Source organism: Bacillus sp. JK62, from assembly GCF_053663455.1.
In genome coordinates this window covers 224,194-281,864 of sequence record NZ_JBSJQA010000006.1, presented here as the reverse complement: position 1 = coordinate 281,864, position 57,671 = coordinate 224,194, and the positions used below count along the sequence as shown (strand labels likewise).

Genomic DNA, 57,671 nt, shown 5'->3' with positions numbered 1-57,671 from the left:
ATGATTATCCGTTACTTTGAGATCCGTTCCAGGTTGAAGATTGCTGCTGCTGCTCGTGATCCATCTGGATACTTGCGAAGCGGACCCATTCTGCAACACGAAGTTTTGGTTGACCCCTGTGTTATTTTTATTAATGGCAACAATCACGACTTTATTGTCTCCTTTATAGGCTGACACGTAAACATTCGGTTCAGGATTTTTCGTTGCATCAATCCTTACATAGCCAGGGCGCACAAATTTTGAGAAATGAGCCATATTGTATCCGCGTTTGCTGATCATCCCATCTTCTTTCATCGGGCCGTATGATCTGCGGATATACCACCACACATAAGCTTGAAAATCTCCCTCTACCATTGAATGATGAATATGCTCTGAAACACCTAAAGCCTCAGGCCAGCGATCCGCCGAGTTGTTGTCACTATTCGGATAGTATACCTCCGTCATCCAAAGGTCCTTCCCCGCTCCTTTTTGTTTGAAAAGAGGATAAGGAAACTGACTGACCTGAGTGCCGTACAGGTGGGTTCCGAGGATATCCATATTCCTAAGCGCCTGCGGATCGTTCAAAATGGGGTCCGATATATTTTTCAGGTATTGAAATGATTCCGGCGCAATCACACGGGCATTAATGGAACCGGCATTCTCTCTCATGAAACGCAGGATTTCTTGGGGCGTCCACCATGTCCATTCGTGAGCGTAATCAGGCTCGTTCTGCATAGAAATCGCATACAGATTCACACCATTACTCTTCATGAAATTAACGAAATCGTTAAGATGCTGCGCGTATGCGGCGTACTTATCGTATCTCAGCCGCTTAGCTGATGTGTCACCATTATGATTGAAAGTCTCAACCATATCGTTTGGCGGATTCCAAGGGGAAGCAAAAACGATTGCTCCATGTTTGATCGCACTCTTTGCAGTCTCCACTTCTTTGTACCAATTATTTCTATTTTCATCTACATGAATTCTTAAGACCGAAAAACCTAACTGATTCTGCCCATTGCCAAAAGCGGTCTCCCGTTGAGCCGCAGTCAAGTCTCCAATCCAAGCCGGGTGGTTCATTCCTCCAAAACCGCGAATCACTTGTCTTTCTGCAGATATATTAACTGTTGCATCACTTGCTGCTGAAACTTCAGTAACTCCCGGTCCTAAGAGCATGACGGACAGCATTGTGAAGCATACCAATAATACACAAATTGTTTTTTTTACGCTCGACATCATTTTTTCCTCTCCTTCATTTGTCTTTTATAGACTTAGAAAACGTACCTTTGCTTATCTTTGTGTAAACTGCCAGTAATCAACATTAAACAAGTTTCCTGTACCAGTTCCGGTAAATACAAAGAATACGTTGTGAACACCGGATGCGCCGCTTACCGCAGTTTCTATTTCTCTCCAGGATTGCGTTCCGCCTGTGGAAGGGACATTCAAGGTTCCGACAAGCTTACCGTTTGCACTGTCTAGTCGCACTTCTATTTTTCCGCCAAGAGCGGACGCTACATTTGCTTTAAACGTCCTGGCACCGCCTGACCCGAAGTCTGCATTTCCAACAGCAATCCAGTCTCCGTTATGAATGTTTGTGACATGTTGATTATTGACCGGCCCGCCGGGTGCAGAGGAATTCTCGGTCAAAATCCGTCCGTTCCAGGCAAACGTTTCCGCTTCTACCCGGTGATATGGATTCAAGTTGGACAGCTGTTTGACACCTGCAAAATTTGCCGCTACCTCTTGCAGGGAGCCATCAGGATTATGCACAAGCTTATTTATATGGGGAGAACGGTATCCTTTGCCGGCCCCGTAAAGAGCGGAGCTGACAGTTTGAGTATGATACACCACATACCACTCGTTTTTAAAATTGAAAACAGCATGGTGATTGTTTCCGCCGCCTCCGAAAAATGCTCCCGGATTTTTCAGAAAGTGCCCTCTATACGAAAAAGAATTCATAGGACTTGAGCTGGTCATATAGCCGATCTCACCTGGAGGTTTATCGGCCGGGTGCGCGCCCCCGAAATTGATACAATAGGAATAGTAATATTTTCCGTTATACTTATGCATTCCCGAATCTTCAAACATAAAAGGCGCATCAATCGTAGATGCACTTCCGGCAACACTGGTCATATCAGGCCCCAATTTCATGACTCTTGCTGTTTTAGGATCGGCCCATTGCCCCTGTGTGGGATTTGAACCGCCCGGAACGCCTCCGCCGGCATATAGGTAACCGGTACCGTCATCATCTACGAATACTGCAGGATCAAAAAGCCATACAACACCGGACATTCCTGGTGTACTTGGCGTCACCAGCGGTTTTCCGATCGGATCTGTCCATGGGCCGGTCGGGCTGTCTGCGGTGAGAACCCCGATACCTCCGCCGCCGTTTGCGAAATAAAGGAAAAATTTATCCTTACCGTTGATCTTTTTCACCACGGCTGACGGGGCCCATGATGCTCCTGCCCATTTGGCAATCCCCCGGCCGCCATTCACCCCATTGGCACCCGCTGCGGGAATCGCTCCGTGATCTGTCCAGTTCACCATATCCGCTGAAGATATGACGGATATTTTATTCAAATTGGCAAATGAATTATCCTTAATCGTGCCGTCGCTATTATATTCATAGTCATCGCTTGACATATAGATGTAGACTCTTCCGTTATAGGTCAGCGCAAACGGATCTGCGCCCAGATGGTGGTCGATAAGCGGATTTGAATTCCCAACATGTTTTGCAATTGGAGTGCTTACCGCATTCGCATATTCCCCAGGTAAACAGCTCAATAATAAAGCAAGAATCAATAAACATACACTGCACTTTTTCATCAGCTTAACATCCTCCTGTTTCCGCATATTAGGTTTTTAAAAAATATGATAACAACAGGTCATGAAGAATGCGTAAAATGAATGATTTTCAGAGTGAAAACGTTGCAAATATCTGACCCTCTTTTATGAAAAATGCCGCCGATTGCAGTCAGCGGCATTTTGCCCTGAATCACTTACATTTTGTCAAACTTCGTGTCGCCAGCAAACGATCCTATTGACAGTTGTTCTTCAAGAACAAGTCCGTGATGATGCCGTTCTTCAATCCTTTTGATAAGAGATCGAATTGTATCCGTATTTTCTTCGATATTGTGAGGGTCAAAGATCGTCACATGGTCTCCTTTTAATTTGTACTCAAGGTAATGCTGTGCGGTTGATTGCTTCCATCCTCTATCGGTCAACTCGCCGCATAGAAAATGATGAATGTTGGCGTTCACCGCGCCGGAATTGATCAGTTTATTGTGATATGTGAGATAGCTTCTGATTTTATCCTTAATGGAAGGAATGGTTAATAATTCTCTATAATAATCCGGAATGATATCCAGATTCCGATGAATGATCTCTTCGGTTTCCTCTTCCGAAAAATAATTCACCGAAACGGCTCTTTTAGAATCAAGCATCATAATGTCCGATACGATGCGTCCGCGCTTCTCCAAGGCTTTGGCAACCTCAAAAGCCAAATTCGATCCCGAGGAGTAACCGAGTAAAACAAAAGGCCCTTGTTCCTGAATGCCTATCATGCTTTCTGCATACCGGTCGACTATCTCTTGCTCGTAAGACGGCTCTTCTAAGAAATCAGCGGCATAGACGGTGCAGCGGCCGTCTAGTCTTTTCGCCATTTCATTATAGACCAGCCCGTACCCGATTAAAGGCGGGAAACAGAACAAAGGGATTGAACCGTTCTGATTCATCTTGACGAATACGTTATCCGTCTTGGACTCGAAAACTGCCGCTTGAATGGCGCGTGCCATTGTTTCGATGGTAGGAAAATCGTATACGGCTTGATAATGCATTTTGATTCCCATACGGTCGTTGATTTGATGAATAACTTGCAATACTTTGAGCGAATGGCCGCCAACGTCAAAGAAGTTATCTTTAATTCCCGGGTCACTGAGAGCTAAAATGTTCTTCCATATCTCGGCCAGCTGCTTTTCAATTAACGTTCCGGGCGCTTCGTATTCGGTTCCGGTGAGCCTATTTCCCTCAGGAGCCGGCAAAGCTTTTCGATCGATTTTCCCATTTGCGGTTATCGGCATCTTCTCCATTTGAACAAAGTAAGCCGGTATCATATAAGCGGGCAGTTTGTTCAGTAAATGACGCTTCAGCTGCGCCGTATTTAATGAATCGTCTCCTGACAAGTAGGCGCACAGCTGCTTTGAGCCCTCTTCTTCAATCGCGATGACGACCGCTTCTTTGACAGATTCCGATTGCAATAAAGCCGCTTCGACCTCGCCAATTTCAATCCGGTAGCCCCGGATTTTCACCTGATGATCAATTCTTCCTAAATACTCGATATTGCCGTCAGGCAGCCACCGGGCGACATCTCCCGTTTTGTACATTTTTTCGCCTGCAGCAAACGGGTGTTCAACAAATTTCTCAGCCGTTAATTCCGGGCGGTTCAAATATCCTCTGGCCAGTCCCTCTCCTGCCACATAGAGCTCGCCCGGTATGCCCATGACCTGAATGCGTTGATATTCGTCCAAAATATACGCTTGCAGAGTAGGAATAGGTTGTCCGATGTTGCTTCTGCCCTCGTTGATTTCCCGTTCCGTGATTTCTTTATATGTGACATGAACGGTGGTTTCGGTGATGCCGTACATATTGATTAATTGTGTTAAAGGATATTTAAGCTTCCAGTCTTTCAAGAAGGATGGATTTAACGCCTCTCCGCCAAATATGATTTTTCGGATGTTTAAATTGGATTCGGGATCTGCTCTCTCCTCCTGCATCAGTTGATAAAAATAACTTGGCGTTTGATTTAAAATGGTCACAGCTTCCGATTTTAACAATTGCAAATACCTTTCCGGGTTTTTTGCTATTTGTTTCGGAACAATCACTAATTTGCCCCCATACAGCAGCGCTCCGTACATTTCCCATACTGAAAAATCAAAGCAGAAGGAATGAAACAAAGTCCAAGTGTCCGATGCGTTAAAATCAAAAACATTTTTGTTGTTAAATAACAGACGAACCACGTTTTTATGTTCAATGAGCGTGCCTTTCGGATTCCCCGTAGTTCCTGATGTATAAATCACGTAGGCTAATTGATTTGGCATCACGCTCAGATTGAGATTAGATGGTTCGGCGTCGTATGATGACGGATCGTCAAGGAAGACAGTATGACTTTGATAATCGGTACCTTCCAGAAGATGATGTTGCAATAATAAGATAGAGACGTTAGAATCCTCAAGCATATAATGGATGCGTTCTTTCGGATAATCCGGATCGATCGGTACGTAAACGCCCCCGGCTTTCAAAATAGCAAGGATGCCTATCACCATCTCCGGTGAACGTTCCGCCATAATGCCGACAAGCTCCTCGGCCTGAAGTCCTTTGGCAACCAAGGTTCGGGCCAGCTGATTGGCGCGTTCATTTACTACCCGATATGTCAGCTTCTTATCTTCAAAAACAATCGCTGCTTGCTCCGGCGTTCGCTTCGCTTGTTCTTCAAACAATTGATGAATCGTCTTTTCCTTTGGATACTCAGCCGCCGTATCGTTGAACTTATCTATCAGAAGCGATCGCTCATCCGCTGTTACGATATCAAGGTCTTGTACGCGAACTTTCTGATCGTCCGCCATTTGCTTCATGATTTGCATGAAATGCGTCTGCATCCGTTCGACACTTGCTTGATCATAAACATCGCGGTTGTATACAAAACGAATGTCAATTTCTCCATCCGGCATCACGATAAAAGTAAAGTCGTAATGTGTATGTTCTTCCATATGAAAATCGAGAATGTCTAATGCGTTGTCATCCTGCTTCATATGTTCTATTTGTTTCTCAACCGGGTAATTCTCAAATACCATAATATGATTGATCAACTGCTGCTTTTGCTCAGTTTGAGCCTGAATGTCATACAACGGAAATGTATCATATTTTTGAGAAGCCAGTGCCTGCTCCTGGTTCACTTTCAATACTTGTGCAGCTGTCACTTCAGGCTGCGTATGAATACGTACGGGAATGGTATTGATAAATAAACCGACCATGGTTTCAATTCCCGGAATTTCTGCCGGCCTGCCGGATACGACCGTGCCGAAGACGACATCCTGACTTCCGTTATATCTTTGCAGCAGTAAGCCCCATGCTGTTTGTATCCATGTATTGACGGTGACTTGCTGGCGGCTTGCGGCCCGTTTGATTTCGTCTGAGAGCTGCTTTCCTAAATGAAACGTATGCTCTCCTTTTTCGTATCCTTTCGTCTGGCCGGAAGATTGTTCTTGTAACAAAACAGTTTGCCCTTCATAACCTTCCAAGTAATTGCGCCAATAGGCTGACGCCTGCTTGTGATCTTGTTGATCGAGCCATTCGATATATCGGCTGTATGGAGTGACGGCTCCCCGCTTCGGCTGCGGCTGCCTTTGTTCGAGTATCGCATAATAGGTTTCAAACACTTCTTTCGTAACAAGAGGCAAACACCAGCCATCCATTAAAATATGATGAAAGCTCCATATCAATCGCGCTTGGTCTTCCTCTGTCCGCAGGATCGATACGCGCATTAAAGCATCCTGGGTGAGATTGAATCCCCGCGCCTTATCTCTTCTGGCAAAATCGGCAATAAACTCGCTGCGCTGATGACTGTTCATGCTGCGAATATCTTCAACGGCCGTTTCAATCGGTTTTTGCCGGAATACAATCTGCAAAGGCTGATCTTTCCATTCTGTATAAAAAAGAGTCCGAAGAATGTCATATTTTTCGGCCAGATGCGCTAAACTCATCCTGAATGCATCGATATCCAAGAAACCTTTCAGATCAAAAGCGGCTTGTTCAAAGTAAGCTTCGGAATCCGAATCAATCAAGCTGTGGAACAACATTCCTTTCTGCATCGGGGTTAATGGGTATATATTTTCAATGTCACCGAGATGACTCGTTTGCTGCACAAATTGATCCAGTTCACCGATCGTTATACCTTTTAACGAAATGTCGCTTGGCGTCAGGTGAATTTGATCTTGAGCATCACAATGTGCGATGACTTGCTGCAGGCTGCTTTTTAAGAGATCGGCACAGGCTTCCATTGTTTCTCTTTGATATTGTTTACCGCTATAGCTGATGGCCAGCGACAATCGGCCTTCTGAAATCATGCCGTTGATATCAAGTGTATAGGTCAAGGGACGATTGTCACTGGCTGTTTTCCCGCTTGAGTAAGGGGATACCTCCATCCTGCCGTTCCGGACATCTTGATCAAATTGACCCAAATAATTGAAACGTATTTCCGGATGTCCGGTCCATTCATGTGCCTTCGGGTGATCGGACAAATATTTGATCAGGCCGTAACCTATTCCTTTTTGGGGGATCTGACGCAAATTTTCTTTCACTGTTTTAATCCGCTCCGGGATATCCTGATCAGCTTTGATTTGAAGCGAAACCGGATATAGGCTTGTGAACCATCCCACGGTACGCGAAATATCGAGATCCGGAATGATAGACTCTCTGCCGTGTCCTTCAAGATGAATGAGAATGTCTTCATATCCGGTCCAACGATGAACAGCAGTTCCCAGACCGGTCAGTAATAAATCGTTCATATCGGTCGAATAAGCCCTGTGAGCGTTTTTTAATAAACGTTCGGTTTCCTCGACGGTCCATTGAACAATGACCGTTTCCTTGTCTTTGGCCAGACCGGTCTCCTGTCCATTGTCCTTTGGCAATGTATGTTGCGGATTATGTTTCTGTCTGAACCAGTATTGATTTTCCGCTTCGAATTCCTGACTTTCTGCATAACGATTCAACTGTTCAGCCCATAACAGATAAGAGTCCGTTTTCTTCGGAAGCCAGATCGCTTCGCCGTTTTGAAGCTGCTCATAAGCTGCCGCTATATCCTCAAGTAAAATCCTCCACGATACGCCGTCGATGACCAGATGATGAACCGCAATCAGCAAATGATCTCCCTCTTGACACCGGAACAATCCCAGTTTCATGAGCGGTCCTTCGGCTAAATGAATGGATTGCTGAATCTCATTGGAAATGGTTTCTATCGTCTGGGACACATTTTTTTCTTCGCGTAATGAGATCACTTCAAGGCTGAACAGATCACCTTCATCGATCCCTCGATTTCGGGCTTCATATCCATCTTCTGTCGGAACATAGACCATGCGCAAAGCATCGTGATGCTCTGTGATCTTCTTCATGACTTCCCGAAGCTTGGATTCATCCAGTCCCTCTTTCCAATAAAGCATAATCGCTTGATTGTAATGGTGTAATTCCGGGTATTTCTGGTCGAAAAACCAATGCTGAATCGGTGTCAGCAGCGCACGGCCTTTGATTTCTCCTTGTTCTGCGATTCGGGTTGCCGGCTCTACGTATGGAACAAGCTCGGAGATGGTTGGGTATTTAAACAAGTGTTTGATTTCAAACTTATACCCGGCTTGGTATAATCTTGAGGACACTTGAATCGACTTAATGGAATCGCCCCCCAATTCGAAGAAATGATCTGAGATTCCGACCCGTTCTAAGCCTAAGACCGACTCCCACACCGCGGCCAGTATTTTTTCCAGTTCTGTTCGAGGAGCTTCATAGTTCATGCCTGTAAGATTCTCTCTTGGAGAAGGAAGGGATTTACGGTCTATTTTCCCGTTGAAAGTAAGCGGCATCTCTTCCAGCTGAACGAAATAAGCAGGTATCATATAGGATGGAAGCTGCCGGGACAGCTCTTCACGGAGCTCGCCTGCAGTTAAAGCATGTTGTGCGGTATAATAGGCGCACAGGGATGTTTCCCCATCGATTTCCCGGGCGATGACGATGGCTTCTTTGATCGCCGGCAGCTGAAAAAAAGCGCCTTCGACTTCGCCGATTTCAATGCGGTAACCGCGGATTTTCACCTGGTGATCAATCCGGCCCAAATACTCGATATTGCCGTCCGGCAGCCATCTTGCCAAGTCTCCCGTCCGGTATATCCGTTCTCCTGATGCAATCGGATGGTTTACAAACTTCTCGGCCGTCAGTTCGGGACGATTCAAGTAGCCCCTTGCAAGCCCATCGCCCGCTATGCACAGTTCTCCCGCCACACTGATCGGCTGCATATGTTCCAAATCAGCATGTAATATATACAATTGAATGTTGGAAATCGGTTTGCCTATCGGAATCGTTGCATATGTTTCTTCCGTCTGGCAATCAAAGTATGATACATCAATTGTTGCCTCAGTCGGTCCGTACAAGTTGATGATTTGAGCCTGGCTCACCGACGTGATGATGCGTTTGAAGCCTGCGACATGTACAGGCTTCAAAGCCTCACCGCTTGCAAACACATGTCTTAATGACGCTAATTTTTGTTTCAACATCCCGCTTGGCTTCTGATCCATGGATTCCAGGAAGGCATGCAGCATCGCCGGTACAAAATGCAGTGTGCTGACGCCTTTTTGTGCAATTGTATCTAAAATCAGCTCGGGATTCTTTTCTCCTCCGCTTGGCAGCAGCACCAGTTTAGAACCTGCCAGCGTCCACCAGAACAGTTCCCACACTGATACATCAAAGGTGATCGCAGTTTTTTGCAGAATCGCATCCCGCTCATCCAGAGGGTATTTTTCCTGCATCCACACCAGCCGATTGATGACCGACCGGTGCTCAACCATAACCCCTTTCGGCTTGCCCGTTGAACCCGATGTATAAATAACATAGGCCAGATGATCCGGACCAGCAGCCGGCTCTACATTCGACCCGTCTTCACAAAAGTTGTGCGGATCTTTCATATCCAGCACTTTTCCCGTAAAAGGTACTCTCTCTTGCGAGTGATTCTGCACGAGTAACAACTTCGTATCCGAATCCTCCAATATGTATCGAACCCGTTCCTCGGGATAGCCCGGGTCAATCGGTACATACGCCCCGCCGGCTTTCAAGATCCCGAAGATCCCTACAATCATATCCAGGGAGCGTTCGGCCATAATCCCGACCGGCTGATCCGGCTGCACGCCTTCAGATTGCAGAGTCCGAGCGAGTTGATTCGCCTTTTCATTCAATTCCCGGTACGTCAGACGGCTATCCTCGTAGACAACAGCCGTTTGATCAGGGGTGCGTTCCGCTTGTTCCTCCAAAAATTGATGAATCGTTTTTTCTCTTGGATACTCTGCAGCCGTTTGATTATAGGCGATGAGTTGATTTGTCTCTGAGTCTGACAGAATATTAAGCTGTCGGATCATAAGGTCGGGTTGGAATAACAAACTTGAAAAGACCCGGTTTACATGTTCGATCACTTGCATCATATACTGGCGATCATAAGCTTGTTCATTATAAGTTAACTTTAAATGAATCGAATCATTTTCGATGGAAAACTGAAATAACGTATCAGCAGCAGCCGTTTCTATAAAACGAATGGGATGAAGCTGATCTAGTGATACGATCGTATGGATCATTGGCAAATGATTTGAATCGTAGTTCAGATTTAATGGACCGGCCATTTTATCGAAAGGAACGTGCTGATTTAAGATGGCTCCGTTCAGCGTATGCTTGAATTCATTAAATATGGATTTAAATGTGCTGTCCGCATTTATGTTTTGTTTGATTAACATGACTTGATCTAAACGAAGGTCTTCATCGGTTTCGTCTTCAAAGGTCGGTACACCTACAATAACGCCCTCTTCCCCCGTATATTTGTACAAAAGACACTCGATTCCGACCAGGAGAACCATATAAACGGCCATTGGCGATTTATTCGTCATTTTCATGATGCGCAGGGATACATCGGAGCTCAATGAACTGTGAATCCGGTTGGGTGCACTCGGCGCATCGTGCTCTATTGTTGAGTCCGACATTTGAAACGAAGGGATTGCACTGGGACGATCTTCCGCATCGAACATGCTGCTCCAGAACAACTCCTGTTGCTTGAATTCTGACATTAATATCCCTCCAGTAAGTTTTAGCCGGCTGACCGCTGTCCCCGTAAAAACATCATGCCGGGGACAGCCGGTACCGGCCGTTTTTAGAAATTCAATTCGATTTCGTTTGCAAAGTGTTCACTTTTATTTACTTTCTCACTTAATTGAATTTCTTTTAAAGGAATCGATGGGTCTTTTATGATCGCCGACAGAATCATGGCGTAATCTTTGCTCAGCGTAGCGATGGTTTTCTGTTTAAACAGCTTCGTGCAGTACTCAAAGCTTCCTTGAATCTCGTGCGGATTCATCACGAAAGTCAGCTGTAAATCAAATTTGGCCGCCGTATTTGTTTGTTCATATGGTCTGACCGCGAGAGAGTCCAATTCGATATCCGTTTGTTCCGTATTTTGCAGAACAAACATCGTATCGAATAACGGATTGCGGCTTAAGTCCCGTTTCACTCCCAGTTTCTCAACTAATTCTTCAAAAGGATATTCTTGATTTTCATAAGCTTTCAGCATCGTTTCTTTTGTTTCCGTTACATAGTCCATAAAGGTCTTTTCTCCAGCCGGGGCCGTACGGATGGCCAGCGTATTCACAAACATCCCGATAATATGCTGTAAATCTTCATGCATTCTTCCCGCAATAGGCGTACCGACGACGATATCTTCCTGACCGCTGTATTTGGCCAGCAGTATGTTATAGGCTGACAGCAAGATCATGTAAGCGGTCGATCCGGTCAATTCTTCCATCTGTTTTATCCCCTGGACCACGGTCTCATCGGGAGCGAAATTGTATCGCTTGCCTTCAAAGCTTCGAATTCGCGGTCTGGCAAAATCTTTCGGCAGCTCAAATGGCGGGAGTTCCTCATGAAATACATTCAGCCAATAGTTCTCCTGCCTTTTGATGCGTTCCCTCTGCTCCGCCTGCTGCTGCCATACAGTGTAATCTTTGTATTGAATCCGGAGCGGGGTTAATTCTTTGCCGTCATACAATTGAATCAGTTCTTCAACGAAAATATTCATAGAAGCGCCGTCTGAAACGATATGATGCATGTCAAACATGAAAACATGTCTGTCCTGTTCTAATTCGATGAGCCCGGCCCGAAGCAATGGAGCCTGACTGAGATCGAAAGGCCGCACGAAATTGCGGAACAGCTCCTCGACCTGCTTATCAGCTGCTTTGTACCTTTCTATAGAGAAATCCGCCTGCGGCTTGATCACCTGCACCAGCTCTCCCCGAACCATTTCAAATCCGGTTCGTAGCGATTCATGGCGCTGGATCAGACTTTGGAACGCAGATTGTAAACGATTCATATCCATCCTGCCTTCCAATGTCAAAATCCCCGGCATGTTGTAACTTAGTTCTCCGCCTTCAATTTGTGTAGACAGGTAAACCATCTTTTGTACGGAAGATACAGGATAAACATCTTTGGCTTCTGCAACAGGGATTTCATCCGGTCCGCTGGTTTCCGCGCCCGCAATGACCCTCGCCATTTCTTCAACCGTCGGGTATTGAAACACTTCTCTCAATGAAATGCTTTTGCCGAATTGCTTATGGATCTTGGTAACGAGCGTCATCCCCCGTAACGAATGCCCGCCGAGATCGAAAAAGTTATCTTTGACGCCGACTTGTTCTAACTTCAATACTTCTTTCCAGATGTGAACCAGCTGCTCTTCCGGCTTTGTCCTTGGAGCAACATAGTCAATCCCGGTCTGCAAGCCTGCTTCAGGCAGCGGTAACGCGCTGCGATTCACTTTTCCATTGGAGGTTAACGGCATTTGTTCCAGTTGCATCAGGTATGAAGGAACCATGTAGCCTGGTATTTGATCGGAGAGTTTTTCTTTAAGCTGATTGATCGGCAGTGACTTCTCCCCTGTAAAATAGGCATACAAATCGCTTTGTCCCTCTGCATTTTCTCTGGCCAGGATCACCGCTTCTTGTACATGCTCGATGTTGAGAAGAGCGGCTTCCACCTCGCCAAGTTCGATCCGGTAACCGCGAATTTTGACCTGATGATCCTTTCTTCCGGCATATTCAATGTTCCCATCTTGCAGGTAACGGGCAAGATCGCCTGTTTTATACATCCGCTCTCCGATTACAAACGGATCGGCCACAAACTTTTCACCCGTTAATTCAGGCAAGTTCAGATACCCTCGTCCTACTCCGTCTCCGGCGATGCACAGCTCGCCCTTTACACCTATAGGCAGCATCCGGTCATGGGAATCAACAATATACACACGGTTGTTGCCCAGCGGCTTGCCGATCGGCACGTAACCGCCGTCGTCAGCGGATGCCAATGTCTCCGGTACGATATGGAAGACCGATGCATCCACGCAGGTTTCCGTCGGACCGTATACATTGGTTATGAGCGGCATTGATGACCCGTTCGAAGCGAACAATTCAAGCAATTGCGCCACCGTCGCCTGCGGGAGCGCCTCTCCTCCAATAAGCATGTGCCGGATCGTTACCCCATGAAGGCTGTCTGCAGCGATAAGCAATTGCAAATGTGACGGTGTTCCGTCTGTTACGTCAATGCGGTGGGTGCGATAATAGTTTGACAAGGCATAACCGTCTGATACTGATGCTTTAGGGACGATATACAGTGCATGTCCCCCTAACAGTGCCGCGAAAATTTGCTTGACCGATGCGTCGAAATAGTACGGTGCCAACAGAGACACACGCAATCCCGAATCATAAGCACCGTACACTTGTCCGCGGAGCCCCTCCATCAAATGAAGTACCTGGCGATGCTCAATCAGCGTGCCTTTTGGCTTGCCGGTTGTGCCTGATGTGTAAATCACATACGCCAAGTGATCCGGTCCGGCTGCCGTCACCAGATTCGAGCCATCCCCGCTGTTCATTCGTTCGTCATTCAGCAGTAAAATTTCTCCGGCAAAGGATACACGATCTTGTAAATGGGGCTGTGCCAGCAGAACCTTTGCTCCTGAATCCTCCAGAATATAGCGGATGCGTTCCTGCGGGCTGTCCGGATCCATCGGCACATACGCGCCCCCGGCTTTCAGGATCGCCATAATCCCCACGATCATTTCCAGAGAACGTTCTGCCAGAATACCCACAGGCTGGTCAGGCTGCACGTCTTCGCTTCTTAAAATCCGCGCCAGGCGGTTGGCCCGCTCATTCAGCTCACGGTATGTGAATCGGCTTTTCTCGTAAACTGCGGCCGTAAGTTCCGGCGTACGCTCCGCCTGCTCCTCGAACAATTGGTGAATTGTTTTGTCCCTTGGGCAGTCTATTGCCGGTTGGCCCCATCTCTCCACAATCTGCTCTTTCTCCTTCGCGGTGATCATCTCCAGCGATGAAAGCGGCGCCTGCGGATCATTCGCAATCGCCTCGATCAATTGGATAAAGTGCTTTGCCATGCGTTCCGCAGTTTCCTGCTTGTACAGCGCTGCCGCGTAACTGATCATACCTGTAATTCCGTCTTCATTTTCTGCCGCTTGGAACGTCAGGTCGAACTTCGCCATCGCATGGTTGTCCGGATAAGGGGTAAAACGCACATCATCGAGGCTCAATTCTCCACGTTCTGTGTTTTGCCATATGAACATCGTGTCAAACAGCGGATGGCGGCTGAAATCCCGGGACACATTCAGCTTGTCCACCAGTTCGTCGAATGGATACTCCTGATTTTCGTACGCTTTTAATGTATGCTCTTTGACTTCCTGCACGTACTCCCGGAATGTTTTTTCCCCAATCGGTTTCGTTCGTATCGCCAGCGTGCCCACGAACATGCCGATTAAGCTTTCCAAATCCGAATGGGTTCTTCCGGCAATCGGGCTGCCTACTACGATGTCTTCTTGCCCGCTGTATTTGGCAAGCATGGTCGTATAAGCAGCCAGCAGCACCATGTACAGTGTGCTTTCGCTCTTCACCGCCAAGCCTTTCAGCTGTTCCGTCAGCTCCGGTCCGATAACAAACTCGATTTGTCCTCCTTCAAAGCTCCGCGCAGCCGGTCTTCCGTAGTCGGTTGGCATATCCAGCACCGGAACCTCTCCGCTGAACACATCCAGCCAATACGCTTCCTGTTTCTTCATCCGTTCGCTTTGCATATCCGCCAGCTGCCACGCCGCATAATCTTTATATTGAATCCGCAATGGCGGCAACTCTTTTCCTTCATATAATGAAACGAACTCTTCAATCAAATTCTTGATAGATACGCCGTCTGAAATGATATGATGCATGTCAAACAGCAGCAAATGGCGGTCTTTTGCAAGCTCGATCAGTCCTACCCGCAGCAGCGGTGCTTTCTCCAAGTCAAATGCCCGCACAAACCCATGAACGAGGGCTTCCGCCTGTTCTTCTTTCGCCTGAGTGAATTCCACTGCAAATCGGACGTCGTCATAGATCCGCTGCACCGGTTCTCCATCTATCAGTTCAAAGCCGGTACGCAGCGTTTCATGGCGCTGAATCAGCTTGCAGATCGCCTTCTCGACAAGTTCCCGATCCAGAGCTCCATCGGCCCTCATGACACTCGGCATGTTGTAGCTCAGCTCTCCGCCTTTCAGCTGATTCAAAATGTACAGCCGTTTTTGCGCCGAGGAGACGGCATAGTATTCTTTTGCGTCAACGGCCGGGATAGATGTATATGCTGTGTGTTTCATTCCGGTAATCGTTTCTGCCATTTCTTCAATTGTTGGCGACCGGAACACTTCCCGCAGCGGCAGGCTGACCCCCATCTCTTTGTGCAGCTTCGCCGTCAGAGTCGTTGCCCGCAGCGAGTGACCGCCGATGTCGAAGAAGTTATCTTTCACGCCGATACGCGGAAGTCCAAGCACCTCTTTCCAGATATGCGCCACCTGCGCTTCCGCCGCTGTACGGGGAGCAACGTATTCGCCCCCTGTTTGCACGCCTCCTTCTGGTGCTGGCAATGCTTTGCGGTCGACTTTTCCGTTTGCCGTGAGCGGCAAACGCTCTAGTTGGATAAAGTACGACGGGATCATATACCCCGGCAGTTCCTGCGACAGCGCTATTCGCAGCTCGCTCACCATCAGCTCGGTGTTCGCTGAAAAGTATGCGCATAGCTGCTTTTCTCCGGCTCCGTCTTCAAGAGCGGTGACTACTGCTTCCTGTACATACTCTATCTTTAAGAGCTGAGCTTCCACCTCGCCGAGTTCGATCCTGTATCCTCGAATTTTCACCTGATGATCGATCCGGCCCAAATATTCGATGTTACCGTCCGGCAGCCATCTCGCCAGATCGCCCGTCCGGTACATCCGTTTGCCGGGTTCGAACGGATGATCCACGAACTTCTCCGCAGTCAGCTCCGGACGGTTCAGGTACCCCCTCGCCAGTCCGTCGCCTGCGATGCAAAGCTCTCCCGGTACTCCGACTGGCTGTAGACGCATTGATCCCGGTGCCATCATATACAGCTGTATATTCGAGATCGGCTTGCCGATCGGCACCGATGCATACGCTTGGTTCGCTTCGCAGTTGAAGTACGACACATCGACCGTTGCTTCCGTCGGGCCGTACAGGTTGATCAGTCGGGCGCCGTTCATAGGCGTAATAAGGCTATGGAATCTTGCCGTATGTGCCGGCATTAAAGCCTCGCCGCTTGCAAACACTTGCCGCAACGTACGCAGCTTGCTTGTCTGTACGCTCGCCGTCTGTGCTTCCGCAAACTTCAGGAAGGCGTGCAGCATCGCCGGGACGAAATGCATTGTCGTGATACTTTGCTCTTCTATTGTGTTCCAAATCACTTCGGGGTCTTTCTCTCCGCCGAGCGGAAGCAGGCACACCTTCGCACCGGTCAAAGCCCACCAGAACAGCTCCCATACCGAGACGTCGAAGGTGATCGCTGTCTTTTGTAAAATCGTATCGCCGCTGCCGATCGGATAAGCCTTTTGCATCCACATCAACCGGTTTATAACCGGACGATGTTCAACCATAACCCCCTTGGGCTTGCCGGTCGATCCGGACGTGTAAATTACATATGCCCTATCGTCCGCACGGGACAGCGGCTCCAAGTTAGAAACGTCATCATCGTAAACGGAAGTATCATCGAGATCGATGACCGTTCCTGCAAAAGCAACCCGTTCTTTCACGTGACGCTGTGACAGCAGCAGGGTCGCTCCTGAATCTTCAAGGATGTAGCGGATGCGTTCATCCGGGTAATCCGGGTCGATTGGCACATAAGCGCCGCCCGCTTTCAGGATTGCATAAATCCCGACCATCATTTCTAGAGAACGCTCAGTCATGATCGCAACAAGCTGGTCGGCCTGTAGGCCTTCAGCTCGTAAAGTGCGTGCTAGTTGATTGGCCCGTTCATTTAACTCAAGGTATGTCATACGCTGCTCCTCGAATATAACCGCCTCATGGTCCGGCGTCCGGAGTGTTTGTTCCTCGAACAGCTGATGAATCGTTTGTTCACGTGGGTAATGCATTTCGTTAGACTGAAAACGGCTGTGCAGCTGTTCTTTTTCTTGCTGCGTCAGAAGTTCCATTTCTTCTATTTTGACAGACGGCTGCTGCAAAATTTGGTGAATGAGCTGTTCAAAATGTCCGCGAATCCGCTCTGCCTCTGATTGTCCATATTCATTTTGGTTGAAATCAAAATGAACGGTGAGTTGTTCGCCAGGGATGACAACTACATTAAAATCGTAATGGGTATGTTCTTCTATATGGAAATTCACGATATTTAAATCCGCAGCATCATGGCCCTTTTCGACTTGCTGCTCTATCGGATAATTTTCAAAGATCAGTATATGATCAATTAAGTTTTGCTTTTGTTCCGTTTGGGCCTGAATTTCGTATAAAGGATAGGTATCGTATGATTGGGAAGCCAGAGCGTTTTGTTGAACCATTTGCATCGTATCAGCAAAAGTGCTGTCCTCATCGCAGCGGATGCGAACCGGAATGGTATTGATGAACAGGCCGATCATCTGTTCTACATCAGGAATTTCCGCCGGCCTTCCCGACACGACACTGCCGAAGACAACGTCTGCTGACCCGCTGTATTTCTGTAATAAAACTCCCCATAACGTTTGGATCAACGTGTTTAATGTAACCTGATGCTGATTTGCGATCTGCTGTAATTGTTTTGTCTGTTCGTGATCAAATCGGCAGATCACATTGGCATAGGCGTATTCTTTTTGTTCATGCTGCTCTATTTTATGAAGAAGCGTAGTTTCACCTGTATATCCTTCAAGATACCCGCTCCAGTACCGCTTTGCCGCTCCCTGATCTTGGCGGTCAAGCCACTCGATATAGTCGCTGTAAGGAGCTGCCGATGACGGTTCTGGTTCCCTGCCTTCCTGTAAGGCGCGGTAATGATCAAACACTTCCTTCGTGATAAGAGACAGGCACCAGCCATCCATCACAATATGATGGAAGCTCCAAATCAAATGATATTTGCGGTCTTCCATACGGAAAATCGCTATGCGCATCAGCGGATCCCGAGCCAAGTCAAATCCTTTTGCCTTATCTTCTCTTTGATAGGCTGCGATTGCATCCTCTCGCAGGTGCTCCTCTATGTCACGCAAATCTGCAAAATGAATTTGCGGTGTTTGCGTTTTATAGACAATTTGTAAAGGAGTATCGTTCCAGCCGCTGTAAAAACGGGTTCTGAGCACGGCGTATGTTTCAAATAATCGTTCAAGGCTTGCTTTAAACCAATCAATCTTTAATTCTCCCTGCAAATCGAACGATGCTTGTTCAAAATAAGAACTTGAGGCCTCGTCCAGCAGGCTGTGGAAGAGCATTCCTTTCTGCATCGGAGTGAGCGGATACACGTTTTCAACCTCACCTGCATGCGGCAGTTGAATGAGGAGCTGATCCAATTCGTCAATGGACATGCCTTTTAACAAAATATCGCTTGGCGTCAGTTCCGATTGTTCTTTATGGACGCAATGCGTAATGATTGTCCGCAGGCGGCTTTGAATCGTTTCCGATAACCGCATGATCGTTTCTTTTGCGTACTGTTTGCTGCTGTAGCTGATCGTAAGCTTCAGCCGGCCGTCGGTGATCATTCCGTTTATATTCAATACATACGGTCTTTCTTGATCTCCGCTTGAGTCTGAACCGCAAGAATAAGAAGATAATTGAACCCCATGCTGCTGTAAATCTTGGTCAAACTGTCCCAGGTAGTTAAAGCTGATCTCAGGATTGAGTTTCGATGGCATTCCGCCGCTTAAGTACCTTGCTATTCCATATCCGATCCCTTTATGCGGAATTTGGCGCAATCCTTCTTTGGTCGTCTTGATATAATCAGAGATCTCTTTGCCCGGATGCGCGTGCAGCACAACCGGATACAGACTTGTAAACCACCCGACCGTGCGGGAGATATCTATATCTTGTATAATCTGTTCTCGGCCGTGTCCCTCTAAATGAATCGGAATTTGTTCCAGTCCTGACCAATGCGATATGGAAAGACCCAGAGAAGTTAAGAGCAAATCGTTTATTTCCGTGTTATAAGCGCGATTCGCTTGTTTTAATAGCAGCTCCGTTTCCTCTTTCGTCCATTCCACAGTTGCTGTTTCACTGTCTTTTGCAGTTGTATGGGTTTCATGAAAATCTTTAGGCAGCGGTTTGACTTCGGTTTGTTCGATCTTTGTCCAATATTCCTGTTCCTGTTTTATGGTTTCACTTTGCGCATATTCTGAAAGTCTCTTAGCCCATAATTGGAAAGAGTCTGTTTTTTGCGGCAGTTGAATCACTCGCCCGTTCTCGGCTTGCTTGTAGCCGCTAACGATATCTTCCAGTAAAATGCGCCATGAAATCCCGTCTATAATCAAATGATGGATGGCAATGAGCAGATGATCTCCATTTGCGCATTGAAACAACCCGGCTTTCATTAACGGCCCATCACTTAAACGCATACTGCTTTGTATCTCATCAGCTTTGGCTTCAATTGTCCGTCCCGGATCGGAATCTTCTTTCAGATTCAGGACTTCTAAGCGGTACAGTCCGCTTTGGGCGATTTCTTCATTCTGTGCCTCGCAGCCATTTTCCGTAGTCCGGAACGTCATGCGGAGCGCATCGTGATGTTCAGCAAGCTTTTGCAGGGTTTGACGAAGCTGCGTTTCCTGAAAACCTTCCGGCGCATGCAGCATGACGGCTTGATTATAATAATGCTGATCTGTCGTTATGTGATCAAAGAACCAATGCTGAATAGGAGTCAGGCTGACTTTTCCTTTGACCTCACCTTGATCGGCTATACGCAGATTCTGCTTGATATGCGGACTCAATTCTGCAATTGTTGCATATTGAAACAAGTCTTTGATTTCCATTTTGTATCCTTGCTGATTTAATCTGGAGGATACTTGAATGGATTTAATGGAATCTCCGCCAAGGTCAAAGAAATTATCAAGAATACTGACGTTTTCAGCGCCTAATACCGATTCCCAGGCAGAAACTAATATTTCTTCCGCTTTTGTTCGGGGAGCTTTATACTCTGCTCTGTCCTGCAGCTCGAAATCCGGAGCCGGCAGCCCTTTTTTGTTTATTTTTCCGTTAGAAGTTAAAGGCATTTCATCAAGCTCGATAAAATAAGCCGGAACCATATAACTTGCAAGGGTATGAGACAATTGTTTCCGGAGCCGGGCAGCCGTTGTTTGCCCGCCGCTTACGTAATATGCACACAATTGTTTAAACCCGTGGACATCCTCTCTGGCTGTAACGACAGCTTCCTTGATCGCTTCTTCTTGAAGCAGTGCCGCCTCGATCTCGCCTAATTCGATACGATAGCCTCTGATTTTCACTTGTTCATCTATTCTGCCCGCATATTCAATGTTTCCGTCCGCCAGCCACTTCGCCAAATCTCCGGTCTTATACATCTTCGCTCCGGGTTCAAACGGGTCATCGACAAATTTCTCTGCCGTTAATTCGGGACGATTCAAATATCCTCTTGCCACACCGGCGCCGCTGATATAGATTTCTCCCGGCACTCCGATCGGTGCGGGTTTCATATTCTCATCAAGAACGTAAATGCTCGTGTTTGCCGCAGCGGTTCCGATCGGTACCGATTCCCGTCTGTCCTTTGCGGCATCATAACGGTAAATCATGCAGCCGACAACGGTTTCCGTCGGTCCGTACTCATTGCATATTTCAACCCGGCCTTCGAACTGTTCATGAATGCTGCGGGCTAACCGGGTGCTTAAGTTTTCCCCGCCCACAATCATTCTTCGGACAGCCGTTTGATCGGCAATGTTCATTTCTTTCAAAACCTGCAAATGGGCCGGAGTCAATTTAATGATATCCACCCTCGGGTCCCTCACAATCGATTCAAGCAGAGCTGTTTTATCTTCTCCGTCATAGACGATGATTGCATTTCCTGTGACAAGCGGCGTGAAAATAGAAGTCACCGTCAGATCAAAAGAAATTGACGAATACAATGGGAAGTTGGCTTTCTCGCCTTTTACATAAACCTCTTTCGCCCACCAAATATAATTGGTCAAGCCTTGGTGCTCGATTAGTACGCCTTTTGGCCGGCCTGTGGAACCTGACGTATAAATGACATATGCCAAATGGCTCACATCATTTATCGGAGCAAGGTCAGAGCCATCTTGGTGATAAGAACTTTCATCATCAAGTAAAACCGTGACGCCTTCATAGGCGAGCTGTTTCCTGACGTCCCGCTGCATTAAAACGATTCCGGCTTGGGAGTCATCCAGCATATACCGGATGCGGTCTTGCGGATATTCCGGATCTATAGGGACATAGGCTCCGCCTGATTTTAAAACGGCAAGGATTCCGACCACCGATTCGATGCTGTTTCTTGTGATGATGGCTACAGGCTGATCCGTCTGGACTCCTTTCGCTCTTAACGTTCGCGCCAGTCGGTTGGCCCGCTTATTGAGTTCTCCGTACGTGAGCTGCCTGTCCTTATCAATGACGGCTGCTTGATCGGGCGTACGCTGCGATTGCTCTTCAAATAATTGATGAACCGGCGTCTGCGGAAACGGCGCGGCCGTGTCGTTAAGCGTCTGCAGAAGGGTTCTTCTTTCGCCTTCCGTTAACAATTCCGCTTGATCCACCCGGATATCCGCATCTGTCACGACTTGATGCAGGATTTGCATGAAATGTTCCCGAACCCGCTCTATGCTTGCACGATCATACACATTTGCATTGTATTCAAAAGAGATGTTCATCTCGTCGCCCGGTATAACGGTCAAATTAAAATCGTAGTTGGTCTGTTCTTCCATTTGCACGTTGGAAATTTTGATGGATGTTCCGTTTTGGCGGCCTATGCTTTCCATATACTGATCAACCGGATAATTTTCGAATATCATTAAATGTGTAATTAAATCTTGCTTTTGCGTTGTACGCGCTTGAATATCGTACAGCGGGTGCGTCTCAAATTGTTGAGACGCTACAGCCCTTTCCTGCGCCTCTTTCATAAGCTCGGCAAACGTTGTCCCGGCTTCACACCGGAACCGGACGGGAATGGTGTTAATGAATAAGCCGATCATGGTTTCCACGTTTGGAATTCCAGCAGGTCTTCCGGATACAACACTTCCAAACACAACGTCCCGGCTGCGGTTATATTTCTGCAGCAAAACCGCCCATGCCGTCTGCAGCAGCGTATTCAGCGTGACATGATGCTCGCCTGCCGTCCGCTTCATTTTCGAAGTGAGATCGGAGCTTATGTCACACGTCACTTTTTCAGGAACGTATCGTCCGTCTTCCGCTGCATGATGATCCTTAGGAAGGCCGGTTTGCTCCTCATATCCCTCCAAGTACTGATCCCAATAAGCCGTGGCCTCTTTCGCATCTTGCCGGCCGAGCCATTCAATATATTGACTGTACGGAGTAATTGATGATTGTTCAGGCTGCTTTTGCTGAAGCAAGGCAAAGTAATTCTCGAATATTTCTTTTGTAATCAGCGGCAGGCACCAGCCGTCCATCAAAATATGGTGGAAGCTCCAGATAAAACGGTATGTCTTTTCATCCGTACGAAGGATGAATAACCGCATTAACGCGCCTTTTTCTAAGTCGAACCCCCGCATCTTATCTTCTCTGGCATACTGCTGAATCATCGCTTCTTTTTGTGATTCCTTCATCTCTCGTAAGTCATTGAATTGAAAACCGATTTTTTTCGTTTTGAATATGATTTGGAGCGGCTGATCCTTCCAGCCTCTGTAAAAATTCGTGCGGAAAATATCATATTTTTGCGATAAGCCGTCCAAGCTTTTTGAAAATGAATCAATCTCCAGATCTCCATGCAGATCAAACATCGTTTGCTGAAAATAAGCACCTGAATTCGGAGCAAATAAGCTGTGAAACAGCATGCCCTTCTGCATCGGCGTTAATGGATAAATATTTTCCGCTTCGCCTAATTCACGCGTCTGCTCCAAAAGCTGTTCCAGTTCGTCGATTGAGATATCTTTTAACAGGATGTCACTTGGTGTGAGAGAAGTCTGCTGCCGGCTTACGCAATGCGCAATGACTTCTTGCAGACTTTCTTTCAACCCCCGGGCAAATTGCGCCATAGTAGATCTTTCGTATTGTTTGCTGCTGTAGCTCAGTGTCAGTGATAATGTCCCTTCGGCAATCATGCCGTTCAAATCAAGCACGGCCGTTCTCTCTTGGTTTTCGTTCATCGATAACCCTGTGGAATATGGCGATATGCGCAAAGCCTGATGCTTCAGGTCTTGGTCAAATTGTCCCAAATAGTTAAACGATATCTCCGGATTCAGCTGCAGGCTGTCGGCTTCCGGGTGCCCGGATATATATTTGATGATGCTGTAATTCATTCCTTTATCAGGGATGCGGCGCAGCCCTTCTTTCACGATCTTGATTCGCTGCGACAGGTCTTTTCCGGCTTCCATCCTCAGGACGACAGGGTACTGGCTTGTGAACCATCCTATCGTGCGGGAAATGTCAGCATCCGGAATAATCGGTTCTCTCCCGTGGCCTTCCAAATTCACGACAATGTCTTCCGTGCCTGTCCACTTGTGAACGGCCAGCCCTAACGAAGTCAGCAGCAGATCGTTGATATCCGTGTTGTAGGCGCGGTTCGCTTGTTTTAATAATTGCTCCGTTTCCTCTTTTGTCCATTGAATCGTCACTTCTTCGCTGTCACTTAATAACGATCCTTCGCTGATAGTGTCCTTAGGCAATGGCTGAGGCTTTATGCTTGAAAGCTCAGTCCAATAAGCAATCTCCTCTTTCATGTCGGTTTCCGCCGCATGCTTGGACAATTGATCGGCCCAGAATGGAAACGAATCTGTTTTTTGCGGGAGCTGGATCGTTTGTCCGCGTTCTGCCTGCTCATAACCGCTTGCAAAATCTTCGAGCAAAATACGCCAGGATACTCCGTCAATCAGCAAATGATGAATTGCAATCAGCAAATGATCTCCGTCCGGACATTGGAACAAACCGAGCTTCATCAATGGCCCTTTGTCTAATACCATGCTGCTTTGAATCTCATTCGCTTTATCGGCAATCGCTTGAGCCGGATCGGTTTCCCCTTTATAATTCATCACTTCCAGATGGTATAGTTCACTTTCATCTGTTCCTGTAATTCGCGGAGCGTATCCATCCGGCGTTTTTTCAAAAATCATCCTCAAGGCATCGTGATGCGACGCGATCTGTTCCATCGTCCGGCGAAGCGGAGCCTCTTTAAAGCTTTCCGCCGAATATAACATGACGGCCTGATTGTAATGGTGTGCATGCGGCATGTTTTGTTCAAAAAACCAATGCTGAATCGGGGTCAGCTTGGTTCCGCCATTCACTTCTCCTTGATCAGCCACCCTGCTGACCGGCGCTACAAACTGACTAAGTTCAGCAATCGAGGGGTGTTTAAACAAATGCTTCATATCAACCTTGTATCCGGCTTGATACAATCTGGATGACACCTGAATTGACTTAATCGAATCTCCGCCAAAATCAAAGAAATTATCCAGAATTCCTATACGTTCTGCCCCTAATACTTCTTGCCAGATAGACGCCAGCAGTTCTTCTATTGTGTTCCGCGGGGCTATGTATTCGTATTCCGCCCGCGTATTTTCGTCAGCAGCAGGCAAAGCTTTCAGATCAATCTTCCCATTGGAAGTGAGCGGAATGCGTTCCAATGGGATAAAGCGGGAGGGAATCATATAATTCGGCAGTTCCCGGGATAATTCTTTTCTGAACTGCGCAGCGGTCAAAGAAGGCTCGCCGACATAATAGGCATACAATTGTTTGGCCCCGTCTGCGTCTTCCCGCGCGACGACTGCGGCTTCACGAACGTTTTCCAGATTGAACATGGCTGCCTCTACCTCGCCGATCTCAATCCGGTAGCCGCGAATTTTCACTTGATGATCAATCCGCCCTAAATATTCGATTCTTCCATCCGGCAGCCATCTGGCGAGATCACCCGTTTTATACATCTTTTGACCAGGGACATGCAGATGCTCCACAAATTTTTCCTCCGTCAATTCAGGACGATTGAGGTAGCCGCGGGCCACTCCCGCTCCTCCGACATACAGCTCTCCCGGTACGCCGATCGGCTGGATTTGATGGTGCGCTCCTAAAATATAAGCTTGATGGTTGGCCACCGGGCTGCCGATTGTGATCTGTTCATCAGCGGACTGAACAGGGTGAAATGTAGATACCACGCTGTTTTCTGTCGGTCCGTATTCATTATTGATCCGAATGCGAGGCTGCAGAGAATGCAGCTTCTCAACTGTATCTGTTTCCAGCTGCTCACCGCCTACAACAACATGCTGAACATGGATGAAGTCCTCTGTGTTCATCTGTTCGATCATCGTTTTCAGAAGACGGGGAGAAGTTGAGAAATGAGTAATTCTCTCTTGTTTTATGGCATTTTGAATGGCGAAAGTTTCTTTATTCTCTTCATTAGGCAATAGGTGCAAAGTTGCCCCCGAGATGAGCGGGCCGAAGAAATTTAAAATGAACGCATCAAAAACATACGGGTACAAGACAAGCACGCGATCCGCCGGAGAATGCTTAAAAAACGCCTTCTTCCATTGGAGCGAATTCACAATGCCGCCGTGTTCAACCATGACTCCTTTCGGCTTTCCTGTTGTACCCGACGTATAAATGACATAGGCTAAATGGCTGTGTCCCGCTACTGGTGATAACAATGAGCTATCGGCATGGTATGATGTTTCATCATTCAAATCAATCACCGGGCCGTCAAAGGTGAGACTGTTTTTTAAATGACGCTGAACAAGGAGAACGTCTGCATCCGCATCATGAAGCAAATATTGAAGCCGCTCTTTTGGATATTCAGGATCCAGGGGCACATAAGCGCCCCCTGCCTTCCAAACGGCTATAATGGATACGATCATCTCTAATGAACGATCGGCGAGAATGGCGACTAACGTATCGGGTTGAACCCCGCAATTACGCAATGTTCTTGCCAAACGGTTCGCCTTCTCATTCAGTTCCCTGTACGTCAAATGGTCGTTTTTAAACTTGACGGCCGCATGCTCAGGTGTTCTTTCTGTTTGCTCTTCAAATAATTGATAGACTGTTCTGCTCCCGGAGAAATCTCTGACGGTATCGTTAAAATCAAACAATAGCTTCTGTTTTTCCGCTTCCGGTAAGATCTCTGCCGTATGGATCGCGGCTTGAGGCTGAAACAGGATCACAGACAGCAGCTGATCCAAATGGGATACAATTTGATTGATATAGCGCTCATCGTACAGGTTGCCGTTATAAAAAAGCTTCAAATGAACCCCGTTGTTCTCCAAATCAAAGTGAAACAGCGTATCGGCTGCAGTATCTTCTTTAAATTGCAAGGAATGAATTTCGTTAAGCGAAACGACGGTATGAATCAACGGCAGATGCTCGTCATTGTATTGCACGCTCAGATGCTGAACCATTTTTCTAAACGGCAGGTTTTGATTTTTCAGAGAATCATTAACGGCTTCTTTCAGCTGTCCGAATACGGTTTTAAATGTACTCTCGTTTGAAAGCGTATTTTTTAAGAGGACAATGTTGTTAACGGCTGACTGGCCGGATTTTTGCTTCGATACCGTCGGAATGCCAAGAATCAGGCTCGTTTGATCCGTATATTTATATAACAAGCATTCAATACCCGCCAATAAAATCAGATAGGCCGCCATATCGGAATGATTCGCCATCGTCATGATTCTTTGAGATACTTCCGGAGATAAGGAACGGCAGATGCATTTTTCCTGGTAGCCGGTACGGGCCAACGACGCTTTATCCGCTGCTTTAAAGTAAGGGAATGCGCTTAGTCCGTCTTCTTCATCAAACAGGTTTTCCCAGTACGTTTCTTGGTTTTTAAATACCGACATTGGAGCACCTCATTTTATATAATTTAAAGAAATGATGCTTTTCCCTAAAAGTTCAATTGAATAGAATCAAGCGCGTTCTCTTCTTCCTCATTGCTGCCGCTCAATCCGATATGTTCGATTAGAATGCTTGGCTGTTCCAAAATCGCCGATAGGATGTGTAAGTAGTCGTTTGATAAAACCTCGATTCTGCTTTTCTTAAACAGTTTTTTCGAATATTCAAACAGTCCGTGATAGTTGTCTTGGTCCGCCTGAATCGACAAGGTCAAATCGAATTTCGCAACCGGATGATGAAATGGATACGGCTTGAGTTGAAGAGAATCGAAAGTCAATTCGGCATGATCGAGATTTTGCAGCACAAACATCGTATCGAATAAAGGATTGCGGCTTGAATCTTTTGGAAGATGCAGATGCTGAATTAATTCTTCCAACGGATAGTCTTGATTTTTATAGGCGTCCAGCATGTTTTCTTTTACTTCGTTTAAGTAGGCATCAAATGTTTTACGGCCCGCCGGGTGATTGCGAATGACTAACGTATTGACGAACATTCCCACGACCGGCTCTACATCCAAATGAGTCCGCCCGGCAGATGGCGTTCCTACGATAATATCTTCTTGTCCGCTGTACTTGGATAAAAGAATCGTATAGGCTGCCAATAAAATCATATACAGTGTTGCTCCTGTGTCTTCTTCCATTTGGCTTAAACGCTGTTTCAAGTGTTCTGGTATAAGAAATTCAAATGATTCGCCTTCGTAATCGCGTATGGCAGGTCTCTCATAATCCGCAGGCATATCCAGTACAGGAATATCACCGTGAAACTGATCCAGCCAATACGCTTCCTGGCTCTTGATGTTCCGTTTCTGAATGTCCGATTGCTGCCAAACTGCAAAGTCTTTATATTGAATAGAGAGCGGGTCCGGTTCGTTCCCCTCGTAGATTCGGCTTAAATCTTTCATCAGAATATTGACGGACACGCCGTCAGAAATGATATGATGCATATCAACCACAAGCACGTGCCGCGCAGGTTCAATTTCAATCAGTCCGGCCCGCATCAGCGGCGGTTTGGCTAAGTCAAACGCTTTGATGAAATCAAGCACACGGTCTTCCGCTTCTTCTTCGCTTGCTTGAATCCGTTCTATCGTAAAGTCGACGTTCTGATGAATACGCTGTGCCGGCTCGCCTTCATATAAATCAAAGCTGGTCCGCAACGCTTCATGACGCGCGATTAATTTTCGGAAAGCGGCGTTTAACCGTTCGGGATCGATCGTCCCTTCCACATTCATGGCACCCGTCATATTGTAAGTCAGCTCGCCGCCTTCTGTGTGACTTAACAAATACATCCGCCTCTGAGCTGAAGAAACCGGATAATATGGCATTTCCTTTGCAGCCGGAATCGGTACATATCGATTTTTGTCCATGTGTAACGCCTTGTCAGCCAATTGTTCAATGGTAGGAAACTTGAATATGTCTTTGAGAGACAGATTCACATCCAGCTCTTTGTGAATTCTGGCGGCTAAGGCAGCCGCTCGAATGGAGTTGCCTCCGAGATCAAAGAAATTATGTTTGATCCCCGCTTGGCTTATTCCGAGCACTTCCTTCCATAAATCTGTCAGTTTGGATTCCGTCTCATTACCCGGCGGAACATATTCAGCTGTCAGCTGCAGACTCGCTTCTGGTGCTGGCAGTGCCTTACGGTTTATTTTCCCGTTGGACGTTAACGGCATATGCTCCAGATGGACAAAATAGGACGGAACCATGTAGTCCGGAAGCTCCGATGACAATTGTTCCCTAAGCTGCGCAGCCGCTATAGGCTTGTCGCTTACGTAATACGCGCATAATTGTTTTAAGCCGTCTTCTTCTTCTTTCACCGTAACCGCGGCTTTTTGCACCGCTTCCGCGTTATGCATTGCTGCTTCAATTTCACCAAGCTCGATTCGGTATCCCCTGATTTTGACTTGTTCATCAACGCGCCCGATATATACAAGATTTCCGTCCTTCAACCGCTTAGCCAAATCCCCTGATTTGTACATCTTCGCTCCCGGGACATACGGGTTTTCAACAAATTTCTCTGCCGTTAAATCCGGACGGTTCCAATACCCTCTGGCAACACCCGGTCCGCTGATATATATTTCGCCGATTACCCCGATCGGAACCAGGTTTCTGCTTGCATCGGCCACATAAATATCCGTGTTAGCAGCCGGAGTGCCGATCGGTACAAATTCCCGCTTGTCCCGTTCTGCGTCGAAGTGATAAATCATACATCCGACGACAGCTTCCGTCGGTCCGTATTCATTGAAAATGTCCAGCCGGCCTTTAAACTGCTCGCTGACACTTTTGGCCAGACGGGTGCTTAAATTTTCTCCGCCGACAATCATTTTCCGTATTGCCGTGCCGCCAGCGATATTCATCTCCTTGATGACGTGCAGATGTGCCGGGGTCAATTTGATCATGTCTATTCTTGAGTCCCGCATAATCTCAGAAAGCACAGCGCTTTTGTCTTCGCCGTCAAAGACAATGATGGTATTTCCCGTAACCAGCGGTGTAAATATCGAGGTCACAGTCAGATCGAAAGAGATGGAAGAGTATAATGGGAAGTTGGTTTTCTCACCTCTTACATAAACCTCTTTCGCCCACCAAATATAATCAGCCAGTCCCTGATGCTCAATGAGTACACCTTTTGGATTTCCCGTGGAACCTGACGTATAGATCATGTAGGCCAAATCATGCGCATCGCTGTCCGATTCAAGATTCGAGTGATCCTCATGGTATGAGTTTTCCTCATCCAAAAGCACAACGTCACCATCATACGGTAATTGATCCAGCAGGCTGCGCTGTGTCAACACAACCTCCGCCCTTGAATCTCTCAGCATATATTGGATCCGATCTTCCGGATATTCAGGATCAATGGGCACGTATGCGCCGCCGGCTTTCAGAACAGCCAAAATTCCGACAATCAGTTCGATCCGATGCGGGCAGATGATGGCAACGAATTGATCCGCTTGTACGCCTTTTGTCCGTAACGTCCGCGCCAATCGGTTCGCCCGTTCATTGAGCTGTCTGTACGTATACCGCTCATTGCCAAAAATAACGGCTTCATGATCGGGACTCTGTTCTGCTTGCATTTCAAACCATCGGGTTACTGTTTCGTTATGCGGATACGGCGTCTTTGTGCCATTACACTCCGTCAGCAGTTGATGCCGTTCGGTTTCAGACAGCATAGGAACGGAAGACAATGTCATCTCCGGCTGCTCAACAAGACTGTTTAAAATGGCGGTATAGTGTTTGGTGATCTGTTCAATGGTGTCTTTTGTGAATCGTCCCGGTTTATAATCAAAATGCATCTCTATCTGTTGACCGGCATCTTCGATTGTGAGCATCAAATCATACAAAGAGACCCCTGGATTTCGTTCTTTCACTTTAAATGTACATTCATTGTGCCGGATTTCATGAAATTCAATGTTTTGAAACACAAACATCGTGTTAAACAGAGACTTTCCGGTTGTTTCCCGCTGCACATTTAATTTCTCCACAAGCCGGTCGAATGGATAGTCTTGGTTTTCGAAAGCGTCAAGCGTCTGCCGCTTTACTTCTTCCAGATAATCCGTAAACGTTCTATTGGCGTGCGGCTTCGTCCGGATTCCAATGGTTTGTATGAAAATACCGATGATCTTTTCGATATCCGGATGATTTCTTCCTGAAGCAGGCGTGCCAACGACAATGTCTTCTTGTCCCGTATATTTATGAAGCAGCACATTATAGGCGGCCAGAAGCACCGTATAGAGAGTGGTTTCCGCCTTTTTCGCCAAATCTTGAAGCGAACGGATGACATCCGGCTGTAAGGAGCATGTCACACGCTGTCCCTCAGAAGACCGTTCTGCCGCTTTTGAACCGTCTGTCGGCAGGTCAAGGGTGGGAATTTCGTCTTGAAATTGTTCCAGCCAATATGTCTCCTGCCGCTTCATGGCATCCTCATTCAGCCGTTGGTTTTGCCATTCTGCGAAATCTTTATATTCAAATTCAATGTCCGGTAATGGTTTCTGATGATATAAAGCCAGCAATTCATTTGTAAGGATGTTGACGGAATAACCGTCCGAAATGATATGATGCATATCGATGAGCAGTTCGGCCTGCTCGTTTTCAATCTTGATCAGCTCCGCACGAACTAACGGAGCTTGGTCCAGGCGGAACGGTTTTACAAACCGGTCTGAATAGGCATCAAATTCGTCCCGGCTCATTGTCCGGACATGAACGTTAAAATCAACTTCGTTTTCAAGTTTCTGAACGATATCGCCATCTATAATGTCGAAATACGTGCGAAACGCTTCGTGCCGCTGCATCACTTGTTGAAGAGATGAGATCAGGGCTTGCTCATCGTACTTCCCTGTTATTGATATTTGGCCGAACATATTTTGCGCCAGCTGATCCGGTTCCAGTTGGTGCAGGAAATATACTCTTTGCTGCGCCGGCGATGTCGGGTAATAGGCTTTTTTCTCGGCAGCCTTCATCGGGAGGTGCACGACTTTTGTTTCGTTCTGAATGAAATGTGCTAATTCTTTAACAGTCTGGTGATTGAAAAATTGTCCGATGGAAACCTTTTGATGAAATGTCTTCTGAACTTTGGAAAGCATAAGCGTCGCCTGGAGCGAGTTTCCTCCCAGAGCCAGGAAGCGATCTGATCTGCCGACCCGTTCAAGGCCGAAAAGTTCCTCCCAAATCCGCGCCAGCTGCCGCTCCGTTTCATTTACCGGCGCCTCGTAGGCTTCAGTGAAATTTGCTGTATTGCTTCCTATTGAAGAGACCCGCTTCTGGTGTTCGGCATAAAGTGCTTGTAAATCATGCTGTTCTTCATCGGAAAACATCATCATGGCGTCAAGAGGGATTGAATCTCCCTCAACCATTTTTTGCAGCAATTTTGTAAAACCCGCTCCCCACTTTTTCATGATTTCCGGACTGATGACGTTCGTATTAAAGTCGAAATCAAGAACATATTCTTGATGCGCGTCTGTTATGTTAAGAAATAAATCGTACAGGGTGCATTTTACCGGGTATGCAACGGGCTCCGCTTCCGCCTTTCCGAAATGCAGCTTTCGAAAAGGCCTGTCTAAATTAAAGATAATACGCATATCCGGCACTTGATCGTGCGGAAGCTCTCTGGCCACCAGTGTCATCGGGACGGCTTGGTGCCGCATTGCAAGATTCACGCTTTCTTTCATACTGCCAAGATAACCGGATAAAGTGCTTTCTGAAGAAGACGTGTTCTTCACCGGAATCATATTGACGCAATTTCCAATCAGATCATGCTGTTTCATATGCGATTGACCTGCTGCGGGGACCCCGATCACAAGGCCTGACTGTTTGGTAAGCCGGTGCAGAAAAAGATGAAATGCACCCAGCATCGTCACAAATACGCTATTTTTCATCTGAATGCTTAATGACCTTAAAGCCTCGCTCAATGGCCGTCCAAGCCTGACGGTACACCGGTCTCCCTCATACCCCTTCGGATAACAGACAGAAGCTGCGCTCGGCAGAATTGGCTGCTGTATCGGTTCAGAGAAATGACGCCGCCAATACCGGACCCCTTCTTCATAATGGCCGCTGTCAATCTGTGCCTGCTGCCAGTCTAAGTATTGCCGAAACGAAACATCTGCCTCTTTCGGTGAAATTGGTTTTCCTTGTACGATTGCCGCGTAGTTGCTCTCCAGTTCTTGAACAAAAACGGCGATTGACCATCCATCGGCAATGATATGATGGAACGTGAGCACAATCAGATGTTCATTGTGAGCCGCAGTAAGCACATGGATTCTAAACAAAGGCTTTTGTTCATGGAAATGAAACGGCCGCTTGGCATCTTCTGTCAGCCATTTTTGAATTTCCGACTCCCGATGTTCATGCCGGTGACCGGTAAAATCAATGACTGGTATTTCTATATTCATCCGTTCCTGCACTTGCTGTACCTCGTCATCGGGATGAATCACTGTACGTAAAGCTTCATGACGGTCAACGATATGCCGGACGGCTTGTTTTAATGGCGTATGCTGCAGTTCGCCCTCCACTTTCAGCATAATGGACTGGTTTAAAGCGGCGGAAGCTTCATTCCCGTAATGGGATGCCATAACCAATTGTTTTTGTTCATCTGAAAGCTCGTACGCCCCTGATTTGTTATGTCCGCCGTCATCAGGGGAATCCGGGCCTTCCGGAATAAATCCGCCTCGGCGAAGATCCTTCACCGTGTCTTTAACAGCTTGAATGATGTGTTCAATATCATCCGCGGTATGCGCCGTGGATAGGAAGCAGTTGCGTCCTTCCCACACATAGATCCCTTTATAATTGAGATGGTAAAAGAACAAGTCGTTATCAAGCGATGAGACAAACCGGAATAAAGAACCGAATTGAACCATGCGGATAGGCACTTGCGATTGTTCAAAGAAGCGATTCAGCCGATCAACCAGGGAGGCTGTTTTTTGATTCAGCTGTTCATACAGGTGTTCTCCCTCGGTTTGTAAATGGCGAAGCACGGCTAACGACATTCTCATGGTAAGCGGGTGAGTATTGAAGGTGCCGGCCACAAACGTGCGTTTCGCCTCATCTTGCGGATAGGAATCGTCCCCATACTGCCAGGTTCCCCCGTCGATCGCATTCATGAATTCAGCTTTTCCGGCAACAATCCCTAACGGCTGTCCGCCGCCGATGATTTTTCCGTAGGTCACTAAATCAGCCTGAATACCGAACCATTCCTGGGCGCCGCCGAGACCGATCCGAAATCCGGTAATAATTTCATCGATAATCAAAGCTGTTCCGGATTGCTGCGTGATCGCCCGCAATTCTTTCAAAAATGCCCGTGGCTGCAAATCCGGCCTGCGGCTTTGTACAGGTTCCACCAGTACGGCTGCCAATTCATCACCGAGACTGCGAATCACATCAAGCGAATCGGGATTGTTGTAATGTAAAATAATCAAATCATCCATATAGCTCTGCAGTATACCCGGAGCCAGCGGATTCGCAGACGAGGCTCCGCCTTTAGTGCCGGCAACCCCTAATACGCCGTCAAACGTACCGTGATAAGACCCCGAGAAGGCCACAACTTTCTTTCTTCCTGTTGCCGCCCGCGCCAAACGCAGGGCAACCATGACGGCCTCTGTTCCGGAATTATAGAAAGCGACCCTTTCCACCCCAGTACATGTGCGGATCCGGTCGGCAACTTCACCGGCGACATCTGACATCGGTCCGAGCGGAGGCAATGATGAACGGGCTGAATCATCGATAACCTGTGTAATAAAGGAAGGATGATGCCCGAAAAGGTTAACCCCGAATCCCATGGTGATATCGATATATTCATTTCCGTCAATATCCCACATTTTAGAACCGTCAGAACGTTCGGCGATAATCGGGTATACGATTTCCTTCCAATACGAACGGAAGCTGGACAAGTTGCGATTGTTTGCATGAGCAAATCGGGTGTTGTCCGTATATTGTTTGGAACCTTTCGTTTTATCTGCGTATTTCTTGATGAAATCTTCTAAGTATTGTTTTTGCCGTGCGGTATAGTGTCCCTGATCATGCAGGTTCTGAGGCTGGAAAGGAACATAGGGTTTCGCTTCTTGAGCCGCTTTCTTTTCTGCAGTGACGGCCGGAGGCCCTTGCTTGACAGAAGGAATTGATTTCTCCTGCGCTTTAGCGTATTCTTTCTCATCGGAATGATGTCCGCTGTTTCTCAACAAATTAAAGCTATTTAATTGAGCTTGCAAGGTATCCTGAATTAATTGATTCTGAGAAGCGATTATTTTTTCGAGCATATGCTCTTGATGACCTTCTCTGCGATCCGATTCAGACTGTGCTTCTGAAATGACCTGTATTTCCTGCGCCGGAACATTCTCTTGAGGCGGAGCGGATGCAAAGGACGATGGAACGGTCTCAGCCAAGTAATCTATGACACTTTGAAGGTTGTTCATCGTATCAAAAAAACGATCCATCGGGATGTCTGCCCCAAATTCGTCCGCGATGGCTTTTTTGACCTGTGACAGCATGATGGAATCCATCCCGAGCCCGATAAAATGAGCATTCAGATCGAGTTCCTCTGCTCTGATCCCCGAAGCATTGCTGATTACAGTTTTCAGGAAGGATTCAATGTGCGCCTTCGATTGATTGATATTCAATGCCGCTTCTCCTCTCTTTTCGTCCTCGTTTAAGCGCAATTGGTCAGCTTCAGCCCAGCATCGGCTCCGTTCAAACGGATACAGGGGCAATGGCGTCTTTTGTACAGTTTCACCGGAATAAAGCGCGCGCCAATCGATAACGGCTCCTTGCACAAATAATTCGGCGGCGCGATGCAACCATGTGATCCGTTCATCTTGCGTACGTGAACGCTGCTTAATCAGTGCGGCTGCTTGTTGATTCAGCTCTTCTTTATGAGCGGGCAGCATTTCCTTCATATTCTTGTAGCCGATGTATACACCGGGAAGGTTTCTGTCTCCCTGAATCAGGCGGGTCAGCTTATCCGATAGTTCTTGTTTACCGGATACAATCATGGCAATGCCATGATCCAAATGAGCCCTGCCCGTACTGGCTGTATAGCAAATGGACTTTAATGAAGCTTGGCTGTCATCCGATACATATTGCCGATACTGCTGTGCGAGTTCATAGAGTGATTTTTCAGTATGAGCGGATAAAACAAATAGGTGCGGCCCATGTTCATCCTCGGGCGCATACTCACTTTGAGAAATATATTCTTCCAATACCACATGAGCATTCGTTCCGCTAAAGCCAAATGAGCTGACTCCGCCTCGCAGCGGCTCATCACCGGATGTGAACGCTGCAGCTTCCTGGTTTACGTAAAATGGTGAAGAGTGAAAATGAATGAGCGGATTAGGTTCATTAAAGTGCACTAACGGCGGATTTTTCTTGTGATTCAGCATGAGGACAGATTTGATCAGCCCGACGATGCCTGCCGCTTCAAACAAATGACCGATGTTCGATTTAACAGAACCAATCGCACAAAATTGTTTTTTTGCCGTATACTTTTCAAACGCTTTACAAAGCCCGTTAAATTCAACCGGATCGCCGAGCTTCGTTCCGGTGCCATGCGCTTCGATGAAAGACAGTGTTTCAGGGGCAATGCCCGCGTCTTTCCAGGCCGTCTCAATGACCTCAGTCTGAGCTGCCGGATTCGGTGCTGTAATCCCGGCGGTTGTTCCGTCTTGATTCAGCGCGCTTCCCTTGATTACGCCGTAAATATGGTCTCCGTCGCGAACAGCATCCTGCAGAGGTTTCAGCAGGACTGCGGCCGCGCCTTCACCTGTGCCAGTACCGTCCGAATCTTTGCTGAACGTTTTCGTGTACCCGTCCGAAGATTCCATATCAAGTCCGATACAGATCGGCAAGAGCGATGTCCGGATACCGCCGGCAAGAGCCATTTCACAATCGCCGGATATTAAAGATTTACATGCCATATGAACGGCGGCAAGCGATGAGGAGCACGCCGTATCGACTGTGACCGCCGGCCCTTTTAAATTTAAGAAATAAGCGATTCGGCTGGCTAACACGGAAGGGAGATTGCCCACGATATATTGATGAAGCTCCTCCGGATAATTCGCAGAAAGGAGACGTTCATAATCGTAGCCCACCTTCGAGTACCCTGCATATACCCCGACACGGCTCCCGTTCATGCTGCCGCCGGCATAGCCCGCATCTTCAATCGCATGCCATGCAGACTGCAAAAACAGTCTTTGGTTAGGGTCCATAAACTGAGCCGTTTTAGGAGCTAAACCGAAGAACGAGTAATCAAAGCGGTCGATTTCATCTAAATAGCCGCCCTTCACAAACTGATTCTCATTGATTTCGCTTTGGATGGACTTTAAATAATCCGCCGCATCTTTCAGCCGGGATGCAGGGTATTCTCGAATGCTGTGCTCACCTTTTTCAAGCAGATTCCAAAAATCATTTTTAGTTGATGCTCCAGGGACATTGAGCGACATCCCGATAATGGCGATATCTTTCGGCGTCACATGGCTTGGTTTCGCTGCCGCGTCCTGCTTGATTTCAGCCCGGCTTTCAGACAGATATGCCGCTAAATCAGTGATAGAAGGATACGTAAAGAGATCTGAAACAGCAAGCTCGCGTCCGAATTTCTGTTCTATGCGCTCGGCAATCTGCGATAACTGTAATGAATTTGCTCCCATATCAAAATAACTGTCAGCGAGGTGAACCTTTTTCCCATTGAGCACATCGGAAAAGATAGACAGTAATTCCGTTTCAATTTCATGAATGGGAGTCTGTCCGGATGTTTCCGGGCTGCTCTCCAAACATTCATTGATAGCGGCAGACTCTGTTGAAAAATTCCCTGCCTCATACTGTCTGGCAAGTTCGTAGCGTTTAACCTTTCCGCTGGTTGTTTTAGGGAGTTTTCGGATCGGAAGGACTTCTTTTATGCTCCAGCCGCCCCGCTTGAGCAAATGCTTTTTTATCTCTTTGACAAGCGGTGCGAATTTTTCAGGTGATTTTTTGTAAACAACAAAGAGCACGATTTCTCCGCTTTGTGTCTTTTGATCATATACACCGCAGGCGGCAACTCTTCCTAAGTCAACCTCTTCCATTTCAATCGCGACCCGTTCAATATCGTGCGGGTAGATATTTTTTCCGTTCACGAAAATAATGTCCTTTTCTCTTCCGGTTACGACTAAGTTACCACTTTCACTAATGAATCCGAGGTCCCCCGTTTTTACCCAGCCGTCAGAAGTCAGCGCTTTTTCCGTACTCTCGGGGTTGTTATAATACCCTTGTGTCACATTGTCTCCTTTGATCTGGATATGGCCGATGATTCCGTCTTCTACTCTTTCATTTGCTTCATCGGAGATCCGAAGCTGACAATAGTCAATAGGTCGTCCCACTTCGACGAATGAAGCGCAATTTTGATCCTCTTTGCTGACGTTTACAGCTCTTTCACCGAGATTTAAATAGTCACGATGCAAATAAACGGGAACGAATTCTTTACCTAATTTAGAGAATGCTGCGCCGACCGAAGCTTCCGCTAAACCGTAAACATTCAAAATGGCGGATCTTTTCAGATTGAATACTGCGCATCTTTTCAAAAATTCGTCACATAGCTCCGGCAATATCGGTTCTGCACCGTTTGCGATGACCTTGATGTGGGATAAATCCCAGTCTGGTTCGTTTTTCAGAAATTTAAGGAAGTAGTTGTACCCGAAATTAGGAGAGGATAGAATACTGGCTTTATGTTCATGAGCTTTTTTCATCCAAAGAATAGGTCTGCGAATAAATAATTCTGTAGGCATTAGATTTTGATTGATTCCGGTTATGAAGGGAACAAGGTGGCAGGCGATGAGCCCCATATCATGCGTTAAAGGCATCCACGATAAGAAAGAGTCTTTCGAATGAACGGCTAGGGCATTCCCAATGGCGCACGTGTTATGTATTAAGTTGTGATGCGTTAACATGACTCCTTTTGGATCTCCTGTCGATCCTGAAGAAAATTGGATAAAGGCGAGTTCATCCGCATCAGGTTCATAAAACGAAGCGGGGTAATCGTAGGTTTGATCTTGAATGATGTCAGATTTTTCGTTTAATTGATGATGGAAATCCTGTAAATCGTGTTCTGCAGCATATTTCTTTATTTTGTCCAATACTTTTTCAGAGGCAATCAGAAACGGATGATTTAATATATTCCAAATGCGCCAGACCTTCAGCTTATGGTCATCATCTTCTCCGATACTGACCGGCACCGGGATCATTCCTCCTAATATACAAGCCCAAAAAGCAACGACAAATGATTTGTTTTCTTGGATTTGAAATACGATTTCCTGCTTCGGCTGAATGCCGATATGCTGTAAATAGCCAAGATACCCTTGCGCCTCTTCAAACAATTGGCGATAAGAGACAACCGTCTCGTTTTTATCGGATTCGATAAAACGGATCCCGCGGTCAGAGATATTGCTTCTTTCCCGAATGACATCTACTAAGGTTTGGAATTGACTGGTATACATAGGTCCCCTCCTGGGCGCTTTATTTTAAAATCCGCAATTCTTCCCAATCCGGAAGCTGTTTAGCCTCGCAAATTAATTTGCATAAATGGATCGAATGTTCGAGCTCTTGTTCTGAGAGCTCATTTTCATGTCTTTCCATTCTCTCTTTCAGCTCTTGGATTTGCGTAAATAATGCCGTCGTCATATTGGAATAAGCCGCTGAATCCTTGTTGTAATTTCGCGCAATGACGGATTGAATCATCAATTTATTCAGTTGTTTTTTGCGTAAACGGACAATATGTTTCTTTCTTTCTGCTGAATTGGAAAGCAAGTGAACATCAGATGTCTGTCCTAAGGGATAAGGTACAATGTGATTCGTTGTTTTTCTCAGCAGACCGGCTAAGACATTGTTCGGACCCATTTCGATGACTTCCGTCACTCCGTGTAAAAGCAAGTAATGCATCGATTCCGTCCATCTTACCGGCATCGTCATGTGCTGCTCGAGATGTTCGCTGATCGAATTTCCGCTGCTGTAAGGGCGTGCAGTGACATTTGAAATGATCGGCCATGCGGCATCCCGGAAGGAATACCGGTGTAATACAGTCTGGAATTGTTCAGATGCTGATCGTATCAGCGAACTGTGAAAAGGCGCACTGACATTCAAATAAGTGTATGCCGCTCCCTTTTCCTCCGCCATCTTGATGACACGTTCCACAGCTTGCCGGTGTCCGGAAATCACATGCTGCTGTTCTGAATTCATGCAGGCTACTCCTGCCGGAAAGTCTTCCGTCGACACTTTCGAACATATTTCCTGCAACGTTTGAAGAGAGAGGTGAGTCACGGCGGCCATCGTCCCCTGCTGCTGAGGATCCGCATTTTGCATAAGAATTCCCCGCTGCCTTACAAGTGTAACGGCATCCTGAAAAGAAAGGGCGCCGGCACAGACAAGCGCTGAATATTCACCTAAGCTATGGCCTGCCAGGAAGCGGGGCTTCACCCCTATTTCCTGCATATACACTTGAAAAGCAATAACACTGACCGTTAAAATAGCGGGCTGCGCGTTCATTGTCTTTGTCAATTCATTCATATCTCCGTTAAAACACAGTTTTTTTACATCCAAGGAGATCGCATCGCTCGCTTCTTCAAACAATCTCTTTGCGAGCACAAAATCATTCCAAAATTGTTTGCCCATTCCTACAAATTGAGACCCTTGTCCAGGAAATAAAAAGGCAAGATTGTTCATGAGATTCCTCCGATCATATTGAACAGAAATACAATATCCTACAAATTATCCCTTTATCTAACATCCTAGCATGATTATAACAAATGTGTATAGAATACTTTCGGAGGAGTTATTGTTCGATTTTACAAACGAATTAGATATATTTATTCATAAAATAAAACATGGGGTTTCACCGAAAATCAGTCTTAAAGAGAGATGATGAAAAGCCGGAGTGGAGCCTGTTACCGGCTCTTCATCACTTAGGTCGCGCTCTTCATGTTTCATATGTTTTAGGGCTATTGGCATTATTGTGTCAGAAATTACATATTTTATGTTTATTGTAAAAATTCATTTGTATATCTGTGAAGGATTGTAAACTGATGGCGCTTGATTATAAATGCGGCGCAGAAATGGATCTGGATGAGAAAAATCTGCAAGGACAAAATACGCCGCAGAACATGTGAATGACCCAGCCCGGATACCGGTTGGGCAGTAAATCGGCCTATTGAGTGAACAAGTTTTTCAGGCATAAAAAAACAGCCGTTCAGAGCGGCTGTTTTTAAAAAAATATAAGAACTATTGAGCGGTATACCCGCCATCCATGACTACGGCCTGACCTGTAACCCCTTTTGCTTTGTCGCTGGCCAAAAATACAGCGTAATCAGCGATTTCCTTCACTGACAGCAGCCGTTTTTGGGGAACGAGCGGAAAGATGACGTCCTCAAGCACCCGCTCGTACGGTACATTCCTTGTTGCGGAAATGTCCTTTAACTGATTGCGGACAAGCTGAGTGTCCACATATCCCGGACAAAGCGCATTGACGGTAATGCCGTCAGCCGCGCCTTCAAGTGCGCCGACTTTCGTTAAACCGATGACGCCGTGCTTGGCGCTGTTATATGCCGCTTTCCCGTGAAAACCGATCAGCCCGTTGACAGACGCCATATTAATGATTCGACCGAATTGCTGTTTTTTCATAATGGGGAATGCATGCTTCATTGCGATAAATGGCGCAGTCAGCATGACACGAATGAGCCGTTCAAACTGTTCGGTGGGAAATTCCTCGATGGGCGCGACATGCTGAATGCCCGCATTATTCACAAGGATATCGAGACGTCCGAATTGTTTCTCGACCGTCTGCAGCATGTCGGCCACTTGCTTTTCATTTGTTACATCGCATGTGATGCTGACTGCTTCACAGCCTTCATCTTTAAGTCCTGCCGCCGCTTCTTTCCCCGCTTGTTCGTTTACATCAGAGATGATGACGGCTGCTCCTTCACGGGCGAATTCTCTTGCAATTTCAAGCCCGATTCCTCCGGCTGCTCCTGTTACAACGGCTGTTTTTTCAATAAGCAATGAATCCATGGCGGCACCTCCTCATTTTGGTCTGACCCCGTTTTTTAACGACTGGCTGACAGTAAAATGACCTTCTGTTTTCTCAAAGACCTCCTCCATTGTTACACCTTCCTGCAGTTCGGTGAGCGTCATACGGCCATCATGAAAATCGAATACAGCCAAATCTGTGATCAGCCGATCGACCACCTGCCTGCCGGTTAAAGGCAGCGTACATTCCGTTCTCACTTTAGATTCCCCATATTTATTAACATGCTCCATAATGACAATAATCCGTTTTGCTCCGTGCACCAGGTCCATGGCGCCGCCCATTCCTTTGATCATTTTTCCGGGGATCATCCAGTTCGCCAAATCTCCCCGTTCGGACACTTCCATCCCGCCGAGAATCGCTACATCAATGTGGCCGCCGCGAATCATGGCAAAGGATTCGGCACTGTCAAAATACGAGGCTCCCTTTACCTCGGTAATGGTTTCTTTTCCCGCATTGATCAGATCGGGGTCCTCCATTCCTTCCGCCGGATAAGGCCCGATCCCGAGCAAGCCGTTTTCAGACTGAAGCAGGACGTTATAATCATTCGGTATCTCATTGGCTACAAGCGTCGGCATCCCTATCCCCAAGTTCACATTCATTCCGTCCTTTATTTCCTTTACAGCCCGTTTGATCATTCGTTTTCTGCTATCTCTCATTCTGTCAGCCTCCTTTATCATGCTTGCCGGACGGTGCGGCGTTCAATCCGTTTTTCATGAATCCCGCCAAGCAGCACGTGCTGCACAAAAATACCCGGCGTATGAATTTGATCGGGATCAAGCTCTCCGGCATCGACGATTTCTTCAGCCTCTGCAATCGTCACTTTGCCTGCCATTGCAGCGAGCGGATTGAAATTTCTCGCCGTCTTTCTGAACATCAGGTTGCCCAGAGGATCGGCTTTCCAGGCCTTTACGATGGCGGCGTTCCCTGTAATCCCTTTCTCCAGAAGATAGGTGCGCCCGTCAAATGTCTTATGTTCTTTTCCCTCGGCTACTGATGTTCCGACGCCCGCAGGTGTATAAAACGCCGGAATGCCCGCCCCTCCCGCGCGAATTCTTTCTGCGAGCGTTCCTTGGGGCACCAATTCGACTTCCAGCTCTCCGCTTAAAAACTGCCGTTCAAAGGTTTTGTTTTCTCCGACATAGGATGCGACCATTTTTTTGATCTGCCGGTTTGCAAGCAAGAGGCCTAACCCCCAATCATCAACACCGCAGTTATTACTGACAACGGTCAAGTTTTTCACGCCGCTGTCCCTGATCGCGAGAATTAATTGTTCCGGAATGCCGCACAGGCCGAAGCCTCCTGCGATGAGGGTGTCTCCGTCCTTGATCAGTGCAGCAGCATCTTTATAAGAGTCCATCACTTTTCCTTTTCCCATATTCGTTTCCCCTTTCTGTTTTGGCTACACAAGGCCCGTCAGACTGTAAATGGCGATGATGACAAACACAGCGGCTGTTTTAATGACGGTAATGGCAAAGATATCCTTGTAGGATTGGCGGTGGGTCAACCCGGTGACCGCGAGCAGCGTAATGACGGCGCCATTATGCGGAAGAGTGTCCATCCCGCCGGAGGCCATCGAAATCACCCGGTGCATGACCTCCGGCGGGATGTGGAATGTATTGATTGCTTCTGTATACGCTGCTGACATCGTGCTTAAAGCGATGCCCATTCCTCCTGATGCCGATCCTGTAATCCCGGCAAGCGCAGTGGTCGTCACCGCTCCGTTGACGAGCGGATCAGTAAACGTCTGCGATATGCCGCTGCTGACCATTTTAAAGCCGGGAAGCGCCGCAATGATGCCGCCAAATCCGTATTCGGCTCCTGTATTCATCGACGCCAGCAAGGCACCCCCGATGCCCTCATTCAGTCCTTCTTTCAAATTGAAGAGCACTTTTTTCCAATCGAACAAAATCGTTGTCATGATTCCGATGAATAGTGCGAGTTCTACTGACCAGATCGCAGTGACGGAGGAAAGGTCAATCTTCCCGAACGCTTCTAAACCGAGCTGCGCAAAATCAAATCCGTCAGGGTACCAATGCGGGAGCCACATCGTGAAGCATTTGTTCATGACTCCCACAAGGATAAGCGGAACAAAGGCGCACACTTGCCGCGCGGGGCTGGGTTCTGCCTCCTGCGGTAAAACAGGCGTATGTTTTTCATTAGCCAGACCTGAGGATTCCTCTGCAGCGGAAACTTCAGATTGAAATCCAGCATAGCCTTCTCCGGCATTGGCCGCTTTTTTGCGCCGGGATTCTAAATAAATCATTCCGGCCGTAAGCACAAATGCTGCACCAATCAGTCCGAGCCAGGGAGCGGCATAAATGTTTGTTTTAAAAAAAGCTGTCGGAATGACATTTTGAATTTGCGGTGTGCCGGGAAGCGCATCCATTGTAAATGTAAAGGCGCCCAATGCAATCGTACCGGGTATCAGACGCTTGGGAATATCAGCTTTAATAAATAGGTTTTTAGCAAACGGATAAATGGCAAACACCGCTACGAAGAGACTGACGCCGCTGTACGTTAAAATCGCACCCATTAAGACGATGGCGAGAATGGCTCTTTTTGCTCCCACAAGCTTGACGATTGTTTTTGCAATCGACTCGGCGAGCCCGGATATTTCAACAACCTTGCCAAAAACGGCCCCTAAAAGAAATACGGGAAAATACAGCTTAATAAATCCTACCATCTTCTCCATAAATATATTCGAGAAGAAAGGAAGTACGAAGCTTGGATCTGTAAGAAGCACGGCAAACAGCGCACAAATCGGAGCGAATAAAATGACTGAAAAGCCCCGGTAAGCCGCAAACATCAGCATGCCTAATGCCAATAAAATAATAACAATGTCCACAAATCCCCCTCTTTTCTGCTCAAAATTAGTAAGCGCTTACAAAAATCAAGAAAATAAAGCAAAAAACATGCCGGTTTTGCACAGTTTCTGAGGCTGAAAAAATGTGCATCATGGTGAATTTTCCGTTTTGGCGAAAGAAAAGGAGATTCTTGCTGCATGATATTGAATGGCTGAGCAGCGAGTTTTTTTAGGGATAGTGAGATGGATCAGAGAGGATTTTTGCTTTATAAATATGTATTCTTTTTTCTTTCATTTATTTCCTGCAAGAGGAACCGATAAAATCCGGCCCTCCTGCATGGTCATTCAGCCAAGGACAACCGGAAGCTCTTTGAGCGACCTAAAACCAATGAGCTTGCGGTATTCAAGGCGGTGTGCGGCCAGCCGAAGCTTAGGCATCCGCTCAAACAGTGTGAGAATTGCAATTTGTGCTTCGATGCGCGCTAATGAGGAGCCTATGCAAAAATGGGCGTTCTTTCCGAATGCAAGATGCGGATTCGGTTTTCTTCGGATGTCCATTTTATGAGGCTGATCGAATATGCTTGGATCGCGATTGGCCGCTCCTAAAAAGATGTATACCTGCTCTCCTTTTTTTATGGTTTTTCCATTTATTTCACAGTCTTCTGAAGCGGTGCGTGCCGTCAGCTGCGCGGGGCTGTCGTAGCGCAGACATTCCTCGACAGCAGTTTCAATAAGCGAGGGGTTTTCTCTCAGTGCGCTAAGCTGTTCAGGGTGTTTCAATAAAGTAAACACACCGTTGCTCATGAGGTTTACCGTCGTCTCGTGTCCGGCTATGACAAGTAAGATACATGTCGCGAGCACTTCGTCTTTTGAAAGCTGTTTCCCCATGATAAACCTGCTGATTAAGTCTTCCTGAGGATGTGCTTTCCGCTCGTGAATCAAATCTCTGAAATATGCAGTCAGCCTGCCTGCGGTGTCGCTTGCTCTGACTAACGTCTTTCTTGACCGGGTAAGATCAATGGCCTGAATGACGTCTGCCGTCCATTGTCTGAATTGATATCTCTCCTCTTTCGGCACTCCGAGTATCTCCGCAATGATGAGGCTTGCCAATGGAAAGGCAAACTCTGAAACAAGGTCTGCGGTTTTTTTGTTTTGGATTTGATCCAACAAGTCATGAACCGTTTCTTTTATACAGGGGCGAAGTGATTCCGCCGTCTTTGCGGTAAATTCTTTACCTATAAGCATCCGCATCCGCTTATGGTCTGATTGATTTTTAAATAACAGCATATCGTGCTGGATATGCGATAGATTTTGATATTTCGTTGAAGCTTCCGGAAAAGGAATGCGGTTTTTAAATCGGGTGTCTTTCAGAATCGATGCCGCCTCTTTGTACCCGGTGACATACCAGCCCGGATGTTTTAATACGGTTCCTTTATAAACAGGATCAATGGATCGCAGTTTTTCATAAAACGGGTAAGGGTCATTCCAAAAATCCGCATCGGCATGGAGAGACGGATGTGCACTTGATAGGCCCGCCGTCATCTTATACCTCCGTATTGCAGGCGGATTGCAGGCCGGCTTTCATTTCTTCAACGGATTCGACTTCAAACCCTAAATCATGGAGCATTTGATGATCCTCTGTTTCATGCTGCCCTGCTGTCGTTAAGTAATCTCCGACGAAAATCGAATTTGCGGCGTAAAGTCCCAGCGGCTGCAGCGAACGAAGGTTGACTTCCCGGCCTCCTGAGATACGGATTTCTTTTGTCGGATTGATAAAACGGAACAAGGCGAGCACTTTCAGGCAATACACCGGATGTAATTCGCTTACCCCTTCTAACGGAGTTCCGTCAATCGCATGCAGAAAATTAACCGGGATGCTGTCGGCGTCAAGCGCTTTTAAGCTGTTCGCCATATCAATGACGTCCTGTTTCGTTTCTTTCATGCCGACGATGACACCCGAACAAGGCGACATCCCCGATTGTTTCGCCGTTTCCACTGTATTGACCCTGTCGTCATACGTGTGGGAAGTCGTAATGTTTGAATGATTCCTTTGTGATGTATTGATGTTATGATTGTACCGGTCTACTCCTGCCTGTTTCAGCCGCTCTGCCTGTTCCGGCTTCAGCAGACCGAGGCATGCGCAGATTTTTAAACCGTACGTTTCTTTAATTTCTTTGACAGCATCAACAACTTGATCTACTTCTCTGTTCGACGGTCCCCGCCCGCTGGCGACGATGCAGTATGTCCCTATATTCAGGTCGTGGGCGCGTTTTGCCCCCTTAAGCAATATATGCTTATCCACCATCCGATAAGACTCGATCGGCGCTTTTGATATTGAAGATTGTGAACAGTACCCGCAATTTTCCGGACACAGACCTGATTTTGCATTCATAATCATATTCAGCTTTACTTTTTTTCCGTAAAATCGTTTTCTGATATGAAAAGCGGCATGCATCAGCAATAAAAGATCCTCATCAGGACAATTTAAAATGGCCAGCGCTTCTTGATTCGTTACTTCCGCCCCGTCCAGCACTCTCTCTGCAAGATCCATCCATTGATTCATGTTTATCTCCCCATTTGTGTCAGATTCATGAAAGAGGAAACATCTATATGTTTCTCAATCATGTGTTGAATGTTTTCCGGTGAAACGAGATCCAGCTTCGGTGTGATTCCCAAAATCGGAACTTTGCATAATGTTTCAATCATGCTCGGGTTTGTCTTCTCGTCCAGCCCCGGCCTGTTCCTTACGCCGTTGATCATAATGCCGAGAACCTCTATCCCCATGTTTTTCGCATATTCAACGGTTAAATATGTGTGGTTGATGGTTCCGAGATCAGGCCTGGCGACAATCACTGCCGGTAATTCCAAGGCTTTTATCAGATCACTGACTAAGTAATTTTCACCAAGCGGAACGGAAATGCCGCCTGCCCCCTCGACGATGAAACACTCATGACGATTTTTGATCTTACTCCAGTGGGCCATGACTTCATCCATGCTCACGGATTTCCCCTCAAGCATGGCGGCCGTGTACGGCGCAAGCGGCTCTTTCCATTCAAATGGCGTGATTTCTTCATGAGACAGTGCGGTTTGTGACATGTTTTTCAACAGCGAGGTGTCACTTTCCGGATGAGTCCGCGGCACGCCGCTTAAAAACGGCTTAAACACTCCGATATCCGCCTGTTTCTGCCTGAATGCCGCGGCAAGTCCGCAAGAAACGATGGTTTTTCCGACGCCGGTATCTGTTCCTGTGACAAAAAAACTTCTCATTTGTTTATATTCAGCTCTTTTCTAATGGAATCAAATGCTTCTGTCAGCTCGTCTATGTCCTGTAAGCTGCGATCCGCCGTAACGGTCAGCCTGATTCTGCTTTCGCCTTCCGGAACGGCGGGCGGGCGGATGGCCGGGGCGCAGATTCCCTTTTTCTCAAGCAGCGCAGCGGCTGAAACCGCTGTTTTTGCATCACCGATGATAACGGGGATAATCGGTGTATCCCCGCCTCTTACGATAAAGCCCATATCGGCCAGACGCGTTTTTATCTTTTTGACAGACGACTGCAGCTCACGGCGCGTATCGTGCATATCTGATATGAGGTCAAATGCCGTATGCGAAGCCGCACAAATTGACGGAGGGAGGGCCGTCTGAAAAATAAACGTCCTCGCCTGATTCAGCAAAAAATCAATGAAAATGTTTGATCCCGCGGCAAAACCGCCTTCCGTTCCGACTGCTTTGCTTAATGTGCCGATGACAACATCAGGACAAACACCGAAATAGTCACTGGTTCCCCCGCCGTTTTCTCCGAGTACACCGGTTGCATGCGCGTCATCTGCTATCACAAATGCCTGGTACTGCTTTGCAAGCGCCATTATGCGGTCAAGAGGCGCAATTGTGCCGTCCATGCTGAAAACGCCGTCTGTGACGATAAAGCGGCGGTTCCGCGTCTGGACGGAGGCAAGTTTTTTCTCAAGATCATCCATATCAATATGGCGGTACACGATGGTTTCCGCTTTTGATAAACGGCAGCCGTCAACAATGCTCGCATGGTTCAGTTGATCGCTTAAAATGACATCGCCTTTTTGAGGCAGTGAGGCAAGCACGCCGATATTCGCCAAGTAACCGCTTGAAAACAATAAAGCCGCTTCCGTCTGTTTAAAATCCGCGATTGTTTGTTCAAGTTTTTCGTGCCACACAGTATTTCCTGTCGTTAACCGTGAGCCGCCGCTTCCCGCTCCGAACCGGCTCAGCGCTGTTTGCGCGGCTGTGATCAGCCGTTCATCTTTTGACAGACCTAAATAGTCATTGGACGCCCAGGTCTGCCGCTTTTGCCCTTTGGTTTTAAGAGCGGTTTCCTGTGTTCGCAGCGTCCGATACAGCCCGTCTCTTTTCACCGCATCGAGCCTTCCGAGGAGCCATCCGTCAAAATCCACGGCCGGTCACCTCGGCTATCGCTTCTTTCATAATGGATATCATGGCTTGTAACTGGTCGGTTGTGCTGGCGAGCGGCGGCAGAAAGGCGATGACGTCACCGAGCGGCCGTGTCAGCATACCCAGCTCTCTCATTTTCAAGGACACCTTGTATCCCATCCGCTTTTCAGGCGGATAAGGCTGTTTTGTCCCCTTATCCTGCACAAGCTCTATGCCGCACATCAAACCGAGCTGGCGGACATCGCCGACATGAGGAAGCTGCTTCAGATCATGAAGAAATTTCGCAGCCGTTTTTGATTTTTCGGCGACTCGTTCAACGATGCGCTCTGATTCGAATAAACGCAGATTTTCAATTGCCGCGGCACAGCCAAGCTGATTTCCTGTATAGGAATGGCCGTGGAAAAATGTTTTCATTTTGTCGTAGTCATCGTAGAAGGCTTCATAAATGGCTTCTGTGGCAAACGTCACAGCGATCGGCAAATAGCCTCCCGTAATGCCTTTCCCTGCCGCCATCAAGTCCGGCTGGACATTTTCATGCTCGCAGGCAAACATTTTTCCGGTGCGGCCGAACCCCGTCGCCACTTCGTCAACGATCATTAACACATCATATGCCGTACACAGCTTTCGTACGCCTGCCAGAAAGCCTTCAGGCATGACGATCATCCCGGATGCGCCTTGCACCATCGATTCAATCGTAAGTGCGGCAATCTCTTCGTGGTGCTTTGCAAGCAGCTGTTCGAGCGCGTGAAGGCATTCATCCCGGCACTGTACGGGGTCGCCGCTTTCAGATCTGTATACATAAGGAATCGGGGCTTTGTAGCTTTCAAACATCAGCGGGCCGTACACATGGTGGAAGAGTTCAATGGAGCCGACGCTGACGGCTCCGATCGTATCGCCGTGATAGCCGTTCTGCATCGAAATAAACGTCTGCTTCTTAGGTCTCCCTACGTTTTTCCAGTATTGAAAGGCCATTTTCAGAGCGATTTCCATTGCTTCCGCTCCGCTGTCGGAGTAAAAAACGCGCGTCAGCTTTTCCGGTGTGATGCCCGTCAGCATCTCCGCAAGTTCTGTTGCGGGAACGTTCGTCATACCCAGCAAAGTCGAATGAGCGATTTTTTCAAGCTGTTTTTGAATCGCTTCATCCATTTCTTTTTTGCGGTGGCCGTGTACATTGAGCCATACTGAAGAAAAGCCGTCATAATATTCTTTGCCGCTGATGTCTTTCAGCATGATCCCGTTTCCGCTTTCAATGATTAACGGATCTTCATCGTAATCTTTCATTTGTGTGAAAGGCAGCCAAAGATGCTGTTTGCTTTTTTCAATCATTGATTGTTTCATATGTTCTCCTCCCGCTGAATGAATACAGGCTGCTTCTCTAAAAAATGGATACAGCTCTCCGTATCTATGGAGCCATCAGTAAAGAAAACCCGGCATCCCCTTTCATCTCCGGCATTCTTCATCTTGGCAATCCGCTGATATCCCAGCTTCTTTGCGGCAACGTAGCCTGTTATGTAATCAGGGTCATCTGACCAGCACAATTCGGCAATAATTCCCGGATGTGCGCAAACTTTTGCCGCGATGGCATGTGCTTCTTTTATTCGTGAATTTTCCGGCATGTTGTGAGTAAAAGCCCATTTTTGAAAATCATGTGACGGCCAATCCACTCGGGATACCCGCACACCTCTATTTCCTCTGCCGTCAATGCGTTTTCCTGCCCGGATATCAAACAGGACCGCTCCTCTTGCTTCTGCATATTCCGTAATGTTTTCGTACGCTTTCTCTATCATGTGCGGAGGAATCCCCGCCTTTTGCAGAAGCTTGCGGGCGATTGCTTGTCCTTTTTCCGGCGTGTCTGTTTGATGGAGGGCAACCGGCAAAGGGCGGATCGTTTCGATCGGTTCATGAACGCTTTCAAGCTGAATCTGCATAAAATCAGGTATCCCTCTTGAATGTGAGAAGCCTTTATGTAATAAGCCATCTACCGCTTCCTGTAAACCGCTGTAAGTGATGAGCCGTTCTCCGCCGGAAATATGTTTTCCGCCCTGCTCATGGGGGGCGTTTCGGGAAGCTCTCATTCTGACGCTGTAATAGGTCTCTTCCCGCATGAAAATTTCCCTCCTTTCTTTTATTTCGAAATTTAATGTTAACCAAAATAATAAAAGGTTAACACTCATACAGAATATTAGTGTCTTGCACGTAATATGTCAACCTAAACTATAAAACTGTTAACTTAATGGGTTTTACAAAGCCTCATTACGTTTTCATGTTTTGTTCATATTTTAGTAATTGTTTATTCAACACTGTCCGCTAAAGTAATCCATATCAACAAATAGGACAGCGATCCGCATCTTACTTATGAAGGGAGGTCAAAACCGGATGCCGTTATGCTGAAAGAAAAAGTAAAGACAGCAGGCCGTTTTTGCACCGTGGGCGCCGGCAATACGCTGATCGATTTTGGTGTCTTCTTTCTTCTCACCGCTTGCCTTGTCCCCTATCTGCTGGCGCAGATCTGCTCCTATTCGGCAGGGATCATCAACAGCTATGTGTGGAACCGGAAGTGGACGTTTCGTGTAAAACACAAGGCTGACGGGAAAGAGATCGTGCGCTTTCTCATCATTAATCTTGCAGCGTCGGGAATCACCTTTTTGCTGCTGTACGCGTTTCAAAAAGGCGGCTGTTCGCTTTTGGTGAGTAAGCTCGCCGCCACTATCGGCGGAATGATGATGAATTTTATCGGAAACCGAATCTGGGTATTTGGAGATTCGCTGAAAAACATACAGGATCAGGAGTGAAGATGAATGAGAAAAAAAGTGAGAAAAGCGGTCATCCCCGCAGCGGGTTTAGGAACGAGATTTCTGCCGGCGACAAAGGCGCAGCCGAAAGAAATGCTGCCGATCGTCGACAAACCGGCAATCCAATATATTGTCGAAGAGGCCGCAGCGTCAGGAATTGAAGATATACTGATTATTACAGGGAGAAACAAACGCTCGATTGAAGATCATTTTGACCGGTCGGCGGAGTTGGAATTCAATCTTGAGGAAAAAGGCAAGTCAGAGACGCTGAAGGAAATGCAGCGGATTGCCGATTTGGCCAATATTCATTACATCCGTCAGAAAGAACCGCTCGGACTAGGCCATGCAGTGCTGTGTGCGGAGCATTTTATCGGAGATGAGCCTTTTGCCGTTCTCTTAGGTGATGATATTATGGTATCTGACACTCCCGCTCTTTTACAGCTCATAGACGTCTATAACCAACACGGCACAGAAACGATCGGCGTACAGCCCGTCGATCCTGCTGATGTCAGCAAATATGGTATTATACAGACGGGGCGGCAGAGCGGTCATGTGTACCGGGTTGAGGATCTGATTGAGAAACCGGCCGTTGAAAAGGCGCCCTCTCATATTGCGGTGATGGGCCGCTACATATTAACCCCTGCCATTTTTAAAGCGCTGAAGACGATCGGAAGAGGCGCGGGCAGCGAAATCCAATTGACAGACGCGCTGCGCGAAATATGCCGCACTCGAAGCATTTACGCGCGGGAGCTTGAAGGAAGCCGGTTTGATATAGGAGATAAGTTCGGCTGTTTTAAGGCCGGCACGGAGATCGGGCTTCTGCGGGAAGAAATGAGACCGAAACTTTTAGCTTATTTAGAAGAGGTGTTAAAAAGAGAATCTGAAGAAATCGTGCGTTAAAAAATAATTTGTAACCATTTTGCTTGTCAATCAGTCATATAATTGGGTAAAAAGATAAAGAGGTTGTGAACAGTGTGGGCAATTTTATTAATGAAATATTATCCTGGCTGACAAGTATGGGCTATTTAGGGATTGCGCTCGGATTAATGATCGAAATCATTCCGAGTGAAATCGTTCTGGCTTACGGAGGCTATATGGTGTCAGAAGGCACGATCAGCTTTATCGGCGCCATTGTCGCCGGTGTGATCGGGGGAACGATCGCGCAGTGCTTTATTTACTGGATCGCCCGTTATGGGGGACGGCCGTTTTTGGACAAGTACGGCAAGTACTTACTTCTGAAAAAGCATCATGTTGATGTTGCGGAAAACTGGTTTCGCCGTTACGGCGCCGGCGTTGTGTTCTCGGCGCGTTTTATCCCGGTCGTCAGACATGCGATCTCCATCCCGGCCGGCCTTGCGAAAATGCCTCTTTCCAAGTTTGTCATATTGACGACGCTTGCCATTATTCCGTGGTCTGTCATTTTCGTTTATCTCGGGTATCAGCTCGGGGGACAGTGGAAAGACGTAGACAGCTATGCCGGAATGTATACAACTCCGATCATTATATTGGCTCTCGTATTTATTGTTGTTTATTTTGTTGTGAAGAAAATGAGATCAAGACTGTGAAAAAAGACTGCATAAGAACGGCTGCCGAGCCGGATCTATGCAGTCTTTTTTTATTTATACCGGGTATACGGGGTGTTTCCGGTGTGTGAATGTCAGTTGTTTGGACATGTAAGCAATGAGGCGTTTATTGAGTTCTTCCCGCAAGGAATCAGCAGGAACAATGCCGTCAATCACCATTTCAGAGGCAAGCCGGTAAAGGTTAATGTCTTCCTTATATTCATTACGCTTTTCTTGAATAAAAGCCGGCCTTTCTTCAGGGGCCAGCTCGCTGATTTTGTTTGCGTAGACCGCATTCACCGCTGCTTCAGGACCCATTACGGCAATTTGCGCAGTCGGAAGCGCTAAACAGCAGTCCGGTTCAAAAGCAGGCCCCGCCATCGCGTATAATCCGGCACCGTAGGCTTTTCTGACGATAACGGAAAGCTTCGGAACAGTCGCTTCCGCCATTGCGGAGATCATTTTTGCGCCATGCCTGATGATGCCCGCCTGCTCAACCTTCGTTCCGATCATGAATCCGGGAATGTCTGCTAAAAACAGAAGCGGAATATGGAATGCGTCGCACAAAGCGATAAATTTTGCGGCTTTATCCGCCGAATCGAGAAATAAAACTCCGCCTTTGACACGCGGCTGATTGGCGATAATGCCGACCGGCTGTCCGTGAATCCGCGCAAGCCCCGTTATTAATTCCTGCGCAAATAACGGTTTGATCTCAAAAAATGAGTCTTCATCAATAACACGTTCAATTAAATCCATCATGTTGAACGGTGCGTTTTGATGTGCCGGGATGACATCTGAGAGCGGTTTTTCAAAAGCTTTCGGGTTCTTAGATTTGTTGACGGGCGCTTTTTCAGTATAATTTGCCGGAAAGTAGCTGAGATATGTCTGCGCCATCAAGATTGCTTCCTGTTCCGTCGGGGCGAGGAGATCACCGCAGCCTGATACGGAACAATGCATACGGGCGCCGCCCATTTCTTCAAGCGATACTTTCTCGCCGATCACCATTTCTGCCATGCGCGGGGAACCTAAGTACATGGATGCATTGCCTTCGACCATAATGACAATGTCGCAAAAGGCCGGAATGTAAGCGCCGCCCGCAGCGGAAGGACCGAACAATAAACAGATTTGCGGAATGCGGCCCGACAGCTTTACTTGATTATAAAAGATGCGGCCGGCTCCCCTTCTGCCCGGGAACATGTCGACCTGATCCGTAATTCTCGCACCTGCGGAATCGACTAAGTACAAGAGCGGACACTGAAGCTTTTCCGCCGTCTCCTGAATGCGGATGATTTTTTCCACCGTTTTCGCGCCCCACGAGCCCGCCTTTACGGTTGAGTCGTTTGCCATTACACAAACGGTTCTGCCGCCGATGGTTCCGATCCCGGTAACGACCCCGTCAGCCGGCAGTCCGTCTGACATGCACTCGGCGAAAAAAGCGTCTTCAACGGATATGCCGTCATCGAATAAAAGCTTCAGCCTGTCTCTTACAAAAAGTTTTCCCTTCTTTTCGTTGCTTGCGTGATATTTCGCGGCTCCTCCCTTTTCAATCGTTTTGCTGCGTGTCTGCCGTTCTTTTTCGTAATCCATCCGAGTCCCTCCATGTTTTATTTTCCTTTGTATTCAGGGGGTCTTTTTTCTTTAAAAGCGCGCAGGCCCTCTTCTCTGTCAAGTGTGGGGATGACTTGTTCATATGCTTTTCGTTCGATTTCGAGCCCTGTATTGAGATCTGTCTCCAGACCCTTGTTTATCGCGGATTTTGCTTGTCTGACGGCGATCGGCCCATTAGCGGCGATGCGGCCGGCCAGTGCTTTTGCTTTTTCCATAAGTTCATCGGCTTCACAAACATGCTCGATCAGCTTCATGTCTTTTCCCTCTTCGGCAGAAAGCCTTCGGCCGGTATAGATCAATTCTTTTGCCGCGCCGGGGCCGATAAGCCGGGGCAGTCTCTGCGTTCCGCCCGCCCCGGGAATGATTGCAAGCCCTGTTTCAGGAAGGCCGAGGCCCGCCCGGCTGACGGCTGTTCTGATATCGCAGGCGAGAGCGAGTTCAAGGCCTCCTCCGACAGCGGTTCCGTTCAGCGCTGCAATGACCGGCTGCGGGAGAGCTTCAATGGATGCAGCCGTTTCACCGATACGCCTGACGCTTTGCTTAACTTGTTCATGATTCATCCCCGCTCTCTCTTTTAAATCAGCGCCGGCGCAAAATGTGTTTCCGGAGCCGGTGAGAATGACACAGCGAATGGATGGCGAGTTTTTGATGTCTTCAATCACACGCTGTAAATGATCAATCATTTCTGAAGACAGTGAGTTGGCCGCATGCGGGCGGTTCAGCGTGATCAGACCGATCGTTCCTTGACAGACGGAATACAAGACGCAATCTCCCATGGCTTCTCCTTTCTCATTTCGTTCTGAATGCCTGCAGGTTTCTGCTTGGCAGATCTTTGCCTATTTTATCCGCGATCCAGCCGGCGGCATAAAGAAGTTTATTCATGTCCGTCCCGGTATCAATCCCCATTTGTTCGAGCATATAAATGACGTCTTCTGTGGCGGCGTTTCCTGCTGATCCCGGAGCATACGGACAGCCGCCAAGCCCGCCTGAGGAAGTATCGAAGGATGTAATCCCCATATCAAGAGCGGGAATGATATTCGCTAGAGCCGTTCCTCTTGTATCATGGAAATGGAGTGCGATTTTTGAGGCGGGAATTCTCGGCAAAAGGGCTTCAAGCACGGCTATGACCTGCAAGGGGTTTGCCGCGCCGATTGTGTCGCCGAGCGATATTTCATCAACATCCATTTCGAGCAGGGTGTCTGACAGGCGGATGACTTGTTCGACCGGCACGTTCTGTTCGTACGGACAGCCGAACACAGTGGACAGATAAGCTCTCGTCTCCATTTTTTCAGCTTTTGCTTCAGTAATAACCCGCCTGAGCTCTTGAACGGTCCGGTCAATCGGTTTGTTTACGTTTTTTTGGTTATGGGTTTCGCTTGCAGATAAAAATACACATGCCTGATCGATTCCGCCTTCTGCAGCATGCTCCAGTCCGATGAGGTTCGGAACGAGAGCCGCGTAGACCGTATGTTCAGATCTGGCAATGCCTTTTGCGACGTCCAGGCTGTCACGAAGAGCCGGAATCCATCTCGGATGCACGAATGATGTCACTTCGATATAGGGAAGGCCTGTTTTTGACAGCATATTGATCCACTCAATCTTATCTTCTGTTTCCACCCACGCCGATTCATTCTGCAAGCCGTCACGCGGTCCTACTTCATTGATGCGGACATGTTTCGGACAGTTCATGCTGCACCTCCCGTTTTATTGAAGTTCAATCAGGACCTCTCCTTCATCAGTGAAATCACCTTCTGATTTTTTCACTTCTTTCACCGTACCCGCTGCATCAGCGATAATCGGAATTTCCATTTTCATAGATTCCAAGATGGCCACTTCCTGTCCTTCTTCAATGACATCACCGGGCTTCACATGAATTTTCCACAGGTTTCCCGCCATCTGAATTTTTATGACGTTCATTTTGACGCCCCCTCGTTCATTGTTTGTAAAAAACCGGTTGTTGCCTCACCCTTTTCAAACACTTCTGAATGTGCAATTTTTGTAAGCAGCGGAATGTTGGTTTTAATCCCTTCTACATGATATTCGCCAAGGGCGGTTTTCAGTTGTTCAATGGCTTGTTTTCTCGTATTCGCCGTGACGATCATTTTGGCAATCATCGGATCGTAAAACGGAGAAATGACGCTTCCCTTTTCGACGGCGCATTCGTGTCGCACTGACGGGTGTCTTAAAACGGAAAAAGACAAGATGGCACCGGGTGACGGGTAAAAGGTGACCGGATCTTCCGCATAGATCCGCACTTCTATCGCATGACCGCGGTGGTTGATATCTTTCTGCGAGAAAGTCAGCGCCTGCCCGGCGGCGATTTTCAGCTGTTCTTCCACAAGATCCAGTCCTGTAATTTCTTCTGTCACCGGATGCTCCACCTGCAGTCTTGTGTTCATCTCTAAAAAATAGATATGTTTCTTTTGGTCGACGAGAAATTCTATTGTGCCTGCATTTTGGTAGCCGATCGATTTAGCGGCTTTAACGGCGGTTTCACCGAGTCTTTGTCTTAATTCATCGTCAACAAACGGCGACGGCGCTTCTTCTATCACTTTTTGGTGGCGCCTTTGTACTGAACAGTCACGTTCAAACAGATGAACGGTGTTGCCGAAAGAATCTGCGAGAATCTGAATTTCAATATGACGGGCATTTTCAATGACCTTTTCCATATACATTGCGCCGTCTCCAAAAAAGGACGCGGCCCGCTTTTGATTGCCTTCGAACGCTTTGGCCAGCTCTTCTTCTGAATGTACGATCTGCATGCCGATTCCGCCTCCCCCTGCAGACGCTTTCAGCATGACCGGAAAGCCGATGGCACGGGCTTCGGCTAAGGCGGAGTGAACATCGGGCAATGGCT

Annotated in this window: 24 protein-coding genes (2 of these 24 only partly in view); 3 read left to right on the top strand and 21 right to left on the bottom strand. The window is 47.3% G+C overall.

The window, feature by feature from the left end; genetic code table 11:
- The 16 genes from ACWJJ4_RS14915 to ACWJJ4_RS14840 form a co-directional block, all read right to left on the bottom strand.
- A protein-coding gene (locus ACWJJ4_RS14915) for a glycoside hydrolase (RefSeq protein ID WP_146276874.1) crosses the window boundary here: on the bottom strand, window positions 1-1,218 show its 5' portion. The gene continues 54 nt to the left of window position 1, outside the view; the window shows 1,218 of its 1,272 coding nt (coding positions 1-1,218); its start codon is at window positions 1,216-1,218; its stop codon lies off the left edge, out of view.
- A gap of 51 nt (window positions 1,219-1,269) precedes the next feature.
- Window positions 1,270-2,808, bottom strand: coding sequence for a glycoside hydrolase family 43 protein (locus ACWJJ4_RS14910; protein WP_454021820.1), 1,539 nt, complete (start codon window positions 2,806-2,808; stop codon window positions 1,270-1,272).
- A 170-nt stretch (window positions 2,809-2,978) separates the two neighbouring features.
- Entirely contained in the window at window positions 2,979-10,844 is a 7,866-nt protein-coding gene (bamC, locus tag ACWJJ4_RS14905; RefSeq protein WP_454021768.1) for a bacillomycin D non-ribosomal peptide synthetase BamC, read from the bottom strand.
- Between the two features lie 83 nt (window positions 10,845-10,927).
- Window positions 10,928-27,052, bottom strand: coding sequence for a non-ribosomal peptide synthase/polyketide synthase (locus ACWJJ4_RS14900; protein WP_454021767.1), 16,125 nt, complete (start codon window positions 27,050-27,052; stop codon window positions 10,928-10,930).
- Window positions 27,053-27,096: 44 nt separating this feature from the next.
- Window positions 27,097-39,045 (bottom strand): bacillomycin D hybrid PKS/NRPS BamA, encoded by an 11,949-nt coding sequence (gene bamA / locus ACWJJ4_RS14895; protein ID WP_454021766.1) that lies wholly within the window; start codon window positions 39,043-39,045, stop codon window positions 27,097-27,099.
- A 19-nt stretch (window positions 39,046-39,064) separates the two neighbouring features.
- Window positions 39,065-40,267 carry a bacillomycin D biosynthesis malonyl-CoA transacylase BamD gene (gene bamD, locus ACWJJ4_RS14890; RefSeq protein ID WP_014305096.1) on the bottom strand — a complete coding sequence of 401 codons (1,203 nt, stop codon included), beginning with the start codon at window positions 40,265-40,267 and terminating at the stop codon, window positions 39,065-39,067.
- 555 nt (window positions 40,268-40,822) lie between these two features.
- Window positions 40,823-41,608: a 3-hydroxybutyrate dehydrogenase gene (locus ACWJJ4_RS14885; protein WP_070081905.1), complete on the bottom strand. Its 786-nt coding sequence runs from the start codon at window positions 41,606-41,608 to the stop codon at window positions 40,823-40,825.
- Between the two features lie 12 nt (window positions 41,609-41,620).
- The gene (locus ACWJJ4_RS14880) at window positions 41,621-42,283 is read right to left on the bottom strand and encodes a CoA transferase subunit B (RefSeq protein WP_070081906.1); all 663 of its coding nucleotides are present in this window, start codon (window positions 42,281-42,283) and stop codon (window positions 41,621-41,623) included.
- A 17-nt stretch (window positions 42,284-42,300) separates the two neighbouring features.
- The gene (locus tag ACWJJ4_RS14875) at window positions 42,301-43,002 is read right to left on the bottom strand and encodes a CoA transferase subunit A (protein WP_003153920.1); all 702 of its coding nucleotides are present in this window, start codon (window positions 43,000-43,002) and stop codon (window positions 42,301-42,303) included.
- A gap of 24 nt (window positions 43,003-43,026) precedes the next feature.
- A complete protein-coding gene (locus tag ACWJJ4_RS14870) occupies window positions 43,027-44,472 on the bottom strand; it encodes a GntP family permease (protein WP_454021765.1) in 1,446 nt (481 codons plus the stop codon).
- Window positions 44,473-44,775: 303 nt separating this feature from the next.
- Window positions 44,776-45,972: a cytochrome P450 gene (locus tag ACWJJ4_RS14865; RefSeq protein WP_102422659.1), complete on the bottom strand. Its 1,197-nt coding sequence runs from the start codon at window positions 45,970-45,972 to the stop codon at window positions 44,776-44,778.
- A 1-nt stretch (window position 45,973) separates the two neighbouring features.
- Window positions 45,974-46,993 (bottom strand): biotin synthase BioB, encoded by a 1,020-nt coding sequence (gene bioB, locus ACWJJ4_RS14860; RefSeq protein ID WP_079004869.1) that lies wholly within the window; start codon window positions 46,991-46,993, stop codon window positions 45,974-45,976.
- A 2-nt stretch (window positions 46,994-46,995) separates the two neighbouring features.
- Complete coding sequence (gene bioD / locus ACWJJ4_RS14855) at window positions 46,996-47,697, bottom strand: dethiobiotin synthase (RefSeq protein WP_003153910.1); 702 nt, start codon at window positions 47,695-47,697, stop codon at window positions 46,996-46,998.
- A complete protein-coding gene (bioF, locus tag ACWJJ4_RS14850; RefSeq protein ID WP_094246884.1) occupies window positions 47,694-48,854 on the bottom strand; it encodes an 8-amino-7-oxononanoate synthase in 1,161 nt (386 codons plus the stop codon). Before bioF ends, bioD begins: the two co-directional genes overlap by 4 nt.
- Window positions 48,844-50,190 (bottom strand): adenosylmethionine--8-amino-7-oxononanoate transaminase, encoded by a 1,347-nt coding sequence (gene bioA, locus ACWJJ4_RS14845; RefSeq protein ID WP_102422657.1) that lies wholly within the window; start codon window positions 50,188-50,190, stop codon window positions 48,844-48,846. Before bioA ends, bioF begins: the two co-directional genes overlap by 11 nt.
- The gene (locus ACWJJ4_RS14840) at window positions 50,187-50,957 is read right to left on the bottom strand and encodes a 6-carboxyhexanoate--CoA ligase (protein ID WP_146276888.1); all 771 of its coding nucleotides are present in this window, start codon (window positions 50,955-50,957) and stop codon (window positions 50,187-50,189) included. Before ACWJJ4_RS14840 ends, bioA begins: the two co-directional genes overlap by 4 nt.
- Window positions 50,958-51,236: 279 nt before the next feature.
- Between ACWJJ4_RS14840 and ACWJJ4_RS14835 the strand changes: the two genes are divergently transcribed.
- From ACWJJ4_RS14835 to ACWJJ4_RS14825, 3 genes are all read left to right on the top strand, one after another.
- Window positions 51,237-51,644 carry a GtrA family protein gene (locus ACWJJ4_RS14835; protein ID WP_146283466.1) on the top strand — a complete coding sequence of 136 codons (408 nt, stop codon included), beginning with the start codon at window positions 51,237-51,239 and terminating at the stop codon, window positions 51,642-51,644.
- A 6-nt stretch (window positions 51,645-51,650) separates the two neighbouring features.
- Complete coding sequence (galU, locus tag ACWJJ4_RS14830) at window positions 51,651-52,544, top strand: UTP--glucose-1-phosphate uridylyltransferase GalU (protein ID WP_107994370.1); 894 nt, start codon at window positions 51,651-51,653, stop codon at window positions 52,542-52,544.
- Between the two features lie 74 nt (window positions 52,545-52,618).
- Complete coding sequence (locus ACWJJ4_RS14825) at window positions 52,619-53,209, top strand: DedA family protein (protein ID WP_003153904.1); 591 nt, start codon at window positions 52,619-52,621, stop codon at window positions 53,207-53,209.
- A 54-nt stretch (window positions 53,210-53,263) separates the two neighbouring features.
- Here ACWJJ4_RS14825 and ACWJJ4_RS14820 read toward each other — a convergent pair whose 3' ends face one another.
- The 5 genes in view from ACWJJ4_RS14820 to ACWJJ4_RS14800 are tightly spaced (at most 17 nt apart) and all read right to left on the bottom strand, a layout consistent with a single transcriptional unit that may run on beyond the window.
- A complete protein-coding gene (locus ACWJJ4_RS14820; protein WP_167860182.1) occupies window positions 53,264-54,793 on the bottom strand; it encodes an acyl-CoA carboxylase subunit beta in 1,530 nt (509 codons plus the stop codon).
- A gap of 17 nt (window positions 54,794-54,810) precedes the next feature.
- Window positions 54,811-55,590, bottom strand: coding sequence for an enoyl-CoA hydratase (locus ACWJJ4_RS14815; RefSeq protein ID WP_003153902.1), 780 nt, complete (start codon window positions 55,588-55,590; stop codon window positions 54,811-54,813).
- A 13-nt stretch (window positions 55,591-55,603) separates the two neighbouring features.
- On the bottom strand, window positions 55,604-56,503 hold the full coding sequence (locus ACWJJ4_RS14810; protein ID WP_003153901.1) for a hydroxymethylglutaryl-CoA lyase: 900 nt from the start codon (window positions 56,501-56,503) through the stop codon (window positions 55,604-55,606).
- Window positions 56,504-56,518: 15 nt separating this feature from the next.
- Window positions 56,519-56,731, bottom strand: a complete 213-nt coding sequence (locus ACWJJ4_RS14805; protein ID WP_003153900.1) for an acetyl-CoA carboxylase biotin carboxyl carrier protein subunit — start codon at window positions 56,729-56,731, stop codon at window positions 56,519-56,521.
- Window positions 56,728-57,671 carry the 3' portion of an acetyl-CoA carboxylase biotin carboxylase subunit gene (locus ACWJJ4_RS14800; protein WP_454021764.1) on the bottom strand. The gene runs 406 nt beyond the window's last position, so 944 of the gene's 1,350 nt are visible here — the last part of the coding sequence; the start codon falls outside the window, past its right edge — the gene reads right to left on this strand; its stop codon occupies window positions 56,728-56,730. Before ACWJJ4_RS14800 ends, ACWJJ4_RS14805 begins: the two co-directional genes overlap by 4 nt.

Excerpts from the sequence above, each read along its gene's own strand:
- bamC (WP_454021768.1), bottom strand. The coding sequence starts at position 10,844 with ATGTCAGAATTCAAGCAACAGGAGTTGTTCTGGAGCAGCATGTTCGAT.
- ACWJJ4_RS14900 (WP_454021767.1), bottom strand. The coding sequence starts at position 27,052 with ATGTCGGTATTTAAAAACCAAGAAACGTACTGGGAAAACCTGTTTGAT.
- bamA (WP_454021766.1), bottom strand. The coding sequence starts at position 39,045 with ATGTATACCAGTCAATTCCAAACCTTAGTAGATGTCATTCGGGAAAGA.
- bamD (WP_014305096.1), bottom strand. The coding sequence starts at position 40,267 with ATGAACAATCTTGCCTTTTTATTTCCTGGACAAGGGTCTCAATTTGTA.
- ACWJJ4_RS14885 (WP_070081905.1), bottom strand. The coding sequence starts at position 41,608 with ATGGATTCATTGCTTATTGAAAAAACAGCCGTTGTAACAGGAGCAGCC.
- ACWJJ4_RS14880 (WP_070081906.1), bottom strand. The coding sequence starts at position 42,283 with ATGAGAGATAGCAGAAAACGAATGATCAAACGGGCTGTAAAGGAAATA.
- ACWJJ4_RS14875 (WP_003153920.1), bottom strand. The coding sequence starts at position 43,002 with ATGGGAAAAGGAAAAGTGATGGACTCTTATAAAGATGCTGCTGCACTG.
- ACWJJ4_RS14865 (WP_102422659.1), bottom strand. The coding sequence starts at position 45,972 with ATGACGGCGGGCCTATCAAGTGCACATCCGTCTCTCCATGCCGATGCG.
- bioB (WP_079004869.1), bottom strand. The coding sequence starts at position 46,993 with ATGAATCAATGGATGGATCTTGCAGAGAGAGTGCTGGACGGGGCGGAA.
- bioD (WP_003153910.1), bottom strand. The coding sequence starts at position 47,697 with ATGAGAAGTTTTTTTGTCACAGGAACAGATACCGGCGTCGGAAAAACC.
- bioA (WP_102422657.1), bottom strand. The coding sequence starts at position 50,190 with ATGAAACAATCAATGATTGAAAAAAGCAAACAGCATCTTTGGCTGCCT.
- ACWJJ4_RS14840 (WP_146276888.1), bottom strand. The coding sequence starts at position 50,957 with ATGCGGGAAGAGACCTATTACAGCGTCAGAATGAGAGCTTCCCGAAAC.
- ACWJJ4_RS14835 (WP_146283466.1), top strand. The coding sequence starts at position 51,237 with ATGCTGAAAGAAAAAGTAAAGACAGCAGGCCGTTTTTGCACCGTGGGC.
- galU (WP_107994370.1), top strand. The coding sequence starts at position 51,651 with ATGAGAAAAAAAGTGAGAAAAGCGGTCATCCCCGCAGCGGGTTTAGGA.
- ACWJJ4_RS14820 (WP_167860182.1), bottom strand. The coding sequence starts at position 54,793 with ATGGATTACGAAAAAGAACGGCAGACACGCAGCAAAACGATTGAAAAG.
- ACWJJ4_RS14815 (WP_003153902.1), bottom strand. The coding sequence starts at position 55,590 with ATGGGAGATTGCGTCTTGTATTCCGTCTGTCAAGGAACGATCGGTCTG.
- ACWJJ4_RS14810 (WP_003153901.1), bottom strand. The coding sequence starts at position 56,503 with ATGAACTGTCCGAAACATGTCCGCATCAATGAAGTAGGACCGCGTGAC.
- ACWJJ4_RS14805 (WP_003153900.1), bottom strand. The coding sequence starts at position 56,731 with ATGAACGTCATAAAAATTCAGATGGCGGGAAACCTGTGGAAAATTCAT.